The organism is Mycobacterium sp. (genome assembly GCF_044223235.1).
Taxonomy (GTDB): Bacteria; Actinomycetota; Actinomycetes; order Mycobacteriales; family Mycobacteriaceae; genus Mycobacterium.
In genome coordinates this window covers 573,928-629,246 of sequence record NZ_JBGAME010000001.1, presented here as the reverse complement: position 1 = coordinate 629,246, position 55,319 = coordinate 573,928, and the positions used below count along the sequence as shown (strand labels likewise).

The window sequence follows — 55,319 nt, the reverse complement described above, 5'->3', positions numbered from 1 at the left end:
TGCTTGTGTTTTTTCCGCTCGCGTTCACCGGCATCTGTCAGGGCGAGCTCAACGAGATCCGCGATCATCTGCCTCGATTTCAGAACGACGGCACCGCGACGCTGGCGATCTCGGTTGGGCCGCCGCCGACCCACAAGATCTGGGCCACCCAAAGCAATTTCACGTTTCCGGTGCTCTCGGACTTCTGGCCGCACGGTGCGGTCAGCCAGGCCTACGGGGTGTTCAACGAGCAGGCCGGCTACCCCAACCGGGGCACCTTCGTCGTGGACCGCTCCGGGATCATCCGGTTCGCCGAGTGCAAGCAGCCGGGGGAGGCGCGCGACCAGTCGGTGTGGGCCGATGCGCTCGCTGCGCTCACGGTGGCCTGACGGATTTCCGGTCGCCCGCCGCGGCCGTGTAGCCTCCCCGCACGGGGCGTGTAGCTCAGTGGTAGAGCTCTGGTTTTACACACCAGCGGTCGCAAGTTCGATCCTTGTCGCGCCCACCAGTGTTTGTTGCAGGTCGGGCCGTACTCTCGTCGGCGGCGAACGGACCCGCGTGTACTGCGAGTGCCAGTGGCCCAAGGGTGTCCCAGCGAGCCCGCGTATGCGTCCCACCGTAATACCCTGGCCTCCGGTTGGCGGCGCGGTGGAAAGTAGGGCGTCCGGTACGGACGATGTGTTCGAGCAACACGGGGTCGAATCCCGTCAGCTCCACCAGGCAAGACGCCCTAAGTTTCAAGGTCGAAAGCTAGCCGCGGCTTCGCCGTTATTGGGGCAGTCCACCGCAACTGCCAGAGCCGAGCAGATGTCGTGCATCCGTGTCTCTGCGAGTCTGCCAAGTCGACTCACCAACACCCCGACTGAGACGCTTTCGACTGAGTCACAATTCACTGCGGATCGGCGCGGAATCGGGTCGGAATCGGGTTCGAGAACAACTTCGCTGGCCAACCCGCGGATGGTCGTTGTGCAGGGTGCGACGAGTGCCCGCTTTAGCCGGGGAATGGCAGCATCGCGTGAGAGCACAACAACTGGACGCCTGCCGATTTCGACCATTTCGCACCACCACACCTCGCCTCGTGCGGGAAGTGTGCTCACGAGTCCGCAGCTGCGCGCCGCCACGACGCGAGGTCGCCCCATGCGTCGGGCTCATCAATGGGATGTTCGTCGTAGGCGGCGTAACTTGCATCCACCTCGGCTGATCGGTGGCGATCCAGTAGTGCGCGGAGAGCCTCGTCGATGAGTGCGGCATCGGTGGCTCCGGTCTGCAGGTTGCGAGCGCTATTCAGCAACTCAGCGTCGACAGTAGTGCTGAGTCGTATGCGATTCATGCCACAAGTATGCCACGTTGACCCTGGTGATCATGGACAATCTGCCGAGTGCGAACTCAGGCGACGGATGCGGTCCACCGTTCGAGGGTTCGACAGTTGTCCCCTTAGGTTGTCCCCTTCGGTCCACGGATTGGGGCCTGTAGTTCAGTGGCGGAACTCGACTGATCGGAAGATGAAGACGGTCGACCTCGACCGTCCTTCATCCATTTCTGGCGTGTCGCCGTGGTCGCGTCACCGGACAGCGACGCACCGACCGCGCACTGCGACAGCACCACCATGGTCTCGCTCACCGAGGAGTTCACTCGCGTTGAACGCGAATGGCGGGACGGGGCGAACCGCTAGCGCGGTTCACGGCCGTTCCTCCGCTGCCGTAGCGATCTCCTGGGCCTCTTCGCGGCCTTCCTCGTCTTGATACTCGTGAGCAGCGAGATAGGCAGCTCGGATCTCGTCGTCGGTGTCCTCGCAGTCGGCGTCGACTAGTAGACCACTCCCGTCACGTAGCGTCACCTTCCGCAGCGCCTTGTCCGTAAACCCGGTGGTTTCGCGAGCGGCGACGAGCACCGCATCGGCGCCATCCGGGAAGAGTTTGCGCAACTCGTCGGCATGCGTGAGCGCAATGACTGACATCAAGCGGCGAAACTGCTCGTCGGTCAGCGATTCGAGGTGCTCACGATCTGCACCGGCCTTGACCATTTTTTCCATCAGCTCCCGACGGTGAGAGTCGTCCGCGTCATCTGGCCGCAGGGCGGGAACGCTCGCCTGGGCGTCCTTGATCAGCAGCATCATGTGCAGCGGGTCGGTGGGCGACGGTTCGAACTGGTAGCGGGTGTAGAAGCGGCGCGCTTCATCGTGGAGTGCATGCACGAGGATCGCGCGGACGCCAACGTCTCGGGAGACCTGCACGGCGCGGGCGATGGCGTCGCGCAGCAGGTTCTCGCCCAGCCCGAGGCCCTGGTGTTTGTGGTCAACAGCGAGGCGCGACAGCAAGATCACCGGTATCGGGTCGGGCATGTTGCGGCGGAACTTGCGGGCGGTGTCGGCATGCGAAACCGCCCCCGTCGCGAGGGCGTAGTAGCCGACGATGCGGCCGTCGTAGGTGGTGACGAAGCAGCGGGAGGCGCCCCCGACGTGATTGGCCAGCGCGCGTTTGTGGAGGTAGTTGTCGAGGCTGGGTTCTCCGCTGTCGAACTCGGCGACGTCATCGGCGTCGCTGATCGGTCGGGGGGTGCTGTAGCCGGTCACCCGTCCTTCTCGAAGATCGACGGTTTGGCGAACATCTTCGCCAGAGCTTCCTTGGACTGGGCGGGCCGGTCGAGCAGGGCGTTGAACTCCTTCCAGGCGGCGGCGTCGATGACGAAGTGCCGGCGGTCGGCGAGTACATCGTGGGCGTGCGCGAGGGCGGCGCGCACGGCGAAGGCGGTGAGATCGAGACCTTCGACCTCGGCGGCATGGCGGATCAGCGCGTCCTGCTCGGGGGTCAGGCGCACGGCGAAACGCTCGGATTTTGTAGCCATGACACCATTGTGTGCCTGATAGGCGTACACGGCAACGTGCCAGTTTTGTGGGGCCGCAGCACAGCTTGGACTAGTTTTCACTGGTCAACGGTGCCGACCCTGTGACCTGCAGCTTCTTAATGCCCGGGGTGCTCGGTTCCCGCGCCACCATGTTCGCACCCGTGATCGATCACTTCTCCGTTCTGTACGACGCTTCCGACACAGGTGAACTGGGGTGCGTGGTATGAGGTTGCGGGTGCGCGGGGTCGCGGAGCAATCGCGGACCACATGGTGCACACCCGTAACGACGCAGCCCTGCCGGTGGCAGCGGCTCGACACAGGAGACACCCATGCTGATCGAGAAGTCGATTGCACCCCCGTTGGACATCCTGCGGCCGGCCAGGAGGTCCGCATCGGCGGCCTTCCCTGTGTACCCCGATCTGGCGGAGAGGCTCTCCGCGGCCGGGCCGCAGCCCGACCCGACGGTGGCCCATGCCCTCGCCGTGGCAGCCGGCTATGCCTACTCGGACGCGGACACCGTGGCGATGATGTTCGCGCGGATGGGCCTGATCGACAATCACTGCCTTCAGGTGACGATGTCGGTCGACGCGATGTTCATCCGGTCCACCGCCTACGTGATCCAGAGTCGCGACGGCAGCGTGGTGATCGTGGCCTACCGCGGCACCGAACCGTCGAACGTGATCAACTGGCTCACCGACACCGACGTCCGTCCGGACCGGATTGCTTTCCCGTTTCCGAAGACGCAGCCAGCCGCCCCGTCCGATGACACACATGACACGTATCCCGTCCATGCCGGGTTCTACCGCAACGTTCGGGCCACCCGATTCGTGGTGATCGCGGCACTGCAGCGGGCGCTGGAGGGACGTTCCGTGCTCGACGACGACGACGATCGGCCGATGGAGCGCATGCAGAATCCGATGACGACGCTCTACCTCACCGGTCACAGCCTCGGCGGGGCGATGGCTGCGCTGATGGCCGTGATGCTGTCCGTGGAGGAGGACTACACCGGGCTGTTCGAGCCGGTCTTCAAGGGCGCGTACACCTTCGGGGCCCCGATGGTGGGCTCGCCGGACTTCGCCAAGGCCTGCGACGCGCACGAGTTCCTCAACGGGAATGTGGTCCGCTACGTCTACCGCAAGGACATCGTGCCGCATCTGCCGCCAAGCGACTCAGACGATTTCGCGCACTTCGGACGCGAGTACCGATACGACCACCGTTGGAAGGACACCTCCGACCACCCGATCACCCAGTTGGCCGACCTCTTCGGACTCATCGAGGTCCCGTTGGGTTTCGTGGCGAGCAAGTTCCGGTTGCTGCGCGGTCTGCCGTTCCGGTTTTCGCTGAACGACCACGGTCCGCAGCATTACATCGCGGCCCTGACCCCGGCCGGAACGGCCAACGAGTTCGGCGACGCGCATCTGATACCGGCGAAGTAGTCGCCGCCGGAGCTGTCACCCGCTTCAAAGTGGTTGCAGCGCAATTTGTTCATGGGTGTTTGGCGCACCACGTCGACTACGTGTTTTCGCTGCAGTCGCACGTCGCGCCGGGACGTCCCGCTTCGGCGGTGACCGGCGCGCAACACGCGTCACCGCGCCACGCGTCGACGCCCTCTTTGACCGCGACGCCGGCGATCACCAGCGCGGCGAGCGGGTCGGCCCACCACCAGCCCAGCAGGCTGTTGAGCAGCAGGCCGCCGAGCAACACCGCCGACAGATAGGTGCACAACAGCGTCTGCTTCGAATCGGCCACCGCCGACAGCGAACCCAGCTCCCGTCCGGCCCGGTGCTGCGCGCAGGACAGCACCGGCATGATGACCAGGCTCGCTGCCGCCAGCGCGATCCCGATCGTCGAATGCTCGGCCCGCCCGGCGCCCAGCAACGAGCGCCCGGCGTCGAGCGCCACATAGGCGGCCAGCGCGAAGAACGAGAAGGCGATGATGCGCAGCGCCACCTTCTCCCGCGCCTGCGGATCGGGTGCGGCGAACTGCCATGCGACCGCGGCCGCCGACGACACCTCGATCACCGAGTCCAGCCCGAACCCGATGAGGGCCGTCGACGAAACCCGGGCCCCCTCCGAGATCGCCACGACGGCTTCGACGATGTTGTAGGTGATCGTCGCGGCGACGAACAGCCGGATGCGGCGGGCGAGCAGCGCCCGGCGGTCAACAGCCCCGGTCCCGGTCATTGGCACCCGCACGGCTGACCGTCCGGCCCGACGCAGGTGCAGTCGGGGTCGACGGCGAGCACCAGACCCATCAGATCGGTCAGCGCATGACCGATCCGCGCGTCGGCGAGTTCATAGCGCGTGCGACGACCCTCGGGCACCGCCACGACGAGGCCGCAGCCCCGCAGGCAGGCCAGGTGGTTCGACAGGATCTGCCGTGACACGCCGATGCGCTCCGCCAGTTCGGCGGGGTAGCTCGGCGCCCGGTTGAGGTTGAGCAGGATCCGGGTGCGGGTGGCGTCAGAAAGGGCGTGGCCGAACCGCGCCAGTGCGTCGGTGTGCGTGAGTGTCGTCGGCACCCAGCGATAGTACAGCTAGATCTGTATTCAGAAATACCTGTACTACGCGGGCGGGGGCGCGAAGAACTCCAGCGCGATCCCGTCGGGGTCGCGGAAGCTCAGCCCCGAACCGTAGGGGGCGTCCACGATAGACCCGTGGGCGATGCCGAGTTCATCGAGCCGGGCGGCCCATTGTTCGAGCTCGCCGCGGTCGGCGCAGCCGAAACTCACGTGGTCCAGCCCGACCCGGAACTCGGTGAACCGCTCATCCGGCGCCCTCTGATCGTGCTCGTGGATGCCGAACAGGGTGTCACCGGGCAGCAGCCACACCACGTGGCGGAACCCCGCATCGGTGTGTTCGTCGAGCACCGGGTCGGCGCCGAGCAGCTCCTGATACCAGGGTGCGCTGACGCCGAGATCACGCACGGTGACGGCGACATGGTTGAGTCCCGGGAAGGGCGACATTGGTTTTCCCCGCTCTGTCGATGGGCATACACGAATCCACACGTACGCGGGCACCGATGGGTTCGATTCCGTCGCGCCGTTTCGTTCGAGTGGACCACTTCGTGAGACGCTCGCGGGGTGCGTGGCCGCAGAATCCCCGCCCGCGGTGCGGGAATCGCCGTCGGCTACCTCGTCGACCTGTTGCTGGCTGATCCGCGGCGTGCGCATCCCGTCGCGCAGTTCGGCCAGGCGGCCGCTGAACTGGAGCGGTTCACCTACGCCGACACCCGGCGAGCGGGATTGCTGCACACCGCCTCGCTGCTCGGCGCGCTCGGAGCCGCGGGCCTGACGGTGGAACGGGTGGCCGCGCGCCGGGGCAATGCGGCGACGGTGATCGCGACGGCGGCCGTGACCTACGTGACGCTGGGCGGGACATCGCTGACCCGGATCGGCGCCCAGATGTCGGGGCTGCTCGTCGCGGACGGCATCGACGCCGCCCGAGGCCTGCTGCCCTCGCTGTGCGGCCGCGACCCGGCTGCGCTGGACAGCGCGGGTCTGACCCGTGCGGCGCTGGAATCGGTGGCGGAGAACACCTCCGACGCCCAGGTGGCTCCACTGCTGTGGACCGCGGCCTTCGGCGTGCCGGGAGCGCTGGTGTACCGCGGCGCCAACACACTCGACGCGATGATCGGACACCGCTCCCGGCGCTACGTCCGTTTCGGCTGGGCGGCAGCGCGATTCGACGACGTGGCCAATTTCCTGCCGTCCCGGGTGACCGCGCTGCTCGCCGCCGCGTGCGCACCCCTGGTCGGCGGGTCGCCGCGCGCGGCGCTGCGGGCGTGGCGCCGCGACGCCGCGCGCCATCCCAGCCCCAACGCTGGCGTGGTGGAGGCGGCGTTCGCCGGGGCGCTGGGCGTCCGGCTCGGCGGACCCACCCAGTACGCCCATCAGCTCGAGATGCGCCCGACGCTGGGCGACGGACGCATACCCGAAACCGCCGACCTCACCGCCTCCGTCAGGCTCTCACGCGCGACGCAGGCGCTGGCGGCCGTGCTGGCCGTGGCGGCCGCGTCGGTCAGCGCCGCCTCCCGTAGCGGTCGGCAAGCTTCTCCTCGACGGTGAGCGGCGGTGCCGGGGTGGCGGGCGACGCTTCAGCGGCCTTGGCGTCGGCCGCGTCTGCCGCGGCCTTTTCCCGCCGGCGCTGCCGCAGCTCGGAGTAGACGAAATAGCCGACGCCGAGCGGCGCGAGGATGCCGAACGCGATCCATTGGATGCCGTAGGACAGGAACGGCCCGGCGTCCAGGTGCGGTAATCCGATGACCCCGAGGCCGCCCGGCTGATCGTCGCTCAACTGCAGGTAGGAACCGGCCAGCGGAACCCCGGTGAGGGCACTGATCTGCGCGACGTTGATCGAGTAGACCTGCTGCGTCCCGGCTTCCACGAACGGCTCCTTGCCCGACATGACCCCCTCGGAGTCACGCATCCGGGCCGAGATCGTCACGGTGCCCGTCGGCGGCGGCGGGATCGGCGGCACCTGCGAACCCTGCACCGGCCGCACGTAGCCGCGATTGACCAACACGACCGGACCGCCGACCGGACTCTCGACCGCGAAGGGCACCAGCACCTCGAATGCCGGTTCGCCCTCCACGACTCGAAGCCGCGCCAGCACCTGCGCGTCGGGCAGATAGCGGCCGGTGGCCGTTACCCGCTGCCACTGTTTGTCCGGCGCCGACGAATCCTGGTGCGGGAGGAAATCCGTCACCGGCACCGGGTCGGCGGTCATCGAGTGCGAAATCTGGGCGTTCTCGCGGGAAGTCTTGGTGTTCTTGCCCAGCTGCCAGGGCGCCAGCACGGTGAAGCACAGGTAGGCGAACGCGGCGACCACCACGAACAGCGCCAGCCAGGACGGCCGCAACAGGAACATACAGCGCGGCAACCGGTTTCGCTTCTTCACTGTGTTCGTCGGCGGGTTCATCGGCGGGCTAACTCGCGACGCCCCGCTCGGCGAGCTGCTCGTCTACCCAGTCGTGCAGGCCGGGCAGCGCGGCCTCGATCACCGCGAACACGTCGTCGAAGTCGCCTTGACTGCCGTAGTACGGGTCGTCGACGTCTGGCGGGTGGCTGCCGGATCGCGGGTCGAACGACCGCAGCATCCGCAGCCGGTCGGCCGGCACCCCCATATCCCGCAGGATCCGGGCGTGGTCGCGGCCCAGCGCCACCACCATGTCGGCGGACAAGTGATCGTCATCCATCTGCGCCGCCCGGTGCGCGGTCGGATAGCCGTGCTCCCGCAGCACGTGACTGGCCCGCCGGTCGGCCGCGTCCCCGACATGCCAGCCGCCGGTGCCCGCACTGGTCACCCGGACCACGTCGGCCAGGCCGCGCTCGTCGATCTGATGGGCGAACATCTTCTCGGCCATCGGTGATCGGCAGATGTTGCCCGAACAAATGAATGTGACGTGCAGGCCGGGGCTAGACACCGAGCACCCCACGAAGGTCCCCGATCGTCGACACGTGCGCCAGCGCGGCAGTGCTCTCACTACCGACTGCGCTATCGAAGTCAGTGCCCCCGTAGCCCCACGCCACCACCACCGTGCCGATGCCGTGCTCGGCGGCGCCCTCCACGTCGTGCATCCGGTCGCCGATCATCAGCACCCGCTCCGGCAGCGGCCCCAGCTGCGCCAGTGCATGCGCGACCACATCGGCCTTGGTGGCGCGTGTCCCGTCCACGCTGGCACCCGCGATGACCTCGAAGTGGCCGTCCAGCCCGAAGTGCTCGAGGATCCGGCGTGCGGTCGGCTCGGCCTTCGACGTCGCGACCGCCAGCCGGACCCCGGCCGCCTGCAGGTCCGCGAGCAGCTCCGGGATGCCGTCGAACAGGCTGTTCATCGACCAGCCTCTGGTGGTGTAGTCCGCGCGGTAGGCGGCGATGGCGGCGTCGGCGCTGTCACCGAGACCCATGGTCTGCAGCGTGTGGTGCATGGGCGGCCCGACGACGCGGCCGGCCAGGTCGCCGTCGGGAATCGGCGCGCCGATCTCGGCCAGTGCGTGGCGGAAGCTCGACACGATTCCGTGCGCGGAGTCGGTCAGGGTGCCATCGAGGTCGAAGAGGACCAGCTGCGGGCGTGTGCTCCTCGCGTGCGCCGGGGTTTCTGTGCTCCTCGCGTGCGCCGTATGTGTCACGTCCCCATTGTCCCTGACGATCGTGGTCGTCCCGGTGCCTGGCCCGTGGCCCGGCCCACTACTGTCGTGATGTGGTAAGTCGACTCCCTCGGTGCGGGGTGGTGCGATGAGCGTCCGGTTGGCCGACGTCATCAGCGTGCTGGACGCGGCCTACCCGCCTGGCCTGGCCGAGGACTGGGACTCGGTGGGCCTGGTGTGCGGTGATCCCGGGGAGACGGTCGAGTCGGTGACGGTGGCCGTCGACGCCACCGCCGCCGTGATCGCCGAGGTGCCCGAGCGGGGACTTCTGCTGGCCCACCACCCCCTGCTACTGCGCGGAGTCGACAGCGTCGCCGCCCACACCGCCAAGGGCGCGCTCATCCACCAGCTCATCCGCACCGGGCGCGCGTTGTTCACCGCACACACCAATGCCGACGCGGCGTCGCCGGGAGTCTCCGACGCGCTAGCCGAGGCCATTGGCCTAGCCGTCGACGGGGTGCTCGCGCCCCGCCCAGGCCGGCCGGATCTGGATAAGTGGGTGGTCTTCGTGCCGCGCGAGCACGCCGCCGCGGTGCGGGGGGCCATCTTCACCGCCGGGGGCGGCCAGATCGGCGACTATTCGCAGTGCAGCTGGAGCGTGCAAGGCACCGGCCAGTTCCTGCCGCATGACGGAGCGACGCCCGCGATCGGCTCGGTGGGAACCGTCGAACTCGTGACGGAGGACAGGGTCGAGGTGATCGCCCCGGCCCGGCTGCGCGGGCGCATCCTGGCCGCCATGCGGGCGGCCCACCCGTACGAGGAACCGGCCTTCGACGTGCTCGCGCTGGCCCCCGTCCCGTCGGCGGTCGGATTCGGCCGGATCGGCGTGCTGCCCGCGCCGGAGTCGCTGCCCGCGTTCGTGTCCCGGGTGCGCGATGCGCTGCCCGCGACGTCCTGGGGGGTGCGCGCCGCGGGGGAGTCCGACGCCATCGTCACCCGGGTGGCAGTCTGCGGGGGAGCGGGGGACTCATTCCTGGACGCGGTGGCGGCCTCCGACGTCCAGGCCTACGTCACCGCCGACCTGCGCCACCATCCGGCCGACGAGCACCGCAGGGCATCCGGGGTGGCGCTGGTGGACGTTGCGCACTGGGCAAGCGAGTTCCCGTGGTGCGGTCAGGCGGCGCGGCTGCTGCGTGATCACTTCGGTGATGCCCTGCCCGTGCGGGTGTGCCCGATTCGCACCGATCCATGGAACGTCGAGAGAGGGTCATGAAAGCTGAAGTCGTGCAACAACGTTCGCTGCTGGAACTGGCTGGGGTGGACGCCGAACTGAGCCGGATCGCGCACCGTGGCAAGAACCTGCCCGAACAGCAGCGCCTCGAGCAGGCCCAGGCGGCGCACCGCGAGGCCAACGACCGTCTGGCCGTCCTGCAGATCGCGCTGGACGATCTGGACGGCCAGGTGGCCAAGTTCGAATCCGAGATCGACGCGGTGCGCCAGCGCGAGGACCGGGACCGCTCGCTGATCGACGCCGGAACGGTCGGTGCCAAACAGATCACCGAACTTCAGCACGAACTGGAGACCTTGCAGCGCAGACAGGCCAGCCTGGAGGACTCCCTGCTCGAGGTGATGGAGCGCCGGGAGGAACTGCAGGGCCAGCAGGACGCCGAACTCAGCCGTATCGACGAAGTGCAAAACGACCTCAGCGCCGCCGAACGATCGCGCGAGGAAGCCTTGCACACCCTCGATCAATCCCGGCACCAGAACCTTTCCCGCCGTGACGAACTGGTGTCGACCCTGGACGCAGAACTGGTCGCGCTCTACGAACGGCAGCGGGAGCGTGGCGGCGCAGGTGCGGGCGTATTGCAGGGCCGCCGGTGCGGGGCCTGCCGCATCGAGATCGACAAGGGGGAACTGGCTAGGATCGCGGCCGCCGCGGAGGACGAGGTGCTGCGCTGCCCGGAGTGTGGCGCAATCCTGTTGCGGGTCAAGGTCTGAGCGTGCAGATGAAGGTCGAGTGAAAGTCCTCGTCGAGGCCGACGGCGGATCGCGCGGCAACCCCGGCCCGGCGGGGTACGGGTCGGTGGTGTGGTCGCCGGACCGTCAGACGATTCTGGCCGAAAGTAAACAGGCCATCGGGGTGGCGACGAACAATGTCGCCGAATATCGCGGGCTCATCGCAGGACTCGAGGAAGCGGCCCGGCTGGGCGCGTCGGACGTCGCGGTGTCGATGGACTCCAAGTTGGTGGTGGAGCAGATGTCGGGCCGGTGGCGGGTCAAGCATCCCGACCTGATCGAGTTGAACCGCCAAGCCACCGCGCTGGCACGGGTATTCGACCGGATCGACTTCACCTGGATCCCGCGCGCCGAGAACGCCCACGCCGACCGGCTGGCCAACGAGGCCATGGATGCGGCGGCGCACATCGCTGACATCGCCGACACGCTCGCCGAACCCGCGGCCCGGATCCCGGACCCGACGCCTTCGCCCGGATGGACCGGGGCAACCGGGGAGCCCACCCGACTGCTGCTGCTGCGACACGGTCAGACCGAATTGTCCGCGCAGCGGCGCTATTCGGGCCGGGGCAACCCGGCTCTGACCGAGGTGGGCCGGGGTCAGGCCGACGCCGCGGCGCGATATCTCGCGGAGCGGGGCGGCATCGCGGCCGTGGTGACGTCCCCGCTGCAGCGCGCCTACGACACGGCGGCCGCCGCTGCGAAGGCGCTCGGGCTGGACGTCACCGTCGACGACGACCTGGTCGAGACGGATTTCGGTGCGTGGGAGGGGCTGACCTTCGCGGAAGCCGCACAGCGCGATCCCGACCTGCACCGGCGCTGGCTGCGCGATACCAGCGTGCCGCCGCCCGGCGGGGAGAGCTTCGACGCGGTGGCGCACCGGGTGCGCAGGGCACGCAACCGCCTCATCGCCGAGTACGGTGCGGCGACCGTGCTGGTGGTGTCGCATGTGACCCCGATCAAGACGATGTTGCGCATGGCGCTGGATGCCGGGGAGGGCATTCTCTACCGGCTGCACCTGGATCTCGCCTCGCTGAGCATCGCCGAGTTCTACCCGGACGGCGGTTCCTCGGTACGGTTGGTGAACCAGACCGCCCACCTGTAGGTCAGGTATGCAGGTGCAGCCTCTCTCCGTGCGCACCCAGGATCAGGATCGCCTCGACGGGACCGTCGACCGTCCCGAACCAGTGCGGCGTCCATGTGCTGAACTCGACGGCCTCACCGGGCTCGATGGTGAAATCCCGCTCGCCGAGGATGAGCCGTAGGCGCCCGGAGAGCACGTATACCCAGTCCTGCCCTTCGTGCACGGGAAGATCCGGCGGCGGCGAGCGACGGCGCGCGCTGATGCGGACCTTGAATGCGTGCAGGCCGCCCGCCGGTCCATGGCGGGTCAGCGGCCAGAACGTGACGCCGTTGCGGGTGTGCGGCTCGCCGCGCACGCGCGGGTCGGCGGCCTCGGGTGCGCGCAGCAGTTCGTCGGTGCTGACCGACAGCGCGGTGGCCAGCCGCGGCAGATGATCCAGTGCGAGCCTGCGCTTTCCCGACTCCAGCCTGCTCAGCGTCGATACGTCGATACCCGCTCGTCCGGCGACGTCGTCCAGCGTCATCCCGCGCTGCAGCCTCAGCTCGCGCAGCCGGCGTCGCACCCGGTTGTCCACGTCGTCCTGGTTTGCCTGCATGGCAAACCAGCTTGGCAGCTTGCCGTAGTGGTGGGCAAGCTGGGGTCATGTCGATGACCGAGGCGCAACAACATTGGGAAGAGCGCTACGGCGCGCAGGATCGGATCTGGAGTGGCCGGGTGAACACCCGGTTGGCCGAGCTGGCGGCGCAGCTGCCGCCTGGCCGGGCACTGGATCTGGGTTGCGGGGAGGGTGCCGACGCGGTGTGGCTGGCCGAACGCGGCTGGGCGGTGGTGGCCGTGGACATCTCCCGGACCGCGCTGAACCGGGCGGCCGAAGCGGCACGGGAGCGTGACGTGCTGCGGCGCATCGACTTTCAGCACCACGATCTGTCGGACAGCTTTCCCGCGGGCACCTACGACCTGGTGTCGGCGCAGTTCCTGCATTCGCTGGTCCGGTTGGAGCGCGAGCAGATCCTGCGTAACGCCGCCGCGGCCGTCGCCCCGGCCGGGCGGCTGCTGATCGTCGACCACGGGGGCGCGCCGCCGTGGGCCGATCGGGAGATCCACGACCACTACTTCCCGGCCGCCGAAGAGGTTGTCGCGCAGCTGGATTTGGCCGAGGCCGACTGGGAACGGGACCGGATGGAGTCGGTGGAACGGCAGGCGGTCGGGCCCGACGGCCAGACCGCGACGCTGGCCGACAACGTCATGGTGTTGCGGCGCCGCTAGGGGCCGCCAATCACGCCGCGTCGTGGAACACCAGGCCCAGCGTGTAGCGGTGGCCGGAGCGGATCGTCGAAACACCGTGGCGCACCGGTGCGGCTGACCAGCCCCGGGCCGAGCGCACCGGGCGGTCCCGCGTCGTGAACAGGAAGCCGTGACCCATCTGCAGAGTTGTGGCACTGCCCCTGGACTGTGCGCGTGGGCGCTGTTCGACCATCAGGAATTCACCGCCGGTGTGGTCGACGCCGGGCTCGCTCAGCCCGATCACGACTTGTAGCGGAAACACCAAGTCGCCGTACAGATCCCGGTGCAGGGCGTTCCAATCGCCGGGGCCGTAGCGCAGCAGGATCGCCGTCGATCTGGTCTGTCCAGCGTCGTGACACATCGCCAGCCACTCGTCGAGGGTGTCTGGCCAGGGCGCCGGGCGGCCGAGTTTGGCCCACCAGTCCCGGGCGATGGGCAGCAACCGCGGATACAGCGCGCGCTTGAGCTCGTCGATCGGCTCGGGATAAGGCCGGGCGAAGTAGCGGTACTCGCCCTCGCCGAAGCGGTGCCTGCGCATGTCGATGGTCGAACGGAACCGGCCCTCGTCGGCGTAGAGATCCCGGATCGCCCTCGCCTGCTCCGCGGTGAGCAGCCGGGGCAGCGGCGCGCCGCCGAACTCATCGACCTCGGCGGTGATGGCGTTCCAGTCGCCCCCGTCGACCCGCGTCCGCCAGGTTTCCGTCGCCATCAGAACAGTGTCGCGGCCCGGGATTCGGGCGACGCCTCGAGGTCGAGCAGGAACCGCTTGCGGGCGAATCCGCCCGCATAGCCGGTCAACCTGTCGTTCTTACCGAGCACGCGGTGACACGGAACGACGATGCTCAACGGATTGCGCCCGACGGCCTGCCCGACGTCGCGCGGTGTCGATCCGTCGCCCAGGGCGGTGGCGAGGTCCCCGTACGTCACGGTGTCCCCGTAGCCGATCTCACCGAGCAGCGACCACACCCGCAGTTGGCTCGCGTCTCCGTGCGGCGCGGTCGGCAGGTCGAAGGCGCGCACCTCGCCCGCGAGGTAGGCGGTCAGCTGAGTCCGTGCGTGCGCCAGGAGCTCGTCGTCGGGGTGCGCATGCCTGCCGAAGGTCTCGGCCCGCGGGCGGCGCCAATGGTGGCGGAAATACAGACCGGTCAGGGCGCCGTCCTCGGCCACCACCGTGAGTGGGCCCAGCGCGCTGTCGATCACCGCGTGTCGTGTCGCCATGTCCTCTCCCTCGTCATATCACTCGTCGTCCTTCGTCACCTTGTAGACGGTCGCGGCGGGCGGTTTGTGAGAGCCGTGTCAGTGGGTGGAGCTATATTCGAACGTATGTTCGATACCATGCTCAGCGTGGATCCCGAGGCTGACGAGTCGGCGCTGGTGGCGCGCATCGCCGAGCTCGAGGCGCTCAAGTCGGCCGCGGCGGCCGGACAGGCGCGGTGTGCGGTCGCGTTGGAGTCCGCCCGGCGGGCGTCCGAGGCCGCCGCGGGGGTGCCAGCGGCGCGCCGGTGCCGGGGGTTGGCCGGTGAGGTGGCGCTGGCACGGCGTGACGCGCCTGCGCGCGGGGGTCGTCATCTGGGGTTGGCCAAGGCGCTGGTCTACGAGATGCCGCACACCCTGGCCGCGCTGGAGGGTGGGGTGCTCTCGGAGTGGCGGGCAACGTTGATCGTGCGGGAGAGCGCGTGTTTGACCGTGGAGGATCGGCGCCGGCTCGATGAGGAGTTGTGTGCTGATCCCGGGGGGTTGGAGGGTAAGGGGGATGGGGGGATCGCCGCGGCGGCCAAGGCGATCGCCTATCGGCTGGATCCGCAGGCGGTGGTGGATCGTGCCGCGCATGCGGTGAGCGAGCGGACGGTGACGATCCGGCCCGCACCGGACACCATGACCTACGTCACCGCGCTACTGCCCGTCACGCAGGGCGTCTCGGTCTACGCGGCGCTCAAACGTCAGGCCGACACCACCTCCGATGGACGCTCGCGCGGCCAGATCATGGCCGACACCCTTGTACACCGGGTCACCGGCCGACCCGCCGACGTCCCCGAACCCATCGCCGTAAACCTGGTTCTGTCCGACGACGCCCTGCTCGGGGATGGCTCGGATGCCGCGACGATCACCGGCTACGGGCCGATCCCCGCGGCGGTGGCGCGCGGGCTCGTCGCGTCCGCGGTGGGTGACCAGCGATCGCGGGCCACCCTGCGCCGACTGTACGCACATCCCGCATCGCGGGCGTTGGTTGCGATGGAATCCCGGTCGCGGTGTTTCCCGCGCGGGCTGGCCGACTTCATCTCGCTGCGCGACGGTGGCACCTGCCGCACGCCTTACTGCGACGCTCCCATCCGGCACATCGACCACGCCCAACCCTTCGTCGACGGTGGCCCGACCGCGGCGCACAACGGCGATGGGTCTTGCGAGCTGTGCAACTACCTCAAGCAGGCTCCCGGCTGGCGCGTCACTACCGTCACCGATGAAACAGGTTGTCACACCGCTGAATTCACCACGCCCACCGGGGCCCGCTACCGCTCCACTGCGCCGCCGTTACCCGGACCGCTGATCGTGGACATCAGCGCACTCGAAACGCGCATCGGGATCGCGATCGCCGGGCACGCCGCCTAGCCGAGGTTCCCTAGCCTCCGGTGAAGGCGCTGAGGTCGGCCAGTTGGGTGAGCCGGATGCTGTTGCCGGACGGATCGCGGAAACCCGAGTCGATGCCGTACGGCTGCTCGAAGGGCGGTTCGCTGAATTCGACACCGCGCGCCGAGAGTTCCCGGTAGCTGGCGTGGCAGTCCTCGGTGGTCAGGAACACCGTTCCGGCGAACCCCTTCGCGACGACGTCGAGCACCTGGTTCTGGGTGGCGTCATCCATGACGGGCGGGCCAGGAACGGCCATCAGCACGATGGACACGTCGTCCTGGCCGGGCGGCCCGACCGTGAGCCAGCGGAACCCGCCCAGCTCGGGGATCGAAATATCCTGTCGCACTTCCATTCCCACCTTCTCGGTCCAGAATTTCAGCGCGGCGTCCTGGTCGTGGACCCACAGTTGTGCACTTGCGATCTTTATCATGGTGCACGACGCTACGGTCGAGTGGCGGGCGGTGTCTTCTCCCCGTGTGCTGTCTTGACCCGGCTGTCGGCGGGCGGGCGGGTATCGCGCCGCACGATGCAGCTGGGCACCCGCGCGTAGACAGCGGCGGGCGGCAGGCTCGCCCGGTAGGCCGCGGGCGGCTTGCCGTAGGCCCGGGCGAAACTGGACGTGAACGACCCGACACTGGTCAGTCCGACCATCGAGCAGATGTCTGCCACCGAGCGGTCGGTCTGGCGCAGCAGCGCCGCGGCCCGTTCGAGCCGGCGGGACTGCAGGTAGGCATGCGGGGACTCACCGAACGTGCGGGTGAACATCCGCGAGAAGTGTGCCCGCGACAGCCCAGCCGCGGCGGCGAGGTCGTCGACGGTGATCGGGTCGGCGTAGCGCGCGTCGACCAGATCCTTCGCCCGCAACAAATATCGCGCCGGTGGCACCCGAGGCATGCGATTCAGAGTACGGTGATCTGCGCGGACGAGTTGGCCGGGCGGCCGCGGATCGATGCCTGCCGGCAGCGATCGGAGGAAAGTCCGGACTTCATAGAGCAGGGTGATTGCTAACAGCAATCCGAGGTGACTCGCGGGAAAGTGCCACAGAAAACAGACCGCCAGGAATGGTAAGGGTGAAACGGTGCGGTAAGAGCGCACCAGCATCCCGGGTGACCGGGATGGCTAGGCAAACCCCACCCGGAGCAAGGCCAAGAAGGCCGCACGTTGTGCGGCCGCGCAGGCGCCCGAGGGCTGCTCGCCCGAGCCTGCGGGTAGGCCGCTCGAGGCACCCGGTGACGGTGTGTCCAGATGGATGGTCGCCACCTCGTCGCCAGACATGGCGGCGAGGGACAGAATCCGGCTTACAGGCCAGCTCGTCCGCCCCCTATCGTGCCTTGCGCATGGCCTTCGTCAGCTCCCTGAGCGCGTCGTCGACCTGCGCGCGTGAGCGCTGAGCCAGGTCGTCCTCCTGCTGGTAGAGCACCCCGTAGGTAAAGGTGTCTTCGCCCGCGGCGTGCGCCGACTCGGCTTCGTGGACCAGATGCGTCCGGCTGACCACGCTGTCCTGGTGATCACCGAGCAGCGTCTGGATCGTCTTGGCGCGCTCCGCCACCTTGGACGCACCCGTCGCTGCGGCGGTGTAGCGGAGGCGTTTCGCGCCCTTGCGGATGCGGTGCAGCGCCTCGTCCTTGTCGGTCTCCACGGCGTCGCTGGCCTTCTTGGCGGCCTTGCGCACGCGCTTGTACGCCGAATCGATCGTCAACTGGGCCTGCTCCTCACCGTGGGCAGCGGCGGGCGGCTGCGCCGTGGCGAGGGTCTCCAGTGCGTCGAGCAACCGGAAATAGCGCTGCGAACGCATCGCCAGCAGAGAACGCCGCCACCCCGTCGTGTAGCGGTGTTTGGCCCCTTCGACCAGCCGTTCGCGGATCGGGCCCCGCACCAGATCCTTCGGCAACTCGTCGAGCGCCTTCTCGTATCGTTCGGCGAGCACCTCGGCGTCGCGGGCCACGCCGAGCACCGCGGCCAACTGACGCAACTCGTCGAGGATCCACTCGTCGGTGATGCCGAAGGCGCCCTCCGAGGCCTGCAGCAGGCTGCGGATCTTGCGGGTGGTCACCCGCATCTGGTGCACGGAGTCGTAGGTATCGGTGCGCACCGCACGGTCCCACTCCACCAACTCGCCGACCTGCTCGGCGACCGCGCGGTGCACGGGATCGGCTGGCGGCTCGGCGGGCGTCGGCGGCGCTCCGGTGGCGGCGTCGAGTACGCGGGCCAGCTTCGAGCCGTGCCCGGCGGGCGCGGCGCCGGCGTCGAGCAGCCGGTTGGTGAGCCGGTCCAGCGTCTCGCGCGGCGCCCCCTCGGCGAGTTCGAGTTCCCATTCCCGCCACCGCTGTACCTCGGCCTCGTGCCCGGAAGCCGATGCCGTCACGTCGTCGTCGCAGAACTCGGCCAGCGGCGCACCGTCGTGGCCGTAGAGCAGGTCGACGGTGCGCCGGGTGCTGATCCGGGCGACCGGCTCGAGGGGATGGTCGCGCACGATCGCGAGCACGATGTCGCGCAACGCGTCGGGCACCGCGTCGGCACCGTCCGGGTCGCCGAGCGGTTCGCGCACCTCTGTGCGGGAGTCCGGGCCCGCGGGCAGCTTCAGGTGCCAGCCCTCGTCCGGGCCGCCGGTACGGCGGCGAAGAGTCATCCGGTGCGCGGCCAGTTCGCGCGCCGGTGTGTCGTAGTAGACGGCGTCGAGCTGCTGTGTCAGGGACCGCTCCACCCTGGCGACGGTCGTGAGGCCGGCGAACGACGGGGAGACGGTGTCCGCGACGACATCGAACTTGCGTTCGACCTCCAGATACCGCGATTTTGCCTGGTTGGCGGATTTCGCCATGGTTTAGGAAGTGTCCCTTCGATGGCAGCCACGATGGTGAAGAAGCGGTGCACACACTGCCACACCAAGGTTAACAACCCGGCGTTCTCGGACTGATGCCGAATCGAGATCGTCAAACGGCCCGGCGAATTGTCAGGACTCTAAGAATTGCTCTTAGAGTTGGTTCTATGGATGTTGTTTCCGGACTCTTTCAGGAAAAGCTCGACGATCACCTCGACGCCGACGGACACATCGCCCTGCCCGCGGGCGTCACGCTGACGTCGTACCTGGAGCGCAACGTCGCCGCCCTCGGCGAGGCGACCGCCTACCGCTACCTGGACTACGCCAACGACGGGACGCCCGTCGAGCTGTCCTGGGCGCGGCTCGGCGCGCGGCTGCGCGCCGTCGGCGCCCGCCTTCAACAGGTCTGCCAAGCGGGGGACAGGGTGGCGATCCTCGCCCCACAGGGCATCGACTACGTCGTCGGCTTCTTCGCCGCCATCCACGCGGGTGCCATCGCAGTGCCGCTGTTCGCGCCCGAACTGCCCGGTCACACCGAGCGGCTCGAGGCGGTGCTCTCCGACGCCGACCCGTCGGTGGTACTGACGACATCGGCGGCCGCCGAGTCGGTGGGCGCCTTCCTGCGCACCATGCCGCGCTCGCGCAGACCCAGGATGATCGCCATCGACGCCGTGCCCGACCCGGTGGGGCGGACGTTCGTGCCGCACCCGGCGGACACCGACGACGTCGCCTACCTGCAATACACGTCGGGCTCCACCAGAACGCCTGCCGGGGTGGAGATCACCCACCGCTCGGTGTGCACCAACGTGCTGCAGATGATCATGTCGGTCGGACTGGATGCCAATGTCCGCAGCGTCAGCTGGCTTCCGCTCTATCACGACATGGGTCTGCTGATGATCATGTATCCGGCCCTATTCGGCGCGCAGCTCACACTGATGTCCCCGCTGGCGTTCGTCCGCAGGCCGCACCGCTGGATCAGGGCGCTGGCCGACGAATCTCGCCACGGCCGGACGTTCGCGGCCGCACCCAATTTCGCGTTCGAACTGGCCGCCCAGCGGGGTTTGCCGAAACCCGGCGAGCCGCTCGACCTCGGCAACGTCGCCGGCCTCATCAACGGGTCAGAACCCGTCAACCTCGCCTCGATCGAGAAGTTCACCACCGCGTTCGCGCCCTACGGGCTGCCCGCCACCGCCGTGCGGCCGTCCTACGGGATGGCCGAGGCCACGCTGTTCGTGTCCACCATCACCCCGGGCGCCCAACCGGCCGCGGTCTACGTCGACCGCGAACGGCTCGGCGCGGGCGAGGCGGTGACGGTGGCGCCCACCGCACCCGGCGCCGTCGCGCAGGTGTCCTGCGGGCGGGTGGCCTGCAGCCAATGGGCGGTGATCGTCGACCCCGACGCCGAGGCCGAACTGCCCGACGGCAGGGTCGGTGAGATCTGGCTGCACGGCGACAACATCGGCCGCGGCTACTGGGGCAGGCGGAGGGAAACCGATGTGACCTTCCACAACAAGTTGCAGTCCAGGCTGGACCGCGGCAGCCATGCCGAGGGCGCGCCCTTCGGCGGATTCTGGCTGCGCACCGGGGACCTGGGCGTCTACCTCGACGGCGAGCTGTACATCACCGGCCGGATCAAGGACCTCGTCATCGTCGACGGCCGCAACCACTACCCCCAGGACATCGAGGCCACCGTGGCCGAAGCCGCCTCCGCGGTGCGCCCGGGGTTCGTCGCGGCGTTCTCGGTGCCGACGGACCCCGACGGCACAGACGGCGCGCCAGCGCGCACGCGAGGAGCGATTCGGATAGGGGAGCGACTCGTCATCGTCGCCGAACGCGCACCCGGTGCCGGCCGCGCCGACGGCCAGCCGGTGCGCGAGGCCATCCACGCGGCCGTCTCGCGCCACCACGCGCTGTCCGCAAGCGACGTCAAACTCGTTGCGGCGGGAGCCATTCCACGCACCACGAGCGGCAAGCTGGCCCGGCGGGCCTGCCGCGCGGAGTACCTGGCCGGAAAGTACTGAACCCGGCTCAGAAGCTGTGGGAGTCGTCGGGGAACACCCCGGCGGCTACCTCATCGGCGTATTGCGTTGCCGCGCGTCGCAATTCGGCACCCACATCGCCGAAGCGCTTGACGAACCTGGCGATCTTGCCGTCGGTCATGCCGGCCATGTCCTGCCACACCAGCACCTGGGCGTCGCAGTTGGGCCCGGCGCCGATGCCGATCGTCGGGATGGTCAGCTTGCCGGTGATCTGGGTGGCCAGCTCGGCGGGCACCATCTCCATCACCACCGAGAAGGCGCCGGCCTCGGCCACCGCGATGGCGTCGGCGATGGTCTGATCGGCGGCGTCGCCGCGACCCTGAACGCGGAACCCGCCCAGGCTGTTGACGCTCTGCGGGGTGAAGCCGATGTGGGCCATCACGGGTATGCCCGCCGCGCTCACGGCGGCGATCTGCGCGGCCACCCGCTCACCTCCCTCGAGCTTGACGGCATGAGCGCCGGTCTCCTTGAGAAAGCGCGTCGCGGTGGCCAATGCCTGCGCCGGGCCCGACTCGTAACTGCCGAACGGCAGGTCGGCGACCACCAGCGCATGCGGGGCACCCCGCACCACGCCGCGTACCAGCGGAATCAGCTCATCGATGGTGATCGGCACGGTGGTGTCGTAGCCGTACACCACGTTGGCGGCGGAATCCCCAACCAGCAGGACGGGGATCTGCGCGTCGTCGAACACGCGCGCGGTGGAGTAGTCGTAGGCGGTGAGCATGGCCCACTTGTGCCCCTCGGCCTTCCACTTCTGAAGGTGGGTGGTGCGGATCTTTGTGCGCGGCCTTGCCGCGTCGGCAGCGCCGTAGACAGTCTGCTCAGACATCATTGTCCCCTGATGCGATGGTCTGGTCGATCCTCGAGGCCCTACCGGGTCCCCGGGTCGTCTGACAATCTCATAGTCTGCCATCCTCACCGATCGACGTGTACGCCGCGGTCAGTGGATTTGCTCACATTGATGTCTTGGATGTCGGGGCGTCCTACGATCGGCGCATGCAACGGCTCAGCGGACTCGACGCATCGTTCCTCTACCTCGAGACCGCGGCCCAGCCGCTACACGTCTGCTCGATCCTCGAACTGGACACCTCGAGCATGCCCGGCGGGTACACCTTCGACCGGATCCGCGACGAGCTGACGCTGCGGATCAAGGCGATGCCCGAGTTCCGCGAGAAGCTGGCCAACACCAGATTCAACCTCGATCATCCGGTGTGGGTGGAGGACAACGACTTTGACGTCGACCGCCACCTGCACCGGATCGGCTTGCCCGCACCAGGGGGCCGGCGGGAGCTCGCCGAGATCTGCGGGCACATCGCCTCGCTGCCCCTGGACCGCAGCCGCCCGCTGTGGGAGATGTGGATCATCGAGAACGTTGCGGGCACCGATGCCCACCAGGGCGGCCGGCTTGCGGTGATGACCAAGGTCCACCACGCCGCCGTCGACGGCGTCACCGGAGCCAACCTGATGTCGCAACTGTGCAGCACCGAACCCGACGCGCCGGCGCCCGCTCCCGTCGACGGCGTCGGCGGCGGAAACGCGCTGCAGATCGCGATCGGCGGTGCCGCCAGGTTCATGACCTGGCCACTGAGAATGGCCAGCGTCATGCCGGTGACGGTATCCTCGGTGATCGACACGGCCAGGCGCGCCCGGGCCGGGCTGACAATGGCGCGGCCGTTCGCCGCACCCCATACCCCCTTCAACAAAAACGTCACCGGACACCGCAACCTGGCCTTCGTCCAGCTCGACCTCGACGACATCAAGAAGGTCAAGGACCACTTCGGTGTCAAGGTCAACGACGTCGTCATGGCCCTGGTGTCGGGGGTGCTGCGCAAGTTCCTGCTCGATCGCGACGAACTGCCCGACAACTCGCTGGTGGCGATGATCCCGGTGTCGGTGCACGAGACGTCCGACCGGCCCGGCCGCAATCAGGTGTCGGCGCTGTTCTCCCGGCTGGAAACCGACATCGCCGACCCGGTCGAGCGGCTGAAGTCCATCTCGGAAGCGAATTCGGTTGCCAAGCAACATAGTTCGGCGATCGGTGCGACGCTGCTGCAGGATTGGACGCAGTTCGCCGCGCCCGCGGTGTTCGGGATCGCGATGCGCGTCTACGCGGCCAGCAGGCTCGGCGGCGCCAAACCGGTGCACAACCTGGTCGTGTCCAACGTGCCCGGTCCCCAGGTGCCGCTGTACTTCCTCGGCTCGAAGGTGAACGCGATGTACCCGCTCGGGCCGATCTTCCACGGCTCTGGCCTGAACATCACGGTGATGTCGCTGACCGGCAAGCTCGACGTCGGCATCGTGTCGTGCCCCGAACTGCTGCCCGATCTGTGGGATCTGGCCGACGACTTCACCGTCGCCCTGCAGGAGTTGCTCGCCGCCGCCTGACGGCCCGCCGCACGCATTGCCAGCGTCGACGCGGGCCCATGGCAGCATGTGGTGCCATGAACCTCAGGTGCGGCGCCGTCAAGTTCGCGGCACTGGTTGCCGCCGCGGCGCTGCTCATCGCGGGGTGCGGCCGGATGGTCGAGGGACGGGCCGTCATCGCCGTACCGAGGCCGGGCACGCCGCTGCAGTGGACGTCGTGCCAAGCCGCCCCGTCCGACGAGACGCGTATCCCGCCCGGCGCCGAATGCGCCATGCTGTCGGTGCCGGTGGATTACGAGAAGTCCGACGGTGAGGTCGCCCGCATCGCGCTGATCCGGTTCAAGGCCAGCGGCGAGCGGATCGGCTCACTGGTGATCAACCCGGGCGGTCCGGGGGAGTCCGGGGTCCAGGGCGCGGCGTCGCTGCTGGCGTCCATACCGCAGTCGGTGCGCGAACGCTTCGACGTGGTGGGCTTCGACCCGCGCGGGGTTTCGTCGTCGGTGCCGCCGCTGTGGTGCAACTCCGACGCCGACAACGACCGCCTGCGGGCCGAACCCGAGGTCGAGTTCACCCCGGAAGGTGTCGCCCACATCGAGGGGGAGATCAAGGAATTCGTCCAGCGCTGCCTGGACAAGATGGGTCCGGAGTTCCTCGCCAACATCGGAACGGCCAGCGTGGTCAGGGATCTCGACGCGCTGCGGGCCGCGCTCGGCGACGACAAGCTGACCTACCTCGGGTACTCGTACGGCACCCGCATCGGCGCGATGTACGCCGAGCAGTTCCCCCAGAACGTGCGCGCGATGGTCCTCGACGGCGCGATCGACCCCAACATGGACCCCATGGAGGCCGACGTCCGTCAGGCCGCCGCCTTCCAGCAGGCCTTCGACGACTACGCCGCCGACTGCGCCCGTGGTCCGGACTGCCCGCTGGGCACCGACCCCGCCAAGGCCGTCGACGAGTTCCGCAGCCTGGTCGAACCATTGGTGAAGAATCCCGGCAAGACCAACGACCCGCGGGGCCTGAGCTACAGCGACGCGATCATCGGGACGATCCTCACGCTGTACTCACCGAGCCTGTGGCCGCACCTCACCCAGGGGCTCACCGAACTCAAGCAGGGCCGCGGCGACACCATGCTGCTGTTGGCCGACATGTATATGGGCCGTGACGCCAACGGCCGTTACAACAACTCCACCGACGTGCGCATCGCGGTCAATTGCGTCGACAAGCCCGCGGTCAGCGACCGGGCGCAGGCCGTCGAGAAGGATCGCCGGCTGCGTGAGGCCGCGCCGTTCATGAGCTACGGCGAGTTCACCGGGCACGCGCCGCTGGACACCTGCGCGTTCTGGCCGGTGCCTCCCACCAGCACCCCGCACGAGATCTCGGTCGAGGGGCTGCCCCCGATCCTGGTCGTGTCGACCACGAACGATCCCGCGACGCCGTATCAGGCAGGAGTCGACCTCGCGCGCCAGCTGGGCGGAACGCTGGTCACGTTCGACGGCACCCAGCACACGGTGGTGTTCCAGGGCAACGCCTGTGTCGACGATATCGCCGCGAAATACGTGATCGACGTGACCGTTCCACCGTCGGGGACCCATTGCTGACCCGCGGACACAGGGCGGCCGCCGGTTCGCGCCGGGTCACCGGCGCATCACCGTTCGGTTGCTGACCCGTCACCGTCGCCGCCGGGCTGCGCACCGCCGTGCGGCGGGCATGCGACCATGGCTGCCATGTGGCGGGTGGGGAGGCTGACCGGTTGGGGTGCGCGAACGGTCACCGTCACCGCGCTCGCGATCGGCGTCGTCGTGGTGCCCGTCGCGCCCTCGGCGTCGGCGACCCCCGAGGGCGAGCCGACCCAGGTTCACCCATCGCCGCCGGTGTGGACGGGGTGTGAGAACTGGATCGGCGACACCGCGGGCATCCCGACCGCGCAGTGCGCTGCCGTGCCGGTGCCCGTCGACTGGAACGACCCGAATCCCCAAGGGCCGCAAGCCCAATTGGCGGTGATCAAGATTCCGGCGTCCGGTGAGCGCATCGGGGCGCTGATGGTCAATCCCGGCGGCCCGGGCGCCTCGGCGGTGGACACCGTCGCAGGCATGGGCGCGGCGCTGGCCGATACGGACCTGCTGCGCCGGTTCGACCTGGTGGGCTTCGACCCGCGCGGGATCGGGCACTCCACCCCGGAACTGCGCTGCCGCACCGACGCGGAGTTCGACGCGTTCCGGCGGGTGCCTGCCGTCGACTACAGCCCCGCCGGCGTCGCGCGGATCGAGGATCTGCACCGGCAGTTCGCGCAGCTGTGCATGAACCGGATGGGTGCGCAGTTCCTCGCCAACGCGGGCACCGTGGCCACCGCACATGACATGGATGCGGTGCGCGCCGCGCTGGGCGACGAGCAGATCAACTACCTCGGGTTCTCCTACGGCACCCTGCTCGGCGCCACCTACGCGCAGTTCTACGGAGATCGGATCCGCGCCATGGTGCTCGACGGTCCCGTCGACCCGGCCCAGGAGCCCATCGCCAAACTGGTCCGCCAGAACGGCGGATTCCAAAAGGCTTTCGACGAATTCGCGGCCCAGTGTGCGCAGTCGGCGGGCTGCCCGCTGGGCACCGATCCCGCCGGGTTCGTCAACCGTTACCACCAGCTGGTGGACCCGCTGGTGACGCGTCCCGCCTACACCGCCGATCCGCGCGGCCTGAGCTACCCCGACGCCATCACCGGCACCGGCAGCGCGCTGTACGGCCCGCGCTACTGGCCCTACCTGACGAGCGGGCTGCTCGGCCTGCAACGCGGCACCGACGCCGGTGACCTGCTGGCGCTGGCCGACCGGTACCTGCACCGCGACGCGCAGGGGCACTACACCAACCAGGAGGATGCGGCCACCGTGGTGCGGTGTGTGGATTCGGTGTTCCCGACCGATCCCGCGGCGTGGGTCGAGGCGGATCGCCAGCTGCGCGAGGTCGCGCCTGCCTTCTCCTATGGACAGTTCACCGGTTACGCGCCGCGCGACACCTGCGCCCTGTGGCCGGTGCCGCCGACGCCGGTTCCGCACCCGATCTTGTCACCGGGGCCGGGCAAGGTCGTGGTGGTGGCGACGACCGACGACCCGGCCACGCCGTACCAGTCGGGTGTGGACCTGGCCGGGCAGCTGCAGGCGCCGCTGATCACCTTCCACGGCAGCCAGCACACCGTGGTGTTCAACGGCGACGCGTGCGTCGACACGACCGTGCTGGCGTATCTCATCGACCTGCGCGTCCCGTCCGCCGGTGTGCTCTGCGAATAACCCCGGCTCCTGGCTAATCAGGAATCAAACGGGACCAGGGACGTAACATGGAATTAACAGCCGGAACCTACGCTGCGGTCATGGATCGCCAGAAGGAGTTCGTGCTGCGCACTCTGGAGGAACGGGATATCCGCTTCGTCCGATTGTGGTTCACCGACGTGCTCGGATTCCTCAAGTCGGTCGCCATCGCGCCCGCCGAGCTGGAAGGGGCGTTCGAGGAGGGCATCGGCTTCGATGGTTCCTCCATCGAAGGCTTCGCGCGGGTGTCGGAATCCGACACCGTGGCGCGCCCCGATCCGTCGACGTTCCAGGTGCTGCCGTGGACCACCAGTGGGGGCCAGCATCATTCGGCGCGGATGTTCTGCGACATCACGATGCCCGACGGCTCCCCGTCGTGGGCCGACTCGCGCCACGTGCTGCGCCGCCAGCTGGCCAAGGCCAGTGACCTGGGCTTCTCCTGCTACGTGCATCCCGAGATCGAGTTCTTCCTGCTGCATCCCGGCCCGGACGACGGCACCCCGCCGATTCCCGCCGACAACGGCGGCTACTTCGACCAGGCCGTCCACGACGCGGCGCCGAACTTCCGGCGGCACGCCATCGATGCCCTGGAGCAGATGGGCATCTCGGTGGAGTTCAGCCACCATGAAGGCGGCCCGGGCCAGCAGGAGATCGACCTGCGCTACGCCGACGCCCTTTCCATGGCCGACAACGTGATGACGTTCCGCTACGTGGTCAAGGAGGTCGCGCTGGGCGACGGGGTGCGCGCGTCGTTCATGCCCAAACCGTTCGCCGAGCATCCCGGCTCGGCAATGCACACCCATTTGAGCCTGTTCGAGGGCGAGACCAACGCCTTCCACAGCGCCGAGGATCCACTTCAGCTCTCCGATGTCGGAAAGTCGTTCATCGCGGGCATTCTCGAACATGCCAACGAGATCACCGCCGTCACCAACCAGTGGGTGAACAGCTACAAGCGTCTGGTTCACGGCGGTGAGGCGCCGACGGCGGCGTCGTGGGGTGCGGCGAACCGTTCGGCGCTGGTGAGGGTGCCGATGTACACCCCGCGCAAGGCGTCGTCACGGCGCATCGAGGTGCGCAGCCCCGACTCGGCATGCAACCCCTACCTGGCGTTCGCGGTCCTGCTTGCGGCGGGTCTGCGCGGTGTGGAGAAGGGGTACGTGCTCGGGCCGCAGGCCGAGGATGACGTCTGGAGCCTGACGGCCGACGAACGCACCGCGATGGGCTACCGCGCCCTGCCCCCCAGTCTCGGCGCCGCCCTGGAGGCGATGGAGGCGTCCGAGTTGGTCGCGGAAGCGTTGGGGGAGCACGTGTTCGACTTCTTCCTGCGCAACAAGCGCACCGAGTGGGAGAACTACCGCAGCCACGTCACGCCGTTCGAGCTCAAGAACTACCTGTCGCTCTGACACGGCGTCGGGCGGTCGGGGTGAACCGTCGCGTCGGTCCGGTGCGCTACCGTCGTGGTCGTGGCGAAACCGGCGACCGAACGGCCCAAGCTGCCCAGTGTGGGCCGGCTCGGGCTGGTCGATGCGTCTGCCCCCGCCGATCTGGAACGCCTGGGCTGGAATTCCGAGGCGCACGTCGAGCTGCTCTGGTCGCTGTCGCGGGCGCCCGACGCCGACGTCGCGCTGCGCACCATGGTGCGATTGGCCGACGCGCTCGCGGGCGGCTGGGACGAACTGAACCTGGCCCTGCTCAAGGACCGGGCGCTGCGGGGCAGGCTGTTCAGCGTCGTCGGCTCGTCGCTGGCACTCGGCGATCACCTGGTGGCCCATCCGGATTCCTGGCACCTGCTGGCGGGTGAGGCCGACCTACCCACAGCCGAGCACCTTCGGGAGGTGTTCACGCAGGTCTCCGAGAAGGCCGCCGATGCGAAGTCGGCGCTGCCGAGTCTGCGCAAGCTGCACCGGGATCGGCTCATGGTGCTCGCCGCGCTCGACCTCGCCCCGACGGTGGAAAACGAACCGGTGGTGCAGTTCCCGACCGTGGGCGCCCACCTGTCCGATCTGGCCGACGCCGCACTGGGCGCGGCGCTCACCGTCGCGACGAAGACCGTCTGCGGTGACGGTCCTGCACCCCGGCTCGCCGTGATCGCTATGGGCAAATGCGGTGCGCGGGAACTGAACTACGTCAGCGACGTCGACGTCATCTTCGTCGCGGAGAACGCCGACGCGATCGCCACCCGGGTGGCGGGCGAGATGATGCGGTTCGCCGCGGACGCATTCTTCGAGGTCGACGCGGCTCTGCGGCCCGAGGGCAGACACGGTGCGCTGGTGCGCACCCTGGAATCCCACGTCACCTACTACGAGCGGTGGGCCAAGACCTGGGAGTTCCAGGCGCTGATGAAGGCGCGGTGGGCGGTCGGGGACAAAGAGCTCGGCGAGCAATACATCGCCGCCGTGATGCCGATGGTGTGGACGGCGTGCGAACGCGAGGACTTCGTGCCCGAGGTGCAGGCGATGCGCAGGCGCGTGGAGGAACTGGTACCCGCCGCCGTGCGCGCCCGTGAACTCAAACTGGGCACCGGCGGCTTGCGCGACGTCGAGTTCGCCGTGCAGCTGCTACAGCTCGTGCACGGCCGAAACGACGAGTCGCTGCACGTGGCGTCCACCGTGGACGCGCTCGCCGCACTCGGGACGGGCGGCTACGTCGGCCGCGATGACGCCGCGAACATGACGGCGTCCTATGAGTTCCTGCGGCTGCTCGAACACCGGCTGCAGCTGCAACGCCTCAAACGCACCCACATGCTGCCCGAACCCGACGACGACGAGGCGATGCGGTGGCTGGCGCGAGCGGCGCACGTGCGCCCCGACGGGCGACACGGTGCGCTGGGTGTGCTGCGTGAGGAGCTCAAACGGCAAAGCCTGCGGGTGTCGCGGCTGCACGCGAAGCTGTTCTATCAGCCGCTGCTCGAATCGGTGGGACAGCCCGCGCTGGGCTTCGGCGCGGGGATGAGCGCCAAGGCGGCCGCACGTCAGCTTGCCGCGCTGGGCTACGAGGGCCCGCAGAGCGCGCTCGCGCATCTGGCGGCGCTGACCGGCCACGGCGGCCGGCGCGGGCGGGTGCAGCAGGTGCTCCTTCCGACCCTGCTGGACTGGTTGTCCGATACGCCCGACCCCGACGCCGGTCTGCTCGCCTACCGGCGCATCAGCGAAGCGCTTACCGAGCAGCGTTGGTTCCTGTCGACGCTGCGCGACGAAGGTGCGGTCGCCAAGCGGCTGATGCGCGTGCTCGGCACCTCCGCCTACGTTCCCGAACTGCTGATGCGTGCGCCCGAGGTGATCCAGCAGTACGCGGACGGGCCTGCCGGACCAAAACTGCTCGAGGTCGAGCACGACGGGGTGGCCCGCGCGTTGGTGGCCTCGGCTGGACGCCACCACGATCCGGCCAGGGCCATCGCGGCGGCACGGACGTTGCGGCGCCGCGAACTGGCGCGCATCGCGTCGGCCGATCTCCTAGGCATGCTCCAGGTGACCGACGTGTGCCGGGCGCTCACCTCGGTGTGGGTGGCCGTGCTGCAGGCAGCGCTGGACGCGGTGATCCGCGCCAACACCCCAGACGGCGGGGTCCCGGCGCGGATCGCGGTGATCGGGATGGGCCGCCTCGGCGGGGGCGAACTCGGCTACGGGTCCGACGCCGACGTGATGTTCGTCTGTGAGCCCGTCGACGGCGCGCAGGAGACGGCCGCCGTGCGCTGGTCCGTCACCGTCGCCGAGCAGGTGCGTGCCCGGCTGGGCACGCCGAGCGCCGATCCGCCGCTTGAGGTCGACGCGGGTTTGCGGCCGGAGGGACGCAGCGGCCCGCTGGTCCGCACCTTGGCGTCCTACGAGGCGTACTACGCGCAGTGGGCGCAGCCGTGGGAGATCCAGGCGTTGCTGCGGGCCCACCGCGTCGCGGGCGACCTCGACCTCGGCCACCGCTTCCTGCTGATGATCGACAAGACCCGTTACCCGTCCGGTGGTGTCTCGCCGGAGGCGGTGCAGGAGATCAGGCGCATCAAGGCGCGGGTGGATGCGGAACGGCTACCGCGCGGAGCCGATCCGAACACCCACACCAAGCTGGGCCGTGGCGGGCTGGCCGACATCGAATGGACGGTGCAGCTGCTGCAGCTGCGGTACGCGCACAAGGTTCCGGCGTTGCACAACACGTCGACGCTGGAGTCGCTGAACGCGATCGGCGCGGCCGAGTTGATCGCCGAAAGCGACGTCGACCTGCTGCGGCAGGCCTGGCTGACCGCGACGCGGGCACGCAACGCGCTGGTGCTGGTGCGCGGCAAACCCACCGACCAGCTGCCCGGTCCCGGCCGCCAGCTCAACGCGGTGGCGCTGGCCGCCGGGTGGGGCAGCGACGACGGCGGTGAGTTCCTCGACAACTACCTGAGGGTGACCCGCCGTGCGAAGGCCGTGGTGCGCAAGGTGTTCGGCGCCTGACCGAACACCCTGCGCAGTCCGTCAGGTCGTCATTCAGGTCCTCGTTCGGCGGCGCTTTGCGTCGAGTGCGAACGCGCCCGCGCCGGTGAACGCGAGCAGGAGGAACGCGAAGCAGAACAGCACCGCGGATTCACCGTTGTTCTCCAGCGGATGCAGCCCCTGCGGCTGGTGTTTCCAGAAGTACGCGACCGCCATAGCGCCCGAGGCGACGAACGCGGAGATGCGGGTGAGCAGCCCGAACGTGATGAGCAGCCCGGTGACGACCTCGATCAGCCCGGCCCACCAGGCGGGCCAGGCCCCGACGGGGACCGCCCCGCCCATGTCGACCGGCCAGGCGAAGAGCTTCACCGTTCCGTGGACGGTGAACAGCAGACCGAACACGATCCGGAACACGGCCAGCGCGGCCGACGAGCGTCTATCGGTCAGGGCCGTCATGTCGCCACCGGTGCGGCGGGGCCGGGGGTGCCTGCCGAGCGGCGGCGGCGAAGTGTGTCGACTGCGACGGCGCCACCACCGGCGACGGCGAGCAGCAGGAAGCCGAAGCAGAACAGCACCGCCGGCTCGCCGCCGTTCGCCAGCGGATGCAGGCTCTTCGGGGAGTGCTGCCAGAAGTAGGCCACCGCCATCTCGCCCGAGGCGATGAACGCCGCGATTCGGGTGAACAGCCCGAGAATGATCAGCACGCCGAGCACCACCTCGATCACGCCCGCCCACCAAAAGGGCCAGGTGCCGACCGGGACCCGTCCGTTGCCGGTATCGACGGGCCACGCGAACAGTTTCGCGGCGCCGTGAACGGCGAACAGCAAGCCGAACACGACGCGGAACACACTCAGGACCAGCGGCGTTACGCCGCCGAGCACGGATTCGAATTTCGTCGTCATGACCCGACCATACTATTCGGACCGCAGTCCGGATAGCCTTGGTTCGGCGGTGCGGCGAACGCCACATCCCCTCGCCGAGCGGATGCGGCCCCCGATCACAACTCCAGCAGTACGGTGACCGGGCCGTCGTTGGTCAGCGTGACGGCCATATCCGCACCGAATTCACCCCCGGCCACCTCGGCGCCCAGCGCGCGCAGCGCGTCCTCGAACGCGGCGATCAGCGGCTCGGCGACGGGTCGGGGGGCGGCCGCGTTCCACGACGGCCGCCGGCCCTTCTCGGTGTTGGCGTACAGCGTGAACTGGCTGACCACCAGGATGGGCGCGCCCACGTCGGAGGCCGACCGCTCGTCGTCGAGAATCCGCAGCTGCCAAAGCTTCTCGGCCATCCTGCGCGCGGTGCCCGGGTCGTCGGTGTGCGTGACGCCGACGAGGGCCAGCAGGCCCTGGGGCGCCGGGCTGATCGAACCGACGACCCTGCCGTCCACCGACACACTCGCCGACGTCACCCGCTGCACCAGCACCCGCATGCGTCCATTCTCGGCTCATGCAAAAGGCCGGGCGGCACGAACGCCGCCCGGCCTCTTGGAGCCTCGAGCCGGTCGTGCCGGCCTATACGTCGTGCCGGCGAGCCGGCCTAGACGTCGTAGTAGAGCGAGAACTCGTACGGGTGAGGACGGATCTGGATCGGCAGGATCTCGTTCTCCCGCTTGTAGGCGACGTAGGTCTCGATGAGGTCCTCGGTGAACACGCCGCCCTCGGTGAGGTACTCGTGGTCCTCTTCGAGCTTGTCGATCACCGCGGCCAGCGAGGTCGGCGCCTGCGGAATGTTGGCGGCCTCGTCGGGCGGCAGCTCGTAGAGGTCCTTGTCGACCGGCGCCAACGGCTCGATCTTCTTCTTGATGCCGTCGATGCCGGCCATCAGCATGGCCGCGAACGCCAGGTACGGGTTGCCCGAGCTGTCGGGGCAGCGGAACTCCAGGCGCTTGGCCTTCGGGTTGTTGCCCGTGATCGGGATACGCACGCACGCACTCCGATTGCGCTGGCTGTACACCAGGTTGATCGGGGCTTCGTAGCCCGGCACCAGGCGTTTGTAGGAGTTCACCGTCGGGTTGGTGAACGCCAGCAGGCTCGGCGCGTGGTGCAGGATGCCGCCGATGTAGTGGCGAGCCAGATCCGACAGTCCGGCGTAACCCGACTCGTCGTGGAAGAGCGGCTTACCGTCTTTCCACAGCGACTGGTGGGCGTGCATACCCGAACCGTTGTCACCGAACAGTGGCTTGGGCATGAAGGTGACGGTCTTGCCGTTCTGCCACGCGGTGTTCTTGATGATGTACTTGAACAGCAGCACGTCGTCGGCCGCGTGCAGCAGCGTGTTGAACTTGTAGTTGATCTCGGCCTGGCCGGCGGTGCCGACCTCGTGGTGGCCACGCTCGAGGGTGAAACCGGCGTTCTGCAGGTTGGTGGCCATCTCGTCACGCAGGTCGACGTAGTGGTCGTAGGGCGCGACGGGGAAGTAGCCGCCCTTCGGGCGCACCTTGTAGCCCAGGTTGGGGCTACCGTCGAATTCGGTGGGCTCACCGGAGTTCCACCAGCCCGACTCGGAATCGACCTCGTAGAAGGTGCCGTTCATCTTGGAGTCGAAGGCCACCGAGTCGAAGATGTAGAACTCGGCTTCGGCACCGAAGAAGCAGGTGTCGGCGATCCCGGTGCTGGTCAGGTAGTTCTCCGCCTTGCGGGCGACGTTGCGCGGATCGCGCGAGTAGGCCTCGCGGGTGAACGGGTCGTGCACGAAGAAGCTCAGGTTCAGCGTCTTCGCCGCGCGGAAAGGATCGATGCGGGCGGTCTCGGGGTCGGGCAACAGCATCATGTCCGACTCGTGGATCGACTGGAAGCCGCGGACGGACGACCCGTCGAACGCCAGCCCGTCTTCGAACACGCTCTCGTCGAACGCGGAGGCGGGGATCGAGAAGTGCTGAACGACACCGGGCAGATCGCAGAACCGGATGTCGACGTACTCGACTTCCTTGTCCTTGATCAGCTTCATGATGTCATCAGCGGTCTTTTCTGCCACTGAGCTTTCTCCTTTACTGGTTAACCCGGGGGTTACGCTAGGGGGCGGATATTGCGCCGTCGTCAACCATATATTGCGCCGGAGTTACGCAGATCACTTCCAATTGTCCTGACAGCGGCGCCGGCAGCAGCGGTAGTGCACCTGCCTATCCTGACAATATGGCCCGCACAATTGGGTCCTGGCTGTCAGGGTCCGGTGCGTTCGAACCGGACGGCGAGACGGGCACCCGGGACCACGCATCCACCGCCTTTCCCGGCCAGCGCCTCGGCCTGGCGGAGTCGGGTCCGCGGTCCGTCGCCCGGACGGGACGGCGCGTCGCGGCACTGTTCGTCGACTGGCTGATCGCCTACGGATTGGCGGCGCTGGCGATGGTGCTGGGAGTGGTGTCGACGGCGATGTTGTCCACCGCTGTTCTGGTCATTTGGCTCGTCATCGGCGCGGTGTCGCTGCCGCTGTTCGGATTCAGCCCCGGCCAGCTGGCGCTGGGCCTGGTGGTGGTCCCCACCGACGGCCGCGAGCGCGTCGGTTTCGGCCGTGCCGTGGTCCGGGGACTGCTCATCGCGCTGATCATCCCGCCGCTGATCTCCGACACCGACCTGCGCGGCCTGCACGACCGGCTGACGAACACCGTGCTGATCAGGCGGGGCTAGCGCCTCCGCACGGTGCGCTGGACGCCGCGCATCTTCGCCTGCGCCGGCAGCGGTCCCTTGGGCATCCCGGCGGGGCCAGTCTTGGTACCGAGCGCGGCCAGCCGGGACTCCAGTGAATCCATCTGCTGAGCCGAGATGTTGGCCGGCAACTTGTTCAGGTGTCGCTCGAGCTTGGACAGCGGCACCTCGCCCTCGCCGTTGCCCACGACGACGTCGTAGATCGGGACGTCGCCGACCAACCGCGCCGTCCGCTTCTTCTCCTGGGCGAGAAGGGGTTTCACCCGCGCCGCCGACCCCTCGCCGACGAAGATCACCCCGGGCCTGCCGATCACCCGGTGCACCGCGTCGAAGTGGCCGGTCGCGGCGACGCCGTGCGTCACCCGCCACTTACCCCGCAGGTTGTCCAGCGCCCACGCGGCCGCACCGGTCTGGCCGTCGGCCTTGCTGTAGACCGCCTTCTGCGCCCGCCTGCCGAAGATGACGAACGCCACCAGCGCGCCGAGCAGCACGCCGAGCGGGATCAGCGTGTACAGGGTGATGCCGCCGATGGCGATCGCTGCCGCGACCGAGATGGCGACGATCAGCACGAACGCGCCGATCATGTACGGCAGCAGCCGCTTGTCTTCCTTGCGCTGGATCTGGAAGGCCTGCCAAAGCTGCTGACGACGCTGCTTGCTTGCCGCCTTGCGGGCGGCTTTGGCCTCGGCTTTTGCGGCCTTGGCCGCAGCGGGATTGCGGGACTTCGCCATTGATCCAGAATACGGGTGCGCGCTAGGGGGTACGAAGCCGCGCCGCCTGTGCGTAGAGCCGACCCGCGCGGTACGACGAGCGCACCAGCGGGCCCGACAGCACACCGGCGAAGCCGAGTCCCTCGGCGAACTCCGCGAACTCGACGAACTCCTCGGGCTTGACCCACCGCTCCACCGGATGGTGACGCACCGACGGGCGCAGGTACTGCGTGATCGTGACGATGTCGCATCCCGCGGCGTGCAGGTCGACCAGCGCCGTGCGCACCTCGTCGGGGGTTTCACCCATGCCGAGGATCAGGTTCGACTTGGTCACCAGGCCGTAGTCGCGGGCCGCGGTCAGCACGGCGAGGCTTCGGTCGTAGCGGAACGCGGGCCGGATCCGCTTGAAGATCCGCGGCACCGTCTCGACGTTGTGGGCCAGTACCTCCGGCCGCGACTCGAAGACCCGCTCGAGCAGGGCGGGCTGTCCGTTGAAATCCGGGATCAGCAGCTCCACACCCGTATCCGGGTTGAGCTTCTTGATGTAGCGCACGGTCTCGGCGTACAGCCATGCGCCGCCGTCGGGCAGATCGTCGCGGGCGACCCCGGTCACGGTCGAGTACCGCAGGCCCATCGTCTGCACGCTCTCGGCGACGCGCCGCGGCTCGTCACGGTCGAGGTCGGCGGGCTTGCCGGTGTCGATCTGGCAGAAGTCGCACCGGCGGGTGCACTGTTCGCCGCCGATCAAGAAGGTCGCCTCGCGGTCTTCCCAGCACTCGTAGATGTTGGGGCAGCCCGCCTCCTCGCACACCGTATGCAGGCCCTCGCGGCGAACCAGGTCCTTCAGCTCGGTGTACTCCGGGCCCATCCGCGCCCTGGTCTTGATCCACGGCGGCTTACGCTCGATCGGCGTCTGGGCGTTGCGCACTTCCAAGCGCAGCAACTTGCGGCCATCTGGTACCACGTTGGCTGGGAGGCTCACCGTGCGGATCCTACTCGCGCCGCGGTCGCGCCACCGACCGGCAGACGGCCGTCGAGGGCGTCGGCGATCGCGTCGGCGACGTCGTCGAGCGCGTCACCGACCCGGAGGTGGCCGCCGAGTTCGGCGGTCAGCGACGTCACCCCCGCATCGCTGATGCCGCACGGCACGATCGCCGAGAACGCACCGAGGTCGCAGTCGCAGTTCAGCGCGAACCCGTGCAGCGTCGTCGCCCGGGCAACGCGGATACCGATCGCGGCGACCTTGCGGGCCGGCCTCGGCCCGGTACCTCGGTCGTCGGGGGGCACCCACACCCCCGAGCGGCCCTGCACCCGCCCTGTCGGCAGACCCAGCCCCGCGCACACCGCGATCAAGGCCTCCTCGAGCCGCCGGACGTAATTCACCACATCGAGGGGTTCGGCAAGGCCGATGATCGGATAGCCGACCAGCTGACCGGGTCCGTGCCAGGTGATCTTGCCGCCCCGGTCGGTGTCGATCACGGGTGTGCCGTCGACCGGCCGCTCATGGGGTTCGGTGCGGCGACCTGCGGTGTAGACCGGCGGATGTTCGAGCAGCAGCAGCGTGTCGGGTCCGCCGGCGACCCGTGCGTCGACGAGCGCGCGCTGCAGTTCCAGCGCGCTCACATAGTCGACGGTGCCCAGCCACCGTACGTCGATGGGTGTCGTCGCCGATCGGATGGAAGTTGGCGCCACTCTCCAAAGATACTTGGGGCGCACACTGCGGGAAATCGGCCGCCGCGGCGCGCCCGGCTAGCCCACTTTGGGTGCCGTCGCGTACGCGAGGGCCTCGCCCACGGTGTGGTGGTGGAAGTGAAAGCCTGCGCGCTCCAGCGCCGCCGGGATGGCGCGTTGCCCGCCGAGCACCCCCTCGTCGGCGAATTCGCCCAGCACCGTGCGCAATACGAAGCCGGGGGCGATCAACGGCGTCGGCCGGTTCATCGTGCGGCCCAGCGCGGTGGTGAACTCGGCGTTGGTAACGGGCGCCGGGCCGGTCAGATTGACCGGCCCGACGAGGTTGTCGTGAAAGATCGCGAACAACAGCGCGCGCACCTCGTCTTCCAGGCTGATCCACGGCATGTACTGGCGGCCGTTGCCGAGCCGCGCCCCGAGCGCCACCGAGAACAGCGGCCGCAGCCGGTTCAGGATCCCGCCCGACGAGGCGAACACCAAACCGGTGCGGGCCAGCACGACACGGATGCCCGCGCGTTGCGCAGGCACCGTCGCCGCCTCCCAGTCCCGGCACAGATGGGCCAGAAAACCCTCGCCCGGCGGCGCCGATTCGTCGGTGATGCGATCCCTGGTGTCGCCGTAATAGCCCACCGCACTGGCGTTGACCAGCACCGGCACGTCGGCTTCGACGACCGCGCTGGCGAGCACCTCGGTGGGTTCGATCCTGCTGTCGCGCAGGCTTTGCTTGAACGCACCCGACCAGCGCTTGCGCCCGACCTGCACGCCGCACAGATTCACCACGGCGTCCACCCCGCGCAGCGCGCCCGCGTCGAACTCGCCGGCGTCGGGGTTCCAGAACAGCTCGTCGGCGTTCGCCGGCGCGCGGCGAACGATACGCACCACCCGATGGTCCGCGGCTCGCAGCGCGGACACCAGAGCCGAACCGATGAGGCCCGAGGACCCCGCTATGGCAATGACGGCGGTGTCCGGCGTCGACGATCCGGCGGCTCCGCCGCCCATCCGGTTCAGAGCCCCAGATCGGCCTCGAATGCGCCGTCTTCAAGCCGACGCTTGAGGGTGGTGACGAACCGTCCCGCATCCGCACCGTCGATCAACCGGTGGTCGTAGGTCAGCGGGAGGTAGCTCACCGAGCGTACGCCGATCGACTCGTTGCCGTACTCGTCGACGATCACCCGCGGCCGCTTGACGATGGCGCCGGTGCCGAGCATGGCCGCCTGCGGTGGGACCAGGATCGGGGTGTCGAACAGCGCGCCCTGGCTACCGATGTTGGTGATCGTGAACGTGCCGCCGGACAGCTCGTCGGGCCGCAGGTTGCCCGAGCGCGCCCGCGCGGCGATGTCGGCGATGGCACGCGCGAGCCCGCCGAGGGACAGGTCGCCGGCGTTGTGCACGACGGGGGAGAGCAAGCCCTGCTCGGTGTCGACCGCGAAGCCGAGGTGTTCGGCGTCGTAGTAAGTGATCTCCTTGCTGTCCTCGTTGTAGCTCGCGTTGACGTTCGGATGCGCCTTGAGCGCGTCGATCGCCGCCCGCGCGATGAACGGCAGGTAGGTCAGGTTGACGCCCTCGCGTTCGGCGAACGCCTTCTTGGCCCTGGCCCGCAGCGAAACGATCTTGGTCATGTCGACCTCGTGGACCTGCGTGAGCTGCGCGGTGCTCTGCAGCGATTCGCGGGTCTTCTTGGCCGTGATCTGACGGATCCGGTTGACCTTCTGGGTGGTGCCGCGCAGGTGGGCCAGCGCCGCGGCAGGTGCGGGCGCGGCGGCAGGCGCCTTTCCGGGGGCCGCGGCGGGGGCCGCGGCGGCCGGAGCGGGTGGTGCCGCCTTCGCCTCTGCGGCGGCCAGCACGTCCTGCTTGCGGACGCGTCCGCCCACGCCGGTGCCCTTCACCGTGGCCAGGTCCACACCGTGTTCGGACGCCAGCTTGCGCACCAGCGGTGTGACGTAGGGGCCGCCTTCGGACCCGGCGGGCTCGTCGGCCGCCTTCGGGGCGGGCGCCGGTTCGGGCTTGGGTGCTGGCTTGGGTTCGGGCTTGGGTTCGGGTTTGGCCTCGGCCACCGGCTCGGGCTTGGGCTCCGGCTTGGGTTCGGGCTTGGGCTCCGGTTTGGGTTCCGGTGCCGGCTTGGCGGGCGCCGCGCCGGCGCTGCCGACCTTGGCGAGCTCACCACCGACGGCGACGACGTCGTCCTCCGCGGCGGTGATCGACAGCAGCGTGCCCGCTACCGGGGACGGGATCTCGGTGTCTACCTTGTCGGTCGACACCTCGACGAGCGGCTCGTCGACCGCCACCTCGTCGCCGACCTGCTTTAGCCAGCGGGTCACCGTGCCCTCGGTGACCGACTCACCCAGTTCGGGCATCGTCACGGACGTGGCGTCGCCGCCACCGCCACCCGACGACTCCGCAGCCGGTGCGGGCTCCGCGGCGGCGGGCTCGGGCACCGGAGCCTCCTCGGCGGGCGCGGGTGCTTCCTCGGCGGCCGGGGCCGGCTGGCCGCCGTCCTCACCGGGCTCGCCGATCAGGGCGAGCTCACCGCCGATCTCCACGGTGTCGTCCTCCTGGGCGACGATCTTCGTCAGCACACCCGCCGCGGGAGAGGGGATCTCGGTGTCGACCTTGTCGGTGGAGACTTCGAGTAACGGCTCGTCCTGTTCGACGGTGTCGCCCTCTTGCTTGAGCCAGCGGGTGACGGTGCCCTCGGTGACGCTCTCACCGAGTGCAGGCATCTGAACGGAGATGGCCATGTGTCTTGACTCCCTCGAACAGTCATCAGTCGTACCGGGTCGAATAGGTTCGGCCCCATCCTGTCATGTTCACCCCTGCCTTTCGTGGCGGACCAGGCACTTGTTCCTCTGGCACTATCGAAGGAGGAAATGCCCCAGACTGCCCATGCTGGCAGCGGTGATAGGCGGAAGGTACGGCCGGTGGGAATGTTCGACAGGTTCCGGGTCCGCCGCGCGCCGCGCGGCACCGCGCATGACCCCGCCGCCGACCTGAAATACCTGCGCGATTGGGTTGCTGAGCACACCGGAGTGGAGGCGTTCGTCGAGCCGCGGACCACCGTCACCGACGTCACCGTGGTGCTGGTCGCCGCCGACGGCGAGTGGACCAGGCGGCGTGCCGGGGGAGACACCGGCGCGCGCCGGCTCAGTGACCGGCTGCGGATTCCGGTCTACGACGTCCAGAAGGTGGGCTACCCGCAGCGAATGCGCGATTACGATGCCCGGCGGCGGATCGAGCGTCGCCGGACCGCACGAGAGGAACTCGAGGACCGGTGACGCCGCGCGCCTGTCAGACTCCTCAGGCGCCGGTGGGAGATATTTGGGAGATATCGAAGTTCACACTGAATCGGCTGTGGAGGTCTGATGGCTACGGCGCCAGCGCGGGAAACCGCCCCGACATTCGTGGACAGTTCCGACGGGGTTCGCCTCGCGGCCTACGAGGAAGGCAACCCCGACGGGCCGACGGTCGTGTTGGTCCACGGCTGGCCCGACTCGCATGTGCTGTGGGACGGCATCGTCGCGCTGCTCGCCGACCGGTTCCGCATCGTCCGCTACGACAACCGCGGCGTCGGACGGTCCTCGGTGCCGGCGGCGGTGCAGGCGTATGCCGCCGAGCGCCTGGCCGACGACCTCGGTGCGGTGATCGACGCGTTCAGCCCCGGTCAGCCGGTCCACATCCTTGGCCACGACTGGGGTTCGATCCTGACCTGGGAGTATCTGAGCCGCCCCGCCGCCGCCGAGCGCATCGCCTCGTTCACCTCGGTGTCGGGGCCGAGCGCGGACCACTACGCCGCGGCCATCTGGGCCGACCTGGCCCGGCCGTATCGGCCCGTCCGGTTCGGCCGTGCGCTGGGCCGGGCGCTTCGGCTGTCCTACATGATCCCGTTCTCGGTCCCCGGGGTGGGTCCGGCGGCCGTTCGTGCGCTGCTCGCCGGACCGCGCGGTAAGGCCGCGCTGACCGACGGTGTCCCTGCCGACCAGCGCCACCGCGCCGATACCGTTGCGTCCGACGCCGCGAACACGCTCAAGATCTACCGGGCGTTGGCCGCGCGCGGGCCACGCGCGTTCCGGACCGACCATTACGTCGGCGTGCCGGTGCAACTCATCGTCAACACCGCCGACCCGGTCATTCCGCCGAGCGGTTTCGAGAACGTCTCCCGCTACGTGCCGCAGCTGTGGCGACGCGACATCAAGGCCGGCCATTGGTCACCCCTGTCGCACCCGGCGGTGCTCGCCCGGTCGCTCGCGGAGTTCGTCGACCACATCGCCGGGGCCCCGCCCGCGCGCGGCCTGCTGCGCGCCCAGGTGGGCCGCCCCCGCGAACCATTCGGCGACACATTGGTTTCCGTGACCGGCGCGGGCAGCGGCATCGGCCGCGAGACGGCGTTCGAGTTCGCAAGGCAGGGCGCCGAGATGATCGTCAGCGACATCGACGAGGCCAGCGCCAAGGACACCGCGGCCCAGATCGCCGCGCGTGGCGGGGTGGCCCACGCCTACGTGCTCGACGTCTCCGATGCCGATGCGGTGGAGCGCTTCGCCGACGAAGTCTGCGCCACCCACGGCGTGCCCGACATCGTCGTCAACAACGCCGGAATCGGGCATGCGGGCCGGTTCCTGGACACCCCGCGCGAGCAGTGGGACCGGGTGTTGGACGTCAACCTCGGCGGGGTCGTCAACGGCTGCCGGTCCTTCGCCCGGCGGCTCGTCGAGCGCGGCACCGGCGGGCACATCGTCAACGTGGCGTCGATGATGTCGTACTTCCCGCAGCAGTCGCTCAACGCCTATTGCACCTCCAAAGCCGCGGTCTACATGTTCTCCGACTGCCTGCGCGCCGAACTCGACGCCGCCGGAGTGGGGCTGACCACCGTCTGCCCCGGCGCCATCGATACCAACATCGTCAGCACGACGCGGCTGGATGCGCCCGCGGCAGGCGGCGGGGACGTCGAGGGCCGCCGGGAGCTGTTCGAGAAACTGTTCGCCGCACGCAAGTACAGCCCGGACAAGGTCGCCAAGGCGATCGTCGCGGCGGTGCGCAAGGACAAACCGATCCGCCCGGTCGCCCCGGAGGCCTATCTCGTCTACGGCGTCGCCCACGCCCTGCCGATTCAGCCGCGAGCGGCTGGGTCCGATTCAGCCGTTGGCAACGACATCCTCCAGGACGGCGAACATCGTCCTGGTCGGCACACCCGTACCGCCCTTTCCGGTGTAGCCCCACGGACCGCCGGTGTTGTAGGCGGGCGCGGCCACGTCGATGTGCGCCCACTGCACACCGTCGGCGACGAACTCGCGCAGGTATATCCCCGCGACCAGCATGCCCGCGTATCGGGAGCCGCTGACGTTGGCCAGGTCGGCGACCGTCGACTTCAGATCGTCCTTGAGTTCCTCGGGCAGCGGCATCGGCCAACCGTTCTCGCCCACCTCCTGGGACAGCTTTGCGACGCGATCACGGAACTCGTCGCTGCCCATCACACCCGGGGTGCGGGCGCCGAGCGCGATGGTCTGCGCGCCGGTCAGCGTCGAGGTCTCGATCAGATAGTCGGGATTGTCCTCGCAGGCCCGCACGATGGCGTCGGCCAGGATCAGCCGGCCCTCCGCGTCGGTGTTGAGGACCTCGACGGTGATGCCGCCGTAGTGCTCCAGCACGTCGCCGGGCCGCTGCGCCGTTGCCGACGGCATGTTCTCGGCCATCGGAACGGTCGCGATCACATCAATCGGCAGCGCCTGCTGTGCTGCGAGCACCACCGTCGCGATGACCGCGGCGGCCCCGCCCATGTCGGAGGTCATGTGATGCATGTTCGCCGCCGGCTTGATCGAGATACCGCCGGTGTCGAAGGTGATGCCCTTACCCACCAGCGCCACCGTCTTGCCGGCCTTGGCACCCCTGGCGCCCTTCTTGGCGCCCCGGTGGATCAGCCGCACCAGCCGCGGTGGCCGCGACGACCCCTGGCCCACCCCGATCACTCCGCCGTAACCGGCTCGCGCCAGCGCCTTCTCGTCGAGCACATCGACCTGCAGGCCCGCCGCTTCACCCAACTCCTTGGCCCGCTTGGCGAACTCGGCGGGGAACAGATGGCTGGGGGGAGTGTTGATCAGGTCCCTGGCGGTGGCCACCGCGGCGGCGATGTCGACCGCGCGCTGGGCGGCCGCCTTGGTGGCGGCCTTGGCATCCGGGGCCAGCACCGTGATCTTGCGCAAACCGCGGTCCTTGGGTGCGGTCTTGTCGCTGCGGAACTCGCTGAACCGGTAAGCGCCGAGGATGAGGCCCTCGATCGTCGCCTCGAGATCCAGTTCCGACAGGGTGGTGATCGCCGACTCGGTGCCGTTGAGCGAGCGCGCCGCCACCCCGGCGGCGCGCCGGATCAGATCGGAGGACCAGGAGTCGCGGGACTTACCCAGCCCCACGGTGAGCACACTGCCCACGGCCAGCGACGGCGCCACCAGCCGCACCACTTGCTCGGTGCCGCCCTTGGCACCCAACGCTTCCAGCGCCACCTCGATCTCACCCGTCGCCTCGGCGTCGAGGAAGGAATTGGCCACGACGGTGGGCGGCCCGTCGTCGGCGCCGCTCACCACGGGAACGATCAGCACCGCAGCGCTCGCGCCGCGTTTGGGTACCGAGGTCGCGATGGTCACGGACGGGGGCTGGTATCCGGTTGCGGTGCTCACGGCTTCACCCTAATCACCCGGCGATAGGGTTGGGCGCTATGAATGACCCGGTGAGCGACAGTGCGAGGGGTATCCAGCCCGAGATCCAGCACGGCCCCCTCGACGAGCGCCACCGCCAACTCGGCGCCAGCTTCGCGGAGTTCGGCGGCTGGCTCATGCCGGTGTCCTACGCGGGCACGGTCGGCGAACACACCGCCACCCGCAACACCGTCGGCCTGTTCGACGTCAGCCACCTGGGTAAGGCGCTGGTGCGTGGCCCCGGCGCAGCGGAGTTCGTCAACACCGCGCTGACCAACGACCTCGGCCGCATCGAACCGGGTAAGGCGCAATACACGTTGTGCTGCACCGATTCCGGCGGCGTGATCGACGACCTGATCGCCTACTACGTAGCCGACGACGAGATCTTCCTCGTGCCCAACGCCGCCAACACCGCCGCCGTCGTCGCCGCACTGGCCGAGAAGGCCCCCGCCGGGCTGACAGTGACCGATCTGCACCGCTCCTACGCCGTGCTGGCGGTGCAGGGACCCAGGTCCACCGAGGTGGTCGGCGGGCTGGGGCTGCCCACCGACATGGACTACATGGGCTTTGCCGACGGTGAGTTCGCCGGCGTGCCCGTGCGGGTGTGCCGCACCGGATACACCGGCGAGCACGGCTACGAACTGTTGCCCCCGTGGGACGGGGCCGGGGCCGTCTTCGACGCCCTCGTGGAGGCCGTTCGCGTCGCGGGCGGCGAACCGGCGGGCCTCGGCGCCCGCGACACCCTTCGCACCGAAATGGGTTACCCGCTGCACGGTCACGAGCTCTCGCTGGACATCTCCCCGCTGCAGGCGCGCTGCGGCTGGGCGGTCGGCTGGCGCAAGGGCGCGTTCTGGGGACGCGACGCGCTGCTCGCCGAGAAGCAGGCGGGCCCGCGGCGGCTGCTGCGCGGCCTGCGCGCGGTGGGCCGCGGCGTGCTGCGGCCCGGATTGACGGTGCTCGACGGCGACGCCCCGGTCGGCGTCACCACGTCGGGGACCTTCTCCCCGACGCTGAAAGTCGGCATCGCGCTGGCATTGTTGGACAGCGCCGCCGACATCTCCGACGGCGCGCAGGTGTCGGTCGATGTCCGGGGCAGGCTGATCGAGTGTGAGGTCGTCAAGCCGCCGTTCGTGCAGGTGCGCACCCGCTGAGCCGATGCGGCCGACAAAAGCGGTGGCGCTGCGGATATAGACTGGCGTGATGACTGACGGCCCACTCGAGTTCACCGTTGCGCGCAATGCGAATCCGGCGAGCGACGAGGTACGTGCCGCGATTCTGGGCAACCCCGGCTTCGGCCGCTACCACACCGACCACATGATCTCGATCGACTACGTCGAGGGCAAGGGCTGGCACAACGAGCGGGTAATCCCGTACGGCCCCATCGAACTCGACCCGTCGGCGATCGTGCTGCACTACGCGCAGGAGATCTTCGAGGGCCTCAAGGCCTACCGGTGGGCGGACGGCTCCGTCGTCTCATTCCGTCCGGAGGCCAATGCCGCGCGGCTGCGGTCGTCGGCCAGGCGCTTGGCGATACCGGAGCTGCCCGAAGAGGTGTTCATCGAGTCGCTGCGGCAGCTGATCGCCGTCGACGAGGCCTGGGTGCCGCCCGCCGGCGGTGAGGAATCGCTGTACCTGCGGCCGTTCATCTTCGCCACCGAACCTGGCCTTGGGGTCCGTCCCGCCGACGAGTACCGCTACCTGGTGATCGGCTCACCCGCGGGTGCCTACTTCCCGCGCGGCATCAAACCCGTCAGCGTGTGGCTGTCGACGGAGTATGTCCGGGCCTGCCCCGGCGGCACCGGCGCGGCCAAGTTCGGCGGCAACTACGCCGCGTCGCTGCTGGCGCAGGCGGAGGCCGCCGACAACGGCTGCGACCAGGTGGTGTGGCTGGATGCGACGGAGCGCCGGTTCGTCGAGGAGATGGGCGGGATGAACCTGTTCTTCGTCTTCGGCAGCGGCGGAACTGCGCGGCTGGTCACCCCCGAGCTGTCCGGCTCGCTGCTGCCGGGGATCACGCGGGACTCGTTGCTGCAGTTGGCAACCGACGCGGGCTTCGCCGTCGAGGAGCGCAAGATCGACGTCGAGGAGTGGCGCAAGAAGGCGGCCGCCGGTGAGATCACCGAGGTGTTCGCGTGCGGTACCGCCGCGGTCATCACGCCGGTGTCCCACGTCAAGTACGGTGCCGGTGAATTCACCATCGCCGACGGCGAACCGGGTGAGGTCACGATGGCGTTGCGTGACACGCTGACCGGCATCCAGCGCGGCACCTTCGCCGACACGCACGGCTGGATGACCCGCCTCAACTGATCGCGAAGCCGATCAGCGTCAGGGTGACGGTCACCTCGACCGCCGCTCCCAGCACGTCGCCGGTGATGCCGCCGAAGCGGCGCACACAGTGGCCCACCAGCAGCGTGCCGCAGACCAGCGCGACCAGCACGGCGATCGGGCCCTGCCAGGGCCGCGGGCAGGCGAAGACGGCGGCCCCGGCGACGACCAGCACCCAGGCGAGGGCGACCGGCGTCGGCTGCGTGCCAGCGACCCCGCCGCCCAGTGCACTGCCCTCGGCCGCCGGAACCGGCCGTCGGCACGCCAGCACCGCGGCCACCCGGCCCGCCGTCACCGCCACGACGACGGCCGCGAAGCCGATGACGCCGGCGGGCAACTCGGCGAGCGCCATCGCCTGGGCCCCGAGCGGACCGGCCGAACCGTCACGCATCACCGCCAGTGCCCGCGCAGGCGGGCCGTAGCAGCCGAGGCCGTCCACGGTGTCGGCCAGCCCGTCGATGTGCAGACCGCGGGTGACCAGCAGCAGCACCCCGACGGTCAGCACGCCGGCCAGCGGGCTGCCCGCACCGAACGCCGACGAGCAGACCCACAGCGTCGCCGCCCCGACCGCCCCGACCGCCGCCCCGGCCACCGGCAGTGCGGTCAGGACGCCCCTTCCCGGCGCGCCGGTCGTCCCCGCCGGGGTGGGCAGCACGGTGCCGAACCCGAAAGCGCCGGTGACCGAACGGATCACGTCGCGACGCCGGCCTCATCGAACGTCGCCATCGACGCCAGCGTCGCGACCGCCGCCCGCAGGATGGGCAGCGCAACGGCAGCGCCGGTACCCTCGCCCAACCGCATGCCGAGGTCGACGATCGGGGTGAGCTCGAGGCGCTCCAGGGCGATCGCGTGTGCGGGCTCGGTGGATCGGTGTCCGGCCTGCCACCACGATCGCGCCCCCGGCGCCAGGCGGTCGGCGATCAGCGCCGCGGCCGTCACCACCAGACCGTCGAGCAGCACGGGTGTGCGGCGAACCGCGGCCTGAGCGCAGAACCCTGCCATCGCCGCCAGATCGGCTCCGCCGCAGACCCGCAGCAGGCCGACCGGATCGGTCCCGACGGTGCGGGCGCGGTAGAGCGCGTCGCGGATCGCGGCCGTTTTGCGGGCCCAGCCCCCGTCGTCGATGCCGGTGCCCCGACCGATCACCGCGACGGGCTCGGTTCCGGTCAGCGCGGCGATCAAAGTCGTTGCCGGCGTGGTATTTCCGATGCCCATATCGCCTGCGATCAACAGGTCGGCACCGGAGTCGACCTCGTCGTCGGCGATCCGACGTCCCGCCTCCAGCGCGGCGACGGTCTCCTGCGCGCTGAGCGCATCCTCGACGGCGATGTTGCCGCTGGCGCGGCGCACCCGGTACGCGCCGATCGACTCCGAGAGCGGCTCGTCGGTGTTCACGGCCATGTCGACCACGCGCACCTCGGCGCCCGCGAGGTCGGCCAGCACGTTGATCGCCGCCCCACCCGCGGCGAAGTTGGCCACCATCTGGCCGGTCACCTCGGGTGGATAGGCCGACACCCCCGCGGCCGCGACACCGTGGTCCCCGGCGAACACCACCACCCTGGCGCGGTGGAACTGCCGCGGCGGACAGACCCCCTGGCACGACGCCACCCAGACCGAGATGTCCTCCAGCCTGCCCAGCGCGCCGCGCGGTTTGGTCAGGATGTCCTGCCGCGCCAGCGCCGCCGCGGCCGCTGCCGGGTCGGGCGGCGTCACCGGCGGAAAGTCCGGTGAAAGGCTATCGGTCATCGCTCTCCTTGAGCTGGTCATCGCAGTCCTTGAGCGCAAGCGCCCGCCCGGCTACCACCAGCACCACCCGGTCGCACAGCGCCGCCAACCGCTGGTTGAGCGTGCCGAGTTCGTCGGCGAACCGCCGACCCGACTCGGTGGCGGGCACCACGGTCAGCCCGACCTCCGGGCTGACGAGCGCCAAGGGGGAGGCGAACTCGGCCACCGCCGCGATCAGGTCGGCGGTGTCCTCGGCGATGTCATGGTCGACGTCGGCGCCCGCCCATGCGCCGCGGCGGTCCATCACCGCGGTCAGCCAGCCGCCGACGTCGTCGACCAGCGTCGCCGCCGCGGGCGCCGCCCTGAGCTGGCGCGGCAGGTCATCGCTTTCGACCGTCGACCAGTGCGCTGGTCTGCGCCTCCGATGCGCGTCCACCCTCGCGGTCCACTCGGCGTCGAATCCGGACCCGGTGGCCACATAACGGACGGGCTCGGCGACGCCCACCAACCCGGCGATGGCGGACTCGGCCCACTGTGATTTGCCCGACCGGATACCGCCGAGCACCAGAACCCGCACGCTATACCCGTGCGTCAGACGACTTTGGTGCCGCGCTCGACCTGCGGCCTCGGAGCGCGCATCTTGCGCAGCTGCGACGCCCGGCTGGCGGCGTAAAAGCCCAGTTTCCAACCGGATTCGGTGTTGCCGGGGAACTTCTCGTCGACCGCGCGATTCACCTTGCGGGCGACGATGAACCCGTCGATCACCATGATCACCACGAGCCCGAGCATCGCGGGGGAGATCATCCGCTGCACCTCGACGGACGGCATCGCCAGCATGACGAAGATCAGGCCGAGCGCGACGGGCATGAACAGCCCGAGCAGGTTACGCCGGGCGTCGACGATGTCACGGGCGTACCTGCGCACCGGACCCTTGTCCCTCGGCAGCAGGGCGTCGTCCTCGCCGGCCATCATCCGTTCTCGGCGCTCGGCCATCACCGCGCGGCGCTCGACCCGCTCGGCCTTGCGTTCCTCCTTGCTGAGCTTCCGTCCGCGCAGCTCCTTGCGCCGGCGACGCGCCTCCGCCGACGTCTTCGGGGCGGGTGCCACCGGGCCGCGCTTGCGGCCGGCCTCGCTGCGCTTGGGGGTCGGCCTGCCCTTGGGGGCCGTGCCCGATCCCGACCCGGCGCCTTGGTCGGCAGCCGCGGTGGTCGAGGACTCGTCCTCGGAGTCGGAATTGTCCCTCTTACGGCCCAGCAGGTTCACGTATGTCAGGTTACTTTCCTCACCGCACCCGCAGGGCAGGGACCTCCGATCCGGCTGTGCCCGCGCTGTGTGCACAGCGCGGGCCGCGGAGAAATCGGGAATAGGGGCGAAACAAGGTACCGTTGATGAAGTGGGCACCACCCTTCGGTGGTCATGCCCCCGTGCACAGCATTTAGGGAGAAGGAATGACTGTTCAGGACGAGTCGGCCACCAGCACCGCCGCCCACGGCGTCATCCTGACCGACGCCGCGGCCACCAAGGCCAAAGCCCTTCTGGACCAGGAGGGGCGCGACGACCTGGCCCTTCGCATCGCCGTCCAGCCGGGCGGATGCGCCGGTCTGCGCTACAACCTCTTCTTCGACGACCGGGTGCTCGACGGCGACCTGACCGTTGAGTTCGGCGGCGTCGCACTGATCGTCGACCGGATGAGCGCGCCGTATGTGCAGGGCGCCTCCATCGACTTCGTCGACACCATCGAGAAGCAGGGCTTCACCATCGACAACCCCAACGCCACGGGCTCGTGCGCGTGCGGCGACTCCTTCAACTGACCCGCACCGGGGCTCAGTACTGAGCCCCGCTGCGCAGCAGGTACGAACACACCAGCACACTCTGGTTGGCGCCGCTGCCCTGGATCAATAACTGCGCCACGCCTTGCTCCTCGTCGTTGGGCGCAGGCTGTCCGCGCGTGGAACCCCTCGCGGGAGCGACCCGCATGGTGAACAGCACCTGCGCCTGGTAGTTCGACCACGGCACGATCTTGTCGATCGAGCTGACCTCGGCGCGGCTGAACTGTTTGCGGAACGCGTCGCCGGCCAGCGCCGCCAGTGCCAGATCCGAGCGCTTTTCCCTGACCTCGTCGAACAGCCCGCACATGGTGTGCCGGGCGATGGTCTCGTCGTCTCCGTCGGTCAGCGCGTCCAGGTAGTCCTGTATCGCGGCCCGGGCGGCGTGGTCGGTCAGCGGCCCGCCGGTCCGTTGTGCGTCATCGCGGGTAATAGCGAAGACGAGGGCGGTCGCCACCGCGCCGATCGCGGCGATCGCGACAATTGCTCCGACGATCGCCGGCCACCGCCGCCGCCTCGGGTAGTGAACTGGCGGCGGCAGCATCCCCGGATACGCCGATGCGACGTCGTCGGGGTACGGTTGCGCCGGTCCGGTTGGGGCATGCGGCGGCGGGAACTGCTGCCGGGGAAAGTGTTCGGGGTACGGATATGGGCCGGCCAAAAGAGTTCGCTCCCCGAAGTGGTTGATGAGATCGCCCGTCTACAGTGACCGGGCGGAAGCCTGTAGGCAGGTTAGCGCAAACCCGCCGACACCAACGGGACCGCTCGGCTGGGTAAGCTCATGCTGGCGCACTGATGAACGAAGGGTGACGGTACGTGACCATTGCGGTGACCGGCTCGATCGCGACCGACCATCTCATGCGATTCCCCGGGCGGTTCTCTGAGCAACTTCTCGCCGATCACCTGCAGAAGGTCTCGCTGAGCTTCCTCGTCGACGACCTGGTCATCCACCGTGGCGGAGTGGCAGGCAACATGGCCTTCGCGGTCGGGGTGCTCGGCGGCGACGTCGCCCTCGTCGGCGCGGCAGGCCGGGACTTCATCGACTACCGGCGCTGGCTGGAATCGGCGGGCGTCGACTGTGCGAGCGTGCTGATCTCGGATACCGCCTACACCGCCCGTTTCGTCTGCACCACCGACGAGGACATGGCACAGATCGCGTCGTTCTACCCGGGCGCGATGTCACAGGCCCGCGACATCTCCCTCGCCGATGTCGTGTCCCGGATCGGCACACCGGAATTGGTGATCGTCGGTGCCAACGACCCCGAGGCCATGTTCCTGCACACCGAGGAATGCCGGGGACTGGGCCTGACGTTCGCTGCGGACCCGTCGCAGCAACTCGCGCGGCTGTCAGGTGAGGAGATCCGCAGGCTGATCAACGGCGCGGGCTACCTGTTCACCAACGACTACGAGTGGGATCTGCTGCTCAACAAGACCGGCTGGAGCGAGGCTCAGGTGATGAGCCAGATCGGTCTGCGGGTGACCACGCTGGGTTCCAAAGGCGTTGACGTGGTAGGCGCCGACGGCACGTTCATCCACGTCGGCGTGGTGCCGGAGAAACACCGCGAGGATCCGACCGGCATCGGCGACGCGTTTCGGGCGGGCTTCCTGACGGGTCGCAGCGCCGGTCTGGGGCTGGAGCGTTCGGCGCAGCTGGCGTCGCTGGTCGCGGTGCTGGTCCTCGAGGCGCCGGGCCCGCAGGAGTGGCAGTGGGACCGGCAGGAGGCGGTGGCGCGGTTGGCCGACGCCTACGGCGCCGAGGCAGGCGAGGAGATCGGCGCGGCGCTCGGCGCCTGACTACAGCTGCACCGGATACTGCGGCTCGCTGATCTGCGGGGTCACGCTGCCTTCGACGAAGATCGCGTGCCACAGCATGAAGATCAGCGCGGTCCACAGTCGCCTGCTGTGATCACTGACACCGGCGCGGTGCTCGTCGAGCATGGTGCGGACCGCGGCGATGTCGATCAGATCGCCCGCCTGCGACGACCCGGCCATCGCATGGGCCCACTCCAGCAGCTCCCCGGCGCGCAGCCAGTGCCGGATCGGCACAGGGAAGCCCAGCTTCGGCCGGTTCAGGACATGCGCAGGCACGATCGGCTCCAACGCGCGCCGCAGCGCGAACTTCGTCGTCGCCCTGGTGATCTTCTGGTCCAGCGGCAGCCGTGCGGCCACCGCGAACACCTCCGGATCCAGGAACGGCACGCGTAGCTCCAGCGAGTTGGCCATGGTCATCTTGTCGGCCTTGACCAGGATGTCGCCGCGCAGCCAGGTGAACAGGTCGATGTGCTGCATCCGGGCCACCGGATCCCAGCTCGCCGATTCCGCGTAGATCGGGGCGGTGATGTCGGTGTGTGTCCAGTCCGGGTGGAACCGCCGCAGTACCGCCCTCAGCTGATCGTCGGAGAAGCTGCGGGCGTTGCCGTAGTAGCGCTCCTCGAGCGTCAGCGACCCGCGGTGCAGCAGACTCTTACCGCGCAGGCCCTCGGGCAGGGGAGCCGACATCTTGCCCACCGACTTGCGCAGCCGCCGTGGCAGGTAGTCGAACGGTTTCAGGGATAGCGGTTCCCGGTAGATCGTGTAGCCGCCGAACAGTTCGTCGGCGCCCTCGCCGGATAGCACCACCTTCACGTACTTGCGCGCCTCCCGGGCGATGAAGAACAACGGCACCAGCGCGGGGTCGGCCACCGGCTCATCGAGGTACCACACGATCTCGGGCAGCGCGGCGACGAACTCGGCCTGCCCGACCACCCTGGTGACATGCCTGGCCCCGATCGCCTCGGCCGACGCCACCGCGACGTCCACCTCCGAGAAGCCCTCGCGTTCGAAGCCGGTGGTGAAGGTGATCAGCCGCGGGTTGTGGCGCATCGCCAGCGCCGCGATGGCGGTGGAGTCGATCCCGCCGGACAGGAACGCCCCCACCGTCACGTCGGCGCGCATGTGCTTGGCCACCGAATCCTCGAGCACCGCGGTGATCTCGTCGTAGCGGGCCTGCTCGCCCCCGGCGGCGAACGGCCGCGCGGCGAACCGCGGCACGAAATAGCGCGTGGTCTGCGGCGGCACGCCCGGCCGCAGGCGGACGTAGCTGCCCGACTCCAGCCTGCGCACCCCCCGGTGCAGCGTTTCGGGCTCCGGCACGTACTGCAGCACCGTGTAGTGCTGCACCGCGCGCTCGTCGACGCCGAGGTCGAGGCCGAGGATCGGGGCCAGGTCCAGCAGGCACTTCTTCTCGCTGCCCACCGCGGTGCCCCCGGGGCCGGTCGCCATGAACAGCGGTTTGATTCCGAAGGGGTCGCGGGCGCAGAACAGCTCCTGCTCGACGGTGTCCCACAGCGCGAATGCGAACATGCCGCGCAACCGGGTCAGCGCGTCGGCGCCCCAGAAGTGGTAGGCGGCGACGATCGCCTCGCCGTCGCCGTCGGTGGCGAAAGTGGCCCCGTGGCCGGCGGCGAGTTCCTCTCGCAACTCCAGGTAGTTGTAGATCTCGCCGTTGAACACCAGCACGTAGCGATCGGGTGCCTCGGGCGGTCCCCAGCGCAGCGGCTGATGGCTGTGCGCGATGTCGATGATCGACAACCGATTGAAGCCGAGCGCCACGATCGTGTCGCCGGCGTCGTCCGACCACGTGCCCGGTTCGTCGGGCCCGCGGTGCCGCATCAGGTGTGTCGCACCGGAAACCGCCTGGACAACGGCATCGCGGGACACATCGGCGGACGGGTTACGCAGGAAGGCCAGCAGTCCGCACACCGGGTCAGTATGCCTAATCCCGAGGTGTACCGAGACCCGCACCCGGCGGTGGTCTACGCTGCGTAGTATTCGCATGCGCGACTGACCGCTTGCGGTCGATTTCCACGGACTTCTAGGAGGCGCCGACGTGACACCTCACAGGCTCAAGGTGGTGGCACGGGGAATCGGACTGACAGTGGTCCTGGGCGCGACGGCGTTCGTGCTGTCCGGCTGCACCTGGTCGGACGCCCTCGGCCTCGGCTGGCCGAAGGGCATCACGCCGGAGGCCCACGTGAACCGCGAGCTGTGGGTCGCGTCGGTCATCGCCGCGCTGGTCGTGGGCGTCATCGTCTGGGCGCTGACGTTCTGGACCACGGCGTTCCACCGCAAGAAGGCGACAGACACCGAACTGCCGCGGCAGTTCGGCTACAACATGCCGCTGGAGCTGGCGCTGACCGTGACGCCGTTCCTCATCATCTCGGTGCTGTTCTACTTCACCGTGGTGGTGCAGGAGAAGATGATGCACAAGGATCCCAATCCCGAGGTGGTGATCGACGTCACCGCCTTCCAGTGGAACTGGAAGTTCGGCTACCAGAAGGTGAACTTCGCCGACGGCACCTTCACCTACGACGGCGTCGACAACGACCGCAAGGCCGCGATGGAGTCCAAGCCGGAGGGCGTCGACGAGCACGGCGAGGAGCACGTCGGAGCGATCAAGGGCCTCAACCCCGAGGACCGCACCTACCTGAACTTCGACAAGGTCGAGACCCTGGGCAGCAGCAGCGAGATCCCGGTGCTGGTGCTGCCTTCCAACAAGCGCATCGAGTTCCAGATCGCCTCGGCCGACGTCATCCACTCGTTCTGGGTGCCCGAGTTCCTGTTCAAGCGCGACGTGATGCCCGACCCGGAGGCCAACAACTCCGACCACATCTTCCAGGTCAGCGAGATCATGGAGACGGGCGCCTTCGTCGGCCGCTGCGCGGAGATGTGCGGCACCTATCACGCGATGATGAACTTCGAGGTCCGCGTCGTGGAACCCAATGACTTCAAGGCCTACCTGGAGGAGCGCATGGGCGGCGCGACCAACGCCGAGGCGCTGCGGGCGATCAACCAGTCGCCGCTGGCGGAGACCACCTCCCCGTTCGACACCCGCCGTGGTGAGCGGGTCCCCCAGCCCGTTGCGAGCAAGTAGGGAAATCCATGCACATCGAAGCCCGGTTGTTCGAGTTCCTCACCGCATTCTTTGTGCTGGCAGCCGTCGTGTACGGGGTGCTGACCGCTCTGTTCGCCACCGGCGGACTTGAATGGGCGGGCACCACCGCCCTGGTGCTCACCGCAGGGCTGACGCTGCTCGCCGGCACCTTCTTCCGCTTCGTCGCCCGCCGGCTGGACACCAGGCCGGAGGACTATGAGGACGCCGAGATCGCCGACGGCGCAGGGGAGCTGGGCTTCTACCCGCCGCACAGCTGGTGGCCGATCATGATCGCGCTGTCCTTCTCGACCGCCGCTGTGGGTGGTGCGCTGTGGTTGCCCTGGCTGCTCGTCGCGGGCATCGTCTTCGTGCTGGCCGCGGTGTCGGGTCTGGTGTTCGAGTACTACATCGGCCCGGAGAAGCACTGACCCACAGCGCTTCCGCCGCTGTCCTCGGCACCCACCTGCGGGGCCGTCCAAGGTCACAATCGAGACGTCAGTTGAGCGCACCCCCCGCGCTGCTCACGCGCTCCTTCATCACGGTTGGGTAGTGTTGCCGGGGCGAGGTTGGCACCATAGGCCACGACCACGACAGCGCCGGTGAAGTAGTCGAGAAGGATAGGCGTAGATGAGCGGGCCGAATCCCCCAGGGCCGGACTCTCCGGGGCCGCAGGACCCCGAGCGGGAGCAGGGCAAGCACGCCGCTCCGGAGGACGAGCCGACCGAATACGTCACGGGCGGTAACGACGCGCCGCGCACCGGCGAGACGGACTTCCTCTCCCAGGCGTATTCGGCGCCTGAGTCCGAACAGTTCATCAGCGGCCCCTATGTGCCCGCCGACCCGGCGCTGTACGACTACGACAGCTATGACCCCGACGTCGCGGTGGTCGACCAGCCGCCGCCGCCCCGGTGGCCGTGGGTGGTTGGGGTCACCGCGATCATCGCGGCGATCGCACTCGTGGTGTCGGTTT

Annotated in this window: 54 protein-coding genes, 1 tRNA gene, 1 other RNA gene and 3 pseudogenes (2 of these 59 only partly in view); 26 read left to right on the top strand and 33 right to left on the bottom strand. The window is 69.0% G+C overall.

The annotated features are described in order from the left end of the window. A protein-coding gene (locus ADBZ6K_RS02835) for a peroxiredoxin (protein ID WP_526344279.1) crosses the window boundary here: on the top strand, positions 1-368 show its 3' portion. Its footprint begins 94 nt before the window's first position; only the last 368 of its 462 coding nucleotides appear in the window; its start codon lies beyond the left edge, outside the window; its stop codon occupies positions 366-368. A gap of 44 nt (positions 369-412) precedes the next feature. Further along, positions 413-487 (top strand) — tRNA-Val (locus ADBZ6K_RS02830). A 229-nt stretch (positions 488-716) separates the two neighbouring features. Here the strand turns inward: ADBZ6K_RS02830 and ADBZ6K_RS02825 are convergent. The 4 genes and pseudogenes from ADBZ6K_RS02825 to ADBZ6K_RS02810 all read right to left on the bottom strand — a co-directional run bounded on the left by ADBZ6K_RS02825 (position 717) and on the right by ADBZ6K_RS02810 (position 2,823). Continuing rightward, positions 717-1,076 carry a type II toxin-antitoxin system PemK/MazF family toxin gene (locus ADBZ6K_RS02825; protein WP_526344278.1) on the bottom strand — a complete coding sequence of 120 codons (360 nt, stop codon included), beginning with the start codon at positions 1,074-1,076 and terminating at the stop codon, positions 717-719. Continuing rightward, positions 1,073-1,327 (bottom strand): annotated as a pseudogene (locus ADBZ6K_RS02820) (type II toxin-antitoxin system antitoxin MazE5); the annotation flags it as partial. The gene ADBZ6K_RS02825 and the pseudogene ADBZ6K_RS02820, both read right to left, overlap by 4 nt. 732 nt (positions 1,328-2,059) lie before the next feature. Next, positions 2,060-2,551 (bottom strand): annotated as a pseudogene (locus ADBZ6K_RS02815) (GNAT family N-acetyltransferase); the annotation flags it as partial. Then, on the bottom strand, positions 2,548-2,823 hold the full coding sequence (locus ADBZ6K_RS02810; RefSeq protein ID WP_526344277.1) for a type II toxin-antitoxin system TacA family antitoxin: 276 nt from the start codon (positions 2,821-2,823) through the stop codon (positions 2,548-2,550). The pseudogene ADBZ6K_RS02815 and the gene ADBZ6K_RS02810, both read right to left, overlap by 4 nt. A 329-nt stretch (positions 2,824-3,152) precedes the next feature. Here ADBZ6K_RS02810 and ADBZ6K_RS02805 point away from each other — a divergent pair, with 329 nt between their 5' ends. Next, entirely contained in the window at positions 3,153-4,259 is a 1,107-nt protein-coding gene (locus tag ADBZ6K_RS02805) for a lipase family protein (protein ID WP_526344276.1), read from the top strand. 76 nt (positions 4,260-4,335) lie between these two features. On the opposite strand, the gene ADBZ6K_RS02800 is transcribed toward ADBZ6K_RS02805, so the two are convergent. The 3 genes from ADBZ6K_RS02800 to ADBZ6K_RS02790 are packed head-to-tail and all read right to left on the bottom strand — an operon-like array spanning position 4,336 to position 5,789. Then, positions 4,336-5,007 (bottom strand): cation efflux transmembrane domain-containing protein, encoded by a 672-nt coding sequence (locus ADBZ6K_RS02800; protein WP_526344275.1) that lies wholly within the window; start codon positions 5,005-5,007, stop codon positions 4,336-4,338. Beyond that, on the bottom strand, positions 5,004-5,360 hold the full coding sequence (locus ADBZ6K_RS02795) for an ArsR/SmtB family transcription factor (protein ID WP_526344365.1): 357 nt from the start codon (positions 5,358-5,360) through the stop codon (positions 5,004-5,006). Before ADBZ6K_RS02795 ends, ADBZ6K_RS02800 begins: the two co-directional genes overlap by 4 nt. A gap of 27 nt (positions 5,361-5,387) precedes the next feature. Next, complete coding sequence (locus tag ADBZ6K_RS02790) at positions 5,388-5,789, bottom strand: VOC family protein (RefSeq protein ID WP_526344274.1); 402 nt, start codon at positions 5,787-5,789, stop codon at positions 5,388-5,390. A gap of 117 nt (positions 5,790-5,906) precedes the next feature. On the opposite strand from ADBZ6K_RS02790, the gene ADBZ6K_RS02785 reads away from it, so the two are divergent. Beyond that, a complete protein-coding gene (locus ADBZ6K_RS02785; RefSeq protein WP_526344273.1) occupies positions 5,907-6,890 on the top strand; it encodes a cobalamin biosynthesis protein in 984 nt (327 codons plus the stop codon). Here ADBZ6K_RS02785 and ADBZ6K_RS02780 read toward each other — a convergent pair. The 3 genes from ADBZ6K_RS02780 to ADBZ6K_RS02770 are packed head-to-tail and all read right to left on the bottom strand — an operon-like array spanning position 6,844 to position 8,951. Further along, a complete protein-coding gene (locus tag ADBZ6K_RS02780; RefSeq protein WP_526344364.1) occupies positions 6,844-7,704 on the bottom strand; it encodes an SURF1 family cytochrome oxidase biogenesis protein in 861 nt (286 codons plus the stop codon). The genes ADBZ6K_RS02785 and ADBZ6K_RS02780 overlap by 47 nt on opposite strands. A 46-nt stretch (positions 7,705-7,750) precedes the next feature. Next, positions 7,751-8,248 carry a low molecular weight protein-tyrosine-phosphatase gene (locus ADBZ6K_RS02775; RefSeq protein WP_526344272.1) on the bottom strand — a complete coding sequence of 166 codons (498 nt, stop codon included), beginning with the start codon at positions 8,246-8,248 and terminating at the stop codon, positions 7,751-7,753. Beyond that, positions 8,241-8,951 (bottom strand): HAD-IA family hydrolase, encoded by a 711-nt coding sequence (locus ADBZ6K_RS02770; RefSeq protein ID WP_526344271.1) that lies wholly within the window; start codon positions 8,949-8,951, stop codon positions 8,241-8,243. The genes ADBZ6K_RS02775 and ADBZ6K_RS02770 overlap by 8 nt, the downstream gene beginning before the upstream one ends. 106 nt (positions 8,952-9,057) lie before the next feature. Here ADBZ6K_RS02770 and ADBZ6K_RS02765 point away from each other — a divergent pair, with 106 nt between their 5' ends. The 3 genes from ADBZ6K_RS02765 to ADBZ6K_RS02755 are packed head-to-tail and all read left to right on the top strand — an operon-like array spanning position 9,058 to position 12,027. After that, on the top strand, positions 9,058-10,182 hold the full coding sequence (locus tag ADBZ6K_RS02765; RefSeq protein ID WP_526344270.1) for a Nif3-like dinuclear metal center hexameric protein: 1,125 nt from the start codon (positions 9,058-9,060) through the stop codon (positions 10,180-10,182). Then, positions 10,179-10,907 carry a zinc ribbon domain-containing protein gene (locus ADBZ6K_RS02760; protein ID WP_526344269.1) on the top strand — a complete coding sequence of 243 codons (729 nt, stop codon included), beginning with the start codon at positions 10,179-10,181 and terminating at the stop codon, positions 10,905-10,907. The genes ADBZ6K_RS02765 and ADBZ6K_RS02760 overlap by 4 nt, the downstream gene beginning before the upstream one ends. A 19-nt stretch (positions 10,908-10,926) precedes the next feature. Beyond that, complete coding sequence (locus tag ADBZ6K_RS02755) at positions 10,927-12,027, top strand: bifunctional RNase H/acid phosphatase (RefSeq protein ID WP_526344268.1); 1,101 nt, start codon at positions 10,927-10,929, stop codon at positions 12,025-12,027. Between the two features lies 1 nt (position 12,028). Here the strand turns inward: ADBZ6K_RS02755 and relB are convergent, their stop codons facing one another. After that, positions 12,029-12,601, bottom strand: coding sequence for a type II toxin-antitoxin system RelB family anti-toxin (gene relB, locus ADBZ6K_RS02750; RefSeq protein ID WP_526344267.1), 573 nt, complete (start codon positions 12,599-12,601; stop codon positions 12,029-12,031). 47 nt (positions 12,602-12,648) lie between these two features. On the opposite strand from relB, the gene ADBZ6K_RS02745 reads away from it, so the two are divergent. Further along, positions 12,649-13,272 carry a class I SAM-dependent methyltransferase gene (locus ADBZ6K_RS02745; RefSeq protein WP_526344266.1) on the top strand — a complete coding sequence of 208 codons (624 nt, stop codon included), beginning with the start codon at positions 12,649-12,651 and terminating at the stop codon, positions 13,270-13,272. 10 nt (positions 13,273-13,282) lie between these two features. Here the strand turns inward: ADBZ6K_RS02745 and ADBZ6K_RS02740 are convergent, their stop codons facing one another. After that, a complete protein-coding gene (locus ADBZ6K_RS02740; RefSeq protein WP_526344265.1) occupies positions 13,283-13,999 on the bottom strand; it encodes a 2OG-Fe(II) oxygenase in 717 nt (238 codons plus the stop codon). Then, positions 13,999-14,508 carry a methylated-DNA--[protein]-cysteine S-methyltransferase gene (locus ADBZ6K_RS02735; RefSeq protein WP_526344264.1) on the bottom strand — a complete coding sequence of 170 codons (510 nt, stop codon included), beginning with the start codon at positions 14,506-14,508 and terminating at the stop codon, positions 13,999-14,001. Before ADBZ6K_RS02735 ends, ADBZ6K_RS02740 begins: the two co-directional genes overlap by 1 nt. A gap of 105 nt (positions 14,509-14,613) precedes the next feature. Between ADBZ6K_RS02735 and ADBZ6K_RS02730 the strand changes: the two genes are divergently transcribed. Next, entirely contained in the window at positions 14,614-15,897 is a 1,284-nt protein-coding gene (locus ADBZ6K_RS02730) for an HNH endonuclease (protein WP_526344263.1), read from the top strand. Positions 15,898-15,907: 10 nt separating this feature from the next. On the opposite strand, the gene ADBZ6K_RS02725 is transcribed toward ADBZ6K_RS02730, so the two are convergent. Further along, complete coding sequence (locus ADBZ6K_RS02725) at positions 15,908-16,345, bottom strand: VOC family protein (RefSeq protein WP_526344262.1); 438 nt, start codon at positions 16,343-16,345, stop codon at positions 15,908-15,910. An 11-nt stretch (positions 16,346-16,356) separates the two neighbouring features. Next, positions 16,357-16,809: a helix-turn-helix transcriptional regulator gene (locus ADBZ6K_RS02720; protein ID WP_526344261.1), complete on the bottom strand. Its 453-nt coding sequence runs from the start codon at positions 16,807-16,809 to the stop codon at positions 16,357-16,359. A 29-nt stretch (positions 16,810-16,838) separates the two neighbouring features. On the opposite strand from ADBZ6K_RS02720, the gene rnpB reads away from it, so the two are divergent. Continuing rightward, positions 16,839-17,232, top strand: an RNA gene (rnpB, locus tag ADBZ6K_RS02715) — RNase P RNA component class A. A 4-nt stretch (positions 17,233-17,236) separates the two neighbouring features. On the opposite strand, the gene ADBZ6K_RS02710 is transcribed toward rnpB, so the two are convergent. Then, entirely contained in the window at positions 17,237-18,733 is a 1,497-nt protein-coding gene (locus tag ADBZ6K_RS02710) for a CYTH and CHAD domain-containing protein (protein ID WP_526344260.1), read from the bottom strand. A 167-nt stretch (positions 18,734-18,900) separates the two neighbouring features. On the opposite strand from ADBZ6K_RS02710, the gene ADBZ6K_RS02705 reads away from it, so the two are divergent. Then, a complete protein-coding gene (locus ADBZ6K_RS02705; RefSeq protein WP_526344259.1) occupies positions 18,901-20,754 on the top strand; it encodes a fatty acyl-AMP ligase in 1,854 nt (617 codons plus the stop codon). 7 nt (positions 20,755-20,761) lie between these two features. Here ADBZ6K_RS02705 and panB read toward each other — a convergent pair whose 3' ends face one another. Further along, entirely contained in the window at positions 20,762-21,601 is an 840-nt protein-coding gene (panB, locus tag ADBZ6K_RS02700) for a 3-methyl-2-oxobutanoate hydroxymethyltransferase (RefSeq protein WP_526344258.1), read from the bottom strand. A 167-nt stretch (positions 21,602-21,768) separates the two neighbouring features. Here panB and ADBZ6K_RS02695 point away from each other — a divergent pair, with 167 nt between their 5' ends. From ADBZ6K_RS02695 to ADBZ6K_RS02675, 5 genes are all read left to right on the top strand, one after another. Further along, positions 21,769-23,157, top strand: a complete 1,389-nt coding sequence (locus tag ADBZ6K_RS02695) for a WS/DGAT/MGAT family O-acyltransferase (RefSeq protein WP_526344257.1) — start codon at positions 21,769-21,771, stop codon at positions 23,155-23,157. A 56-nt stretch (positions 23,158-23,213) separates the two neighbouring features. Beyond that, positions 23,214-24,737, top strand: a complete 1,524-nt coding sequence (locus tag ADBZ6K_RS02690; protein WP_526344256.1) for an alpha/beta fold hydrolase — start codon at positions 23,214-23,216, stop codon at positions 24,735-24,737. Positions 24,738-24,854: 117 nt separating this feature from the next. Continuing rightward, positions 24,855-26,417, top strand: a complete 1,563-nt coding sequence (locus ADBZ6K_RS02685; RefSeq protein ID WP_526344255.1) for an alpha/beta fold hydrolase — start codon at positions 24,855-24,857, stop codon at positions 26,415-26,417. Between the two features lie 80 nt (positions 26,418-26,497). Then, positions 26,498-27,838 carry a glutamine synthetase family protein gene (locus ADBZ6K_RS02680; RefSeq protein WP_526344254.1) on the top strand — a complete coding sequence of 447 codons (1,341 nt, stop codon included), beginning with the start codon at positions 26,498-26,500 and terminating at the stop codon, positions 27,836-27,838. Positions 27,839-27,892: 54 nt separating this feature from the next. Then, entirely contained in the window at positions 27,893-30,862 is a 2,970-nt protein-coding gene (locus ADBZ6K_RS02675; RefSeq protein ID WP_526344253.1) for a bifunctional [glutamine synthetase] adenylyltransferase/[glutamine synthetase]-adenylyl-L-tyrosine phosphorylase, read from the top strand. Positions 30,863-30,895: 33 nt separating this feature from the next. Here ADBZ6K_RS02675 and ADBZ6K_RS02670 read toward each other — a convergent pair whose 3' ends face one another. The 4 genes from ADBZ6K_RS02670 to glnA form a co-directional block, all read right to left on the bottom strand. Then, on the bottom strand, positions 30,896-31,297 hold the full coding sequence (locus tag ADBZ6K_RS02670; RefSeq protein WP_526344252.1) for a DoxX family protein: 402 nt from the start codon (positions 31,295-31,297) through the stop codon (positions 30,896-30,898). Next, positions 31,294-31,743, bottom strand: a complete 450-nt coding sequence (locus ADBZ6K_RS02665; protein WP_526344251.1) for a DoxX family protein — start codon at positions 31,741-31,743, stop codon at positions 31,294-31,296. Before ADBZ6K_RS02665 ends, ADBZ6K_RS02670 begins: the two co-directional genes overlap by 4 nt. A gap of 95 nt (positions 31,744-31,838) precedes the next feature. After that, on the bottom strand, positions 31,839-32,270 hold the full coding sequence (gene dtd, locus ADBZ6K_RS02660) for a D-aminoacyl-tRNA deacylase (RefSeq protein WP_526344250.1): 432 nt from the start codon (positions 32,268-32,270) through the stop codon (positions 31,839-31,841). Positions 32,271-32,377: 107 nt separating this feature from the next. Continuing rightward, entirely contained in the window at positions 32,378-33,814 is a 1,437-nt protein-coding gene (gene glnA, locus ADBZ6K_RS02655; RefSeq protein ID WP_526344249.1) for a type I glutamate--ammonia ligase, read from the bottom strand. Positions 33,815-33,972: 158 nt separating this feature from the next. Here glnA and ADBZ6K_RS02650 point away from each other — a divergent pair, with 158 nt between their 5' ends. After that, entirely contained in the window at positions 33,973-34,464 is a 492-nt protein-coding gene (locus ADBZ6K_RS02650; protein ID WP_526344248.1) for an RDD family protein, read from the top strand. Here ADBZ6K_RS02650 and ADBZ6K_RS02645 read toward each other — a convergent pair. From ADBZ6K_RS02645 to sucB, 5 genes are read right to left on the bottom strand one after another with little or no spacing between them, the layout of a single operon-like run. Further along, on the bottom strand, positions 34,461-35,213 hold the full coding sequence (locus tag ADBZ6K_RS02645) for a DUF4191 family protein (protein WP_526344247.1): 753 nt from the start codon (positions 35,211-35,213) through the stop codon (positions 34,461-34,463). The genes ADBZ6K_RS02650 and ADBZ6K_RS02645 overlap by 4 nt on opposite strands. Positions 35,214-35,235: 22 nt before the next feature. Further along, entirely contained in the window at positions 35,236-36,174 is a 939-nt protein-coding gene (gene lipA / locus ADBZ6K_RS02640) for a lipoyl synthase (RefSeq protein ID WP_526344246.1), read from the bottom strand. Continuing rightward, positions 36,171-36,884, bottom strand: a complete 714-nt coding sequence (gene lipB, locus ADBZ6K_RS02635; RefSeq protein ID WP_526344245.1) for a lipoyl(octanoyl) transferase LipB — start codon at positions 36,882-36,884, stop codon at positions 36,171-36,173. Before lipB ends, lipA begins: the two co-directional genes overlap by 4 nt. 57 nt (positions 36,885-36,941) lie before the next feature. Beyond that, a complete protein-coding gene (locus ADBZ6K_RS02630; protein ID WP_526344244.1) occupies positions 36,942-37,880 on the bottom strand; it encodes a TIGR01777 family oxidoreductase in 939 nt (312 codons plus the stop codon). A 5-nt stretch (positions 37,881-37,885) separates the two neighbouring features. Continuing rightward, positions 37,886-39,619 (bottom strand): 2-oxoglutarate dehydrogenase, E2 component, dihydrolipoamide succinyltransferase, encoded by a 1,734-nt coding sequence (sucB, locus tag ADBZ6K_RS02625; RefSeq protein WP_526344243.1) that lies wholly within the window; start codon positions 39,617-39,619, stop codon positions 37,886-37,888. A 180-nt stretch (positions 39,620-39,799) separates the two neighbouring features. Between sucB and ADBZ6K_RS02620 the strand changes: the two genes are divergently transcribed. Both ADBZ6K_RS02620 and ADBZ6K_RS02615 read left to right on the top strand, forming a co-directional pair. Then, positions 39,800-40,153 carry an oxidoreductase gene (locus ADBZ6K_RS02620; protein WP_526344242.1) on the top strand — a complete coding sequence of 118 codons (354 nt, stop codon included), beginning with the start codon at positions 39,800-39,802 and terminating at the stop codon, positions 40,151-40,153. A gap of 87 nt (positions 40,154-40,240) precedes the next feature. Continuing rightward, a pseudogene (locus tag ADBZ6K_RS02615) lies at positions 40,241-41,980 on the top strand (SDR family oxidoreductase); the annotation flags it as partial. 27 nt (positions 41,981-42,007) lie between these two features. On the opposite strand, the gene ADBZ6K_RS02610 reads toward ADBZ6K_RS02615, so the two are convergent. Next, positions 42,008-43,543, bottom strand: coding sequence for a leucyl aminopeptidase (locus ADBZ6K_RS02610; RefSeq protein ID WP_526344241.1), 1,536 nt, complete (start codon positions 43,541-43,543; stop codon positions 42,008-42,010). 71 nt (positions 43,544-43,614) lie between these two features. Between ADBZ6K_RS02610 and gcvT the strand changes: the two genes are divergently transcribed. After that, entirely contained in the window at positions 43,615-44,712 is a 1,098-nt protein-coding gene (gene gcvT / locus ADBZ6K_RS02605; protein WP_526344363.1) for a glycine cleavage system aminomethyltransferase GcvT, read from the top strand. A gap of 49 nt (positions 44,713-44,761) precedes the next feature. Continuing rightward, positions 44,762-45,868 (top strand): branched-chain amino acid aminotransferase, encoded by a 1,107-nt coding sequence (locus ADBZ6K_RS02600; RefSeq protein WP_526344240.1) that lies wholly within the window; start codon positions 44,762-44,764, stop codon positions 45,866-45,868. Here the strand turns inward: ADBZ6K_RS02600 and ADBZ6K_RS02595 are convergent. From ADBZ6K_RS02595 to ADBZ6K_RS02580, 4 genes are read right to left on the bottom strand one after another with little or no spacing between them, the layout of a single operon-like run. Further along, the gene (locus ADBZ6K_RS02595) at positions 45,861-46,580 is read right to left on the bottom strand and encodes an adenosylcobinamide-GDP ribazoletransferase (protein WP_526344239.1); all 720 of its coding nucleotides are present in this window, start codon (positions 46,578-46,580) and stop codon (positions 45,861-45,863) included. The genes ADBZ6K_RS02600 and ADBZ6K_RS02595 overlap by 8 nt on opposite strands. After that, positions 46,577-47,632, bottom strand: coding sequence for a nicotinate-nucleotide--dimethylbenzimidazole phosphoribosyltransferase (gene cobT, locus ADBZ6K_RS02590; RefSeq protein WP_526344238.1), 1,056 nt, complete (start codon positions 47,630-47,632; stop codon positions 46,577-46,579). The genes ADBZ6K_RS02595 and cobT overlap by 4 nt, the downstream gene beginning before the upstream one ends. After that, on the bottom strand, positions 47,622-48,188 hold the full coding sequence (gene cobU / locus ADBZ6K_RS02585) for a bifunctional adenosylcobinamide kinase/adenosylcobinamide-phosphate guanylyltransferase (protein ID WP_526344237.1): 567 nt from the start codon (positions 48,186-48,188) through the stop codon (positions 47,622-47,624). Before cobU ends, cobT begins: the two co-directional genes overlap by 11 nt. Positions 48,189-48,202: 14 nt before the next feature. Then, positions 48,203-48,874, bottom strand: a complete 672-nt coding sequence (locus ADBZ6K_RS02580) for a DUF3043 domain-containing protein (protein WP_526344236.1) — start codon at positions 48,872-48,874, stop codon at positions 48,203-48,205. A gap of 185 nt (positions 48,875-49,059) precedes the next feature. On the opposite strand from ADBZ6K_RS02580, the gene ADBZ6K_RS02575 reads away from it, so the two are divergent. Further along, the gene (locus tag ADBZ6K_RS02575) at positions 49,060-49,422 is read left to right on the top strand and encodes a HesB/IscA family protein (RefSeq protein ID WP_526344235.1); all 363 of its coding nucleotides are present in this window, start codon (positions 49,060-49,062) and stop codon (positions 49,420-49,422) included. Positions 49,423-49,435: 13 nt separating this feature from the next. Here the strand turns inward: ADBZ6K_RS02575 and ADBZ6K_RS02570 are convergent, their stop codons facing one another. Further along, positions 49,436-50,098 (bottom strand): Rv0361 family membrane protein, encoded by a 663-nt coding sequence (locus ADBZ6K_RS02570; RefSeq protein ID WP_526344234.1) that lies wholly within the window; start codon positions 50,096-50,098, stop codon positions 49,436-49,438. Between the two features lie 155 nt (positions 50,099-50,253). Here ADBZ6K_RS02570 and ADBZ6K_RS02565 point away from each other — a divergent pair, with 155 nt between their 5' ends. Further along, a complete protein-coding gene (locus ADBZ6K_RS02565; RefSeq protein WP_526344233.1) occupies positions 50,254-51,231 on the top strand; it encodes a carbohydrate kinase family protein in 978 nt (325 codons plus the stop codon). On the opposite strand, the gene asnB is transcribed toward ADBZ6K_RS02565, so the two are convergent. Beyond that, positions 51,232-53,178, bottom strand: coding sequence for an asparagine synthase (glutamine-hydrolyzing) (gene asnB, locus ADBZ6K_RS02560; protein ID WP_526344232.1), 1,947 nt, complete (start codon positions 53,176-53,178; stop codon positions 51,232-51,234). It abuts the gene before it with no gap. A gap of 127 nt (positions 53,179-53,305) precedes the next feature. Between asnB and ctaC the strand changes: the two genes are divergently transcribed. From ctaC to ADBZ6K_RS02545, 3 genes are all read left to right on the top strand, one after another. Then, positions 53,306-54,349, top strand: a complete 1,044-nt coding sequence (gene ctaC, locus ADBZ6K_RS02555; RefSeq protein ID WP_526344231.1) for an aa3-type cytochrome oxidase subunit II — start codon at positions 53,306-53,308, stop codon at positions 54,347-54,349. 8 nt (positions 54,350-54,357) lie between these two features. Then, positions 54,358-54,777, top strand: coding sequence for an aa3-type cytochrome oxidase subunit IV (ctaF, locus tag ADBZ6K_RS02550; RefSeq protein ID WP_526344230.1), 420 nt, complete (start codon positions 54,358-54,360; stop codon positions 54,775-54,777). Between the two features lie 199 nt (positions 54,778-54,976). After that, positions 54,977-55,319, top strand: partial view of an MmpS family transport accessory protein gene (locus ADBZ6K_RS02545; RefSeq protein ID WP_526344229.1) — the start only. 563 nt of this gene lie beyond the right edge of the window; 343 of the gene's 906 nt are visible here — the first part of the coding sequence; it begins with the start codon at positions 54,977-54,979; the stop codon falls past the right edge of the window.

Excerpts from the sequence above, each read along its gene's own strand:
- ADBZ6K_RS02725 (WP_526344262.1), bottom strand. The coding sequence starts at position 16,345 with ATGATAAAGATCGCAAGTGCACAACTGTGGGTCCACGACCAGGACGCC.
- ADBZ6K_RS02710 (WP_526344260.1), bottom strand. The coding sequence starts at position 18,733 with ATGGCGAAATCCGCCAACCAGGCAAAATCGCGGTATCTGGAGGTCGAA.
- ctaF (WP_526344230.1), top strand. The coding sequence starts at position 54,358 with ATGCACATCGAAGCCCGGTTGTTCGAGTTCCTCACCGCATTCTTTGTG.
- cobT (WP_526344238.1), bottom strand. The coding sequence starts at position 47,632 with ATGACCGATAGCCTTTCACCGGACTTTCCGCCGGTGACGCCGCCCGAC.
- sucB (WP_526344243.1), bottom strand. The coding sequence starts at position 39,619 with ATGGCCATCTCCGTTCAGATGCCTGCACTCGGTGAGAGCGTCACCGAG.
- ADBZ6K_RS02765 (WP_526344270.1), top strand. The coding sequence starts at position 9,058 with ATGAGCGTCCGGTTGGCCGACGTCATCAGCGTGCTGGACGCGGCCTAC.
- ADBZ6K_RS02665 (WP_526344251.1), bottom strand. The coding sequence starts at position 31,743 with ATGACGACGAAATTCGAATCCGTGCTCGGCGGCGTAACGCCGCTGGTC.
- ADBZ6K_RS02670 (WP_526344252.1), bottom strand. The coding sequence starts at position 31,297 with ATGACGGCCCTGACCGATAGACGCTCGTCGGCCGCGCTGGCCGTGTTC.
- ADBZ6K_RS02630 (WP_526344244.1), bottom strand. The coding sequence starts at position 37,880 with ATGGGCGGCGGAGCCGCCGGATCGTCGACGCCGGACACCGCCGTCATT.
- ADBZ6K_RS02650 (WP_526344248.1), top strand. The coding sequence starts at position 33,973 with ATGGCCCGCACAATTGGGTCCTGGCTGTCAGGGTCCGGTGCGTTCGAA.
- ADBZ6K_RS02720 (WP_526344261.1), bottom strand. The coding sequence starts at position 16,809 with ATGCCTCGGGTGCCACCGGCGCGATATTTGTTGCGGGCGAAGGATCTG.
- ADBZ6K_RS02690 (WP_526344256.1), top strand. The coding sequence starts at position 23,214 with ATGAACCTCAGGTGCGGCGCCGTCAAGTTCGCGGCACTGGTTGCCGCC.
- ADBZ6K_RS02740 (WP_526344265.1), bottom strand. The coding sequence starts at position 13,999 with ATGGCGACGGAAACCTGGCGGACGCGGGTCGACGGGGGCGACTGGAAC.
- ADBZ6K_RS02685 (WP_526344255.1), top strand. The coding sequence starts at position 24,855 with ATGGCTGCCATGTGGCGGGTGGGGAGGCTGACCGGTTGGGGTGCGCGA.
- dtd (WP_526344250.1), bottom strand. The coding sequence starts at position 32,270 with ATGCGGGTGCTGGTGCAGCGGGTGACGTCGGCGAGTGTGTCGGTGGAC.
- ADBZ6K_RS02680 (WP_526344254.1), top strand. The coding sequence starts at position 26,498 with ATGGATCGCCAGAAGGAGTTCGTGCTGCGCACTCTGGAGGAACGGGAT.
- ADBZ6K_RS02810 (WP_526344277.1), bottom strand. The coding sequence starts at position 2,823 with ATGGCTACAAAATCCGAGCGTTTCGCCGTGCGCCTGACCCCCGAGCAG.
- ADBZ6K_RS02760 (WP_526344269.1), top strand. The coding sequence starts at position 10,179 with ATGAAAGCTGAAGTCGTGCAACAACGTTCGCTGCTGGAACTGGCTGGG.
- ADBZ6K_RS02805 (WP_526344276.1), top strand. The coding sequence starts at position 3,153 with ATGCTGATCGAGAAGTCGATTGCACCCCCGTTGGACATCCTGCGGCCG.
- panB (WP_526344258.1), bottom strand. The coding sequence starts at position 21,601 with ATGTCTGAGCAGACTGTCTACGGCGCTGCCGACGCGGCAAGGCCGCGC.
- ADBZ6K_RS02730 (WP_526344263.1), top strand. The coding sequence starts at position 14,614 with ATGTTCGATACCATGCTCAGCGTGGATCCCGAGGCTGACGAGTCGGCG.
- ADBZ6K_RS02790 (WP_526344274.1), bottom strand. The coding sequence starts at position 5,789 with ATGTCGCCCTTCCCGGGACTCAACCATGTCGCCGTCACCGTGCGTGAT.
- ADBZ6K_RS02705 (WP_526344259.1), top strand. The coding sequence starts at position 18,901 with ATGGATGTTGTTTCCGGACTCTTTCAGGAAAAGCTCGACGATCACCTC.
- ADBZ6K_RS02735 (WP_526344264.1), bottom strand. The coding sequence starts at position 14,508 with ATGGCGACACGACACGCGGTGATCGACAGCGCGCTGGGCCCACTCACG.
- ADBZ6K_RS02745 (WP_526344266.1), top strand. The coding sequence starts at position 12,649 with ATGTCGATGACCGAGGCGCAACAACATTGGGAAGAGCGCTACGGCGCG.
- ADBZ6K_RS02575 (WP_526344235.1), top strand. The coding sequence starts at position 49,060 with ATGACTGTTCAGGACGAGTCGGCCACCAGCACCGCCGCCCACGGCGTC.
- relB (WP_526344267.1), bottom strand. The coding sequence starts at position 12,601 with ATGCAGGCAAACCAGGACGACGTGGACAACCGGGTGCGACGCCGGCTG.
- ADBZ6K_RS02600 (WP_526344240.1), top strand. The coding sequence starts at position 44,762 with ATGACTGACGGCCCACTCGAGTTCACCGTTGCGCGCAATGCGAATCCG.
- ADBZ6K_RS02800 (WP_526344275.1), bottom strand. The coding sequence starts at position 5,007 with ATGACCGGGACCGGGGCTGTTGACCGCCGGGCGCTGCTCGCCCGCCGC.
- ADBZ6K_RS02645 (WP_526344247.1), bottom strand. The coding sequence starts at position 35,213 with ATGGCGAAGTCCCGCAATCCCGCTGCGGCCAAGGCCGCAAAAGCCGAG.
- ADBZ6K_RS02695 (WP_526344257.1), top strand. The coding sequence starts at position 21,769 with ATGCAACGGCTCAGCGGACTCGACGCATCGTTCCTCTACCTCGAGACC.